Below are 56,859 nucleotides of genomic sequence, written 5' to 3'. Positions count from 1 at the left end.
CCGCCACCACCGCCACCTGGAATGACTGAGACTCCTGAATACGGTGCCCCGCCTTGACCAAAGGATCCCGCACTTCCAGAGTTGCCCGAACACGCTGTGCAAACGCCTCCTGCGCCTCCAGCAGAGGCTGTTCCACCTCGGCCTCCATAACCGCTGATTGTTCCAGGTCCCGAAATAAAACCTAAATTGATATAGACAGTTCCATTGTGCATAGATCCGTTGACGCCACTGAAGCCGCCGCCTGCGCCTCCTGTGCAAGTATTGTTATACATGAGATAACATGAGCCCGCACCCCCGCCGCCACCAGCGACAAGAATGCGATCACTCAATGTCATTCCGCCTCGACGCACATCACTGGCACCGCCGCCGCTACCGGCTTTGGGATTTGTGCCGTTGTAGGGATCACTCATTGTCGGACCGGCGCCCGCACCGCCGTTGTATCCGCCAGCTCCATTAACCACGCCGCTTCCGCCGACAAAGACGTAAAGTTGTTCGCCGGAGGTCACATTCAAGGTCCCTTGTGCAAAGCCACCGCCGCCACCGTAACTTCCGTAAGAATTAAATTGTGAGCTCCCAGCCCCGCCTCCGCCCCAAGCTTTGATTGTCGCTTTGGTACAACCCGCAGGCATAGTGAAAGTTTGCATTGTTCCGGTGTAGGTATAAGTCATTGAACCCGCAATACAGTCAGTCACGTAGACAGTGGTGGTGGCTGTATTGCCTTTGCTATCTGTTGCTTGGATGGTTGCCGTGCCCGTTGTTCCTGGTGCGGAATATTCTCCTGTCGTTGCATTGATGCTGCCAATTCCAGAAATCAGCGCATAAGTGTAAGGGGCAAAGCCGCCAGAGCCCTGGAAGATCTTAGTGGTGTTGATCGTCACCTTTTCATTTTGTGGAGTGACGATCATTTTTAGGTTGTAGAAGAAAGCGGGAGCTACGTAAGTTGTAATGGCTTCGTTGTCTCCGATAGTTGCGGTGTTTCCTTGTCCAAGTTGTCCTTTGAGGCTTGCCCCCCAGCAAATATAGGTTTTATCTTCGAGAGTCGCGCAGGTGGCGGTGCCAACACCAACCAGATCAACCGCTTTGCGACTGGATCCAAAATCTAAAAAGGGGAGATTGTCACCCAAGTTTGCTGTGAGATATCGTTGAGTATTATTGCCGTAGCCTAAGTTCGTTCCCATAAAACCAAAGCACTTCGCTTTACCATCCGCCATCATTACGCAGTTTGTTTGTGCGGTGGAGTTGGGTATTGAGATATAAGGAATAGCCCCTGTACCCAGAAGAGCTGGTTGCAGATTGTCGCCCATTTCATTGGCGTTGTCTCCACGGTCACTGGTGTCGCCCACGCCAAGAACTCCGCCATTATTTCGTCCCCAGCACTTTAAAGTATCGTTGTTCAGTACCGCACAAAAGCTACCATCGCTGGCAAAGAGGTCTTTCACGGTTCGGCTCGTTCCGAACTGTAGATAAGGAAGATTTGTGCCCATTTGTGCGCTCGATGTTCCAAGTGAGGTGGTGTTGCCACTTCCGAGGGCCCCATAGGTGCCTTCGCCCCAACATTTCACGGTGCCGCTTGTGGACAGAGCACAAACAGTGGCGGGAGAATCGGAAGAAACCATCTTTCTTACTATAAAGTCGGAACCAAAACCGAGATGAGGTTGAGGTTCTGCTTGGTAAGACGTTGAGCCAATTCCGAGCTGTCCTTTTGAGTTATCTCCCCAACACTTCACGCTTCCATCATCAAGAAGGGCGCAGGCACTATAGCCCATAACCAGCTGAATGGGCTTTCTTCCGACTCCTAAATTCACAGCAGGAAGTGCGTTACCCATTTCAGAGAGTGCATCACCAATGACAACATTGCTGGCAACGCCGATGCCGAGGCTGCGCATCCCCCAGCACTTAAGTTCATCATTATCCAGAATTGCGCACGTGGCGCTGGCGTGGAGAGCCACTTTTTTCACACTTCTTCCCGTGCCCAGATTGATATCAGGAAGAGCATCCATTTCTCCGGCGGCATCACCTCGGTTATTAGTATCTCCCAATCCCAGTTCGCCGATTGTGTTATCCCCCCAGCACTTCAACTGACCATTTATTTGAATGAAACAGAATCGTCTTCCGCCCGCGACAATAATTCGGCGATTGATCGTCCAAAGATCTGTGGGGGTGGACCAGGCGCTGACGTTGCCAGCCTTATCGACCGCTCTGACCACCGCATAGTAGTCTTCCTGACTGCGCAAATTGATAGAAAACGATTGGCCCTTGGTGATTGTTGTCGCATTTTTGGCAAGTTCATCGAAGCGGCTATAGATGGCCGCTTCATAGTGATCGACGCCAGAACCCTCAGCCCCATCATCCGCGTCCCCACTCCAGGTGATGTGAGGAGTTTCAAAAAGAGTGGCATTTGTGTCATCGACGGCAACTCCCGTGGGCGCTGTCGGGGGTTGAGAGTCATAAAGACGAGAGATACGTGGATGATCTTCCACACTGAGAAGTTGAACTTCGACCAAGCCCTGAGCTGTTGGCGTGACCTCGACCGTATAGTTTGATCCAGTCCCTGTGATTTGGGAAAGAGTGGCGTTTGTGATCTTAAGATCTCCCGCAGTTAAAGTGGAGTTTTGATTGAAGTTAACCGTGACTTGCATCGTTCCTGAAGAAAAAATCTGAGTGGTCGATGAAGCTAAAGTGGCAGTGAGTGAAAGCGGATTGTAGTTACGAGTTAATGAGGCGGCAGAAGAAGGATTTCCCAAGGGATCTGCGGCAGCCCCCGCCGCAACGGACACAGCAACGAGGCCGGTTGCCGTGGGGGTCACCTCGAAGCGATAGCTGCTGCCAGTGCCGGAAAAATTTGTGATGGTTCCGTTGGTCACTTGCAATTTACTTTCAGCGAAGTTCACGACGTCTTCGGAAAAAACCACACCAAAAGGAATAGGATCTAAAGTGGTGGTCTCTAAAGTTGGCGATGCAATGATTGTCGTCGGTGCGCTTGTGTCGACAGTACGACTGATGCTGCCCAAGAGATTCGGACTTCCCGTCAAGTCCGTTGTCGCCCCTGGTGGAATAACCACCGAGATCACTCCGTCCCCCAGGGGTGTCACGTCAAAAGTATAGACCTGAGGTCCGCCTGAAAAATTTGAAATGGTCGCCTTGGGTGTCAGAATATCTGAGGCATCGAAGTTCACCACATCTTCAGAGAACGTCGCAGTGACGGAAAAGGGTCCCGCGGCGGGATCGGGGTCTGCCGATGTGAGAGTCACACTTGGCATGGTGCTGTCATAAGTTATTACAAGATTTGTGGCCGCGATGTTATCAAGTCCGGCGCCGTCTTTGGCAACACCGGCGTTCACTGAGATGGTGACAGTTCCATCGGTGGAGGGAGTGATATCAAAGTTGTAAATCGAGGGACCACCAGAAAAATTAGAGAGAACTCCATTTACAACACCTACATCAGACGCGACAAATCCACTCACACTTTCAGAGAAAGTAGCTGTCACGGAAAATCCCGAGTTGGTGGGATTTGAAGAGGTCGTACTCAGTGAAACAGAGGGCGCGACGCTGTCACTTTGGCGAATCAATACTGACGAGGCGTTGTTGTCATTACCTGCACCATCCTGAGCGACGGACGAGGGAATACTGATTTCGACTTGTCCTTGCCCCTGAGGGGTGACGGTGAATGAGTAATGAGTCGGGCCCCCTGAAAAGGCGCTAACACTGGCATTAATCAATGTTATATCCGAGGCAGCAAAGTTCGTAATGTTCTCGTTGAAGACAGCCTGTACCGTGAATGGGCCCGTGACGTAAGTGGGAGATGTCGACGAAAGAGTCACGGACGGAGCAACACTGTCGAAGGTGCGTGAAACGCTGGCCGCCGCCATCGTATTCCCATTCCCGGCAGAGTCGTGGGCCTTATTAGCTCCGACATCCAAAGAAACAGCTCCCTGTAAGAGCGGCGTGACTTCAACGGCATAGACGGCAGGTCCTCCAGAAAACTGTGTTACAGTCCCATTGCTGACGGTCAAGTCGGTGGTCGCAAATCCGGAGACAGGTTCAGAAAAAGTGACGGTAAATGAAATGGGAGAGGTTGGTGTATTTAAGGGCGCAGAGGAGGAGAGACTGACCGTGGGAGCTGTACCATCATAGACTCTTGAGAAGGAGCTTGTGGTTGTATTGGTGTTTCCCGCCAAGTCTTGCACCGAAGAACTGCCAAATGAAACGCTGGTCGGGCCATCGCCAGAGGGTGTGAAGATGAAATTATAGTTGCGAGGACCACCCGTCAGAGCGCTGAGTGTTCCGTTGGTGGGTGTTAAATCACTTAACGAAAATCCGGTCACATCTTCAGAGAAACTTGCGGTGACCGTAAAGCTGGAAAGTGGTGTGGGATCGGTTGCCGTTGAGGACAGGGTCAGCGTTGGCGCTGTGGTATCAATGGTTAAGGATGCGGAAGAGCTGGGGCTTGAGGCGGGTTGCCAGTTACCCAGAGAGTTCTTTCCAAGAACACAAGCGCGATAGACCCCGTCACCGGACTGAACCTCAAGAATCCATGGAGTCGCGACGGGAATTTCTGCTGCTGATGAAAAGTCCGCGCTGGAGCAAGCTATGTCTTTCACGTTCACGGCTTTGTAGCTGACAATATTAACTCCCGAAACAGTCAAAGTGCGATCTGCGGTGTTCTTGCTGGGACTTCCCGCCGGAGAATAGGCACTGAGAATGCCAAGAGCAAGGGTGCTATCCTTGACCCACGTATATGAAAACACATCTTGAGAGTTTTGATAGTTACCAGCCACATCTAAAGTCCATACGCAAATCTTGTAAGAACCATCTGCCAGCGCGCTGATGTTTTCGCTAATAGGCATTGAGATATTTTGCTTGGGTTTGTAAGAGGCTTTCTGAGTGCAGTCCGTGGAGGAACTGGGGCCTATGAGATACTGATACTCGGTCGCTCCACTGCTTTGAACTGTAAGCTCCAGCAAGTAAAGCGGCGAGGGATTTCCGGGGAGATCAGAGACCGTGACGGCTCCTGGGGGCGTGATATCTTTCGTGATGAGGGGAATATTATAAGTCACGGTATTTCCTGCGGCATCCTGGAGACTCAGGTTCCCGCTAAAACTGCCTTCCGCCAGAGAGGAAAGGTTGACGTTGCTGGAGAAAGTGCCTTGATCGCAGCGTGCTTGAGATTGGATGGATTGAATTTGAATCTGAATATATTGATCTTGTTCCGAGCAAGTGCCGCTGATGATGAAAGCATTTTGATTTTCTAGATTAATGTAAATCGGATAGGAACTGACGTTGAAGGTGGGGGCTACGGTGTCTTTATTGAACTCCCACTGAGTCGGAAAGCCTGTGTTCGGTGTGACGATGACGGAGGTAGTTCCTTCAGGAAAGGAGGTTAGATCCAGAGTCTCAGAAAAATGACCGTCCTGACAATTCAACGTCAAATCAAGAGGAGTTCCTAAAGTGATAGAGGTGGCGCCGACGGGACACTCGCCAGAGATTGGAAAAGAACCTTGATTGCTGTTGTTTATTGGAGCGATTTCTTCAGGCGAAAGCACAACTTTGTCGTTCTGCTTGGAAAGACTTTCGAGAATGGAGGCAGAGAAGCTGCAACCTGTCCCCAAGAGGACGTATGCAGTAAAAGAGATCGCAATGATGAGGGTCTTTGAGGTACGTTCTGCCATATCCATATATATCCTTTCGGAGTTTCTTCGAGATAATTCAGAGACTGGCTCGTGAATTTGTGGGCGACAAAAATCTCACTCGACGGTGTCCACAGAAGTTTGCATTACAACAAAAAAATGTTGAATGGTTATGGGGTCTTATGGGTGTCCATAGGTACATGGTTGCGTGGAAAAGTTCTTCAGGCTATTTTCTATATGATCATCAGTGACCTTGCTATAAAGCTCTCTCTAGAGAAAGGAATCATCATGGCCACAAAGAATTCATCAAATGAAATCAAGATAACGCGAGTTTACGATGCCCCGGTGAAGATGGTGTGGGACGCATGGGAAGATCCAAAAAAAGTCGTGCAATGGTGGGGGCCGCGAGGGTTTACACTGACCACTCAGATTAAAGAGCTAAAAGGTGGAGGAACCTGGATCTACACCATGCATGGACCCGATGGGGTCGATTATCCAAATAAAACGAAATATCTCGAAGTAGATAGATATCGCCGTATGGTGTACGACCATGGCGGTAATGATATACAGAAACCTCTTTTTCGAGTGACCGTTAATTTTTCTGAAGAAAACGGCAAGACACTGATGGATATGACTATGGCCCTTCCAACCCCTGAGGCTGCAGAACAAACCAGAAAGTTTATTAAGAAAGCCGGCGGAGATTCTACGTGGGATCGTTTGGCAGAATTCTTGGTAAAGGAATCAAACAACCAAGAAGTCTTCGTTATCAATCGTTCATTTCAAGCTCCTATTGACGTGGTTTTCGATGCCTGGACAAAGGCAGAACAATTTTCGCAATGGCTTTCACCGACGGGAGTTTCGATGAAGTTCTTTCGCTCTGATATCAAACCGGGCGGCAGTACGTTTTACATGATGACCAATAACACGGATATCACAATGTACGGACGAATAAGTTATAAGGATATAGAGCGTCTTCATCGTATTACTTATACTCAGCAGTTCTGTGATAAAGACGAAAAGATCTCTCGTCATCCCTTGGTGCCCACATGGCCTGAGACTATGCTGACCACCGTGCAGTTTGCAGAGGAGGCGGCCAATCAAACTCGAGTCACCGTAACTTGGGAAGTATCTGGGGCAGCTACACCGGAAGAGATGAAGACTTTTGTTGAGTCAAGAGCTAGCATGACCCAAGGATGGACTGGTTCATTTGATAAGCTGGACAACTACCTCACTGATTCTGGTAGATAGTAGAAGCTCGGTTTTAGAGCTCTATGGATCGAGGAACTTCGGTTGCTGTCTCTGATCGTTCGAGGTTGAGGCTTGCGATAAACTCCGCAACCTGTTTCTTAAATTTTCCACTTCGCACGTCACGTTCAGTCACGGCAAAAGTTGTTAACGGTGTTTTGAGGCAAAGTTCTTTCATCTGAGTGAATACCTTTTTTCGTCCGAATTCTCCGCCTTGAGTTAAGAAAAATACAACATTCCGCAGCTCATCTTTGTTGCGATCAAAAAAAGAACGGATCGGAGCGGAGAGGGCCCCACCCCAAACCGGACTGCCAACGATGACGAGGTCATAGTCTTCTAAAAGACTTTGCACCATTTGAATCTCCGGCTTCTTCTTGAAACTTGCGTGCAGCAAAGCTCTTTGATAACCCCAGAAGTTTTGTGGATAAGAGACCCGAGAGCGAATCTCTTCGATATCACAGTGCAGACTTTGCGCGATTTCTTCAGCCACTTTGCGGGTGTTTCCGGATCGAGAGTAGTAGATCACGAGAATATTTTTGCTTGCCATGGCGGACTCTCTTGTAAGAGTTAAGGTTGTGCTTACATTTTATCGTCCTTTTTTCTTGTCACATAATTTTTTGAAAAATTCGTCGATAAAAACTTTCACTCGACAAGCTGAACTCTACCAACACCCAGCTCTGAATTTTAAGTGGCAAGCCTTGGTAAAGCCTTTTAGCAAACTTCTGGATAGAGCTAGCTGCGAACATCCTCTTTGGCTAATGTTGCGTTTGAGATTTTGGTCATCCCAAAAAAAGAGGAGGAGTATATGACGACGAAGTTCGGTAAATTTCTAATTTTGCCCTTGTTGATAGGGTGTTTGGCGCAAGGGGCTTTTGCTGACGACAAGGCGGGCGGCGACTTGACGCCTTCATTACGCATGGATCCTTTACATGAAGATCCGACGACTCCCGGGTGGTCGGATTGGATGACGATCGGTGGGGTGGCGACCTCGGACCCGGCCTCATGTTCAAGACCTGGTTATAGAACTGACGTTTTCGTGCGTGGCACTGACAATGCGCTTTGGTACCGAAGCTGGAACGGATCTGCATGGAGCTCCTGGGCTTCTTTGGGGGGAATTATCACCTCCTCACCCGCAGCGGTTTGCCGAGGCACGAATCGAATTGACGTGTTCGCTCGAGGACTCGACAACGCCCTCTGGGTTCGCTCCTATCGGAACGGTACCTGGTATGCTTGGGCGTCTTTGGGTGGAGTTTTGACTTCTGGTCCCGCGGCGGCAAGTTGGGCCTCAGGCAGGTTGGATGTCTTCGTAAGAGGGACCGACGATGCCCTTTGGCACAAATGGTTTAGCGGAGGATCGTGGTCGGGCTGGGAATCTTTGGGCGGCGTTCTGACGTCGGATCCCGCAGCGGCTTCATGGGGCAGTGGACGCTTGGATGTGTTCGTGCGAGGAACAGACAATGCTCTTTGGCATAAATGGTTTAGTGGAGGTGGGTGGTCCGGCTGGGAATCCTTGGGTGGAATCTTAACGTCCTCGCCCGATGTGACCTCTTGGGGAAGCGGCCGTCTGGATGTTTTTGCTCGGGGCACAGACAATGCCCTTTGGCACATTTGGTTCAGCGGCGGTTGGTCTAGCTGGGAATCTTTAGGAGGTGTCTTAACTTCCGGTCCTGGCGCCAGCTCCTCTGCACAAAAAAGAATCTTGGTGTTTGTGAGGGGTACAGACAATGCTTTATGGCTGAGAGCTTTTAAGAATTAGTGGTCCGAGACGCCAAGGAGAGGTGTCTCTCCTTGGCTCTCTTTTAAAGAATCACATAGTCCAATAGATCTTCGAAGTGATCCAAGGGAATGTTGGGACTTCTAGAGAGCTTTCGAAATTGTTCTTGGTTGATGTTATTTGCGAGAACCTTAAGGTATTTCTTCGCAGTTAAAATCCAACTTTCCCGAACAGGATAGGCTTTCTTGGAAACACGCTCTAGAAGCAGAGCCATTTTGACGGTGTTCACCACCAGAAGCTTGGATCTGCGATTCAAAGAATAGCGTAATTGAAGGATCTTCTGGCAAAGAGCATAGTTTTTGTCGTGAAGAGCGAACATGAACTCAATCTGCAAAAGCTTCTGGTTCTTTTGAATTTCCGCTCTTCCGCCCACCAGTTGCCGGGCTCTGCGGAGGTGCTTTTGTGCCAGAACGTTGTCATTAAAAAGAAGAGCCGTGAGGGCGTGTCCATAATGAGCCACGGCCTCAGTGATTCGGAAGTTGCTGCGACGGGCATGCATTTCGGCGCGACGATAGTACTTGCGAGCTAAAGAAAAATTCTTTCTTCGAATTTCCAGGCGAGCCAGTTGAATATACTTCAATGCGAGTCCGCGACGGGCGGATTGTGTGGCGCGAAGTTCTAAGGCGATGGACTGTCTTAAAAGGGTGTTGGCTGTCACAAAATCATTCTTAGTAAGATAGATTTTGGACTTCCGATAAAGAATCTCGGACAACAAAGCCGTCTGTGAAGCATCTTCACTCAATTTGAGAGCCTTTTCCAACGCAGAGACGGCCTCGTCAACTTCTCCAAGCATAAGAAAGTTCGAGCTTTGATAGCAAAGGACATGAACAATCATTCGAACATTTTGAACAGCCTCTGCGGCTTCGAGAGCTTTATTCAGGTACCGTTTGGAGGAGCGATAAAGACCGAGCTGGTATTTGATATATCCAATGTGCATGAAAAGTTGTGCCTCTTGCTCAGTGGGAAGAGGACTGTTTTCAAATTCCTTGAGAATGCTGAGGTAAGAGTCCCACCGTTTTGTCGAATGCAGGGCGCGGACGATATCCTTTGAAAAGAGTTGCTCTAAAACCTTGTTTTTAACAAGAACTCGCACAGTCTTTTCTGGAAAGATGATTTCCTCCAGGGAGCACTTAAGAATCTCGCTCATTTTTTGCGCGGTTTCTGTCTTCACCTTGGTGACGTGTCCATTGACCCATCGTTGGACCGTCTTAATATTGACCTCAAGGCGTTCCGCAAGTTCGGCTTGCGTGATGTCTTGATCTTTTAGGCGAAGCTTTAAAGCCTCGGAGTTGAGCTGAGCGTAGGTTCCAAGCATTGTTTATCTTACCTGAGTGTTGTACTAATTTTTACTACAATTCAGTTCCTTTTGGGATCAAAAAAATAAATGTCCTCTATGTCCTAAAGACATTTAGGACATCCATTTTCTCCATTACAAAGTGAATCTTGATTCTCTTTTGATCTAAAGATTTGGGGGGCGCGGACCGAACATTAAGCGTCACACCCCAGGGTGGAAAAGAAAAGGATCGTTACATGAAAAAATGGAGCCTCAATTTAAAAATTGCCTTTGTAATTTGTGTATTAATTGTGGGAAGTGCGGTGATTTCTGGAATGGGTTTATATCAGATGCATGGTATCAATCAGTCTTTGGAGGAGATTACAGAGGTTCGGGTGAAAAGCCTCATGCAGGCCGAAAAAATTCGGCAGCTTTTCTACACCCAAATTATCAACGAAAGAAATTTCATCATCAATGACACCCTTGAGGGCAAAACCCGGTCCGCAGAACTCATTGTCAAACGAGACAAAGAGTTGCGGGAGGTTCTCGAAGAGCGACGAAAGATCGCAGACCCTGAGGCCCTTAAAAATCTGGAAGAGTTTGTTGCCGTGTATGAATCATGGCATACGACAAATTCGGAAGTGGCAAAACTCATCGTTAATGGAAATGCCAAAGAGGGAGTTGCTTTGATTCTCTCTAAGGGCCGGGAGCTTCGTCTGGCGGGTGAGGCCGCTTCTGATAAGATGGTCCAACATGATGTGGGGGAAATGGAGGAGCAGAGAAGCCATGCTCAATCGACTTATCAACAGGCAAAAACTTGGACCGGGCTCATCAGTGTAGTGTCTATTGTCTTGGGGATTGCCTTGGCCGTTATTATTCTTCGTGCAGCAAGTAAGGCTATCAATCGGGTGATATCCGTTTTAACGGACAACTCCTCTCATGTGACCCAGGCCGCCCATCAAATCGCAGCGGCCTCCGAAGAGTTGTCGTCTGCATCCACAGAACAGGCCTCCTCCCTTGAAGAAACTGTCGCGACATTGGAAGAACTGACATCGATGGTCAGTGTCAACTCGAGCAATGCTAAAGAGGCGGCGCGACTTGCCGGACTGACTCGAGAGGTGGCCATTAAAGGTGAATCAGAGATTCGTCATTTGGTAAATTCCATGGGTCTGATTTCTGCGGACTCAAGAAAAATCGAAGAAATTACAAATGTCGTGGACGACATCGCCTTTCAAACAAATCTCCTGGCGTTGAACGCGGCTGTTGAGGCCGCTCGAGCTGGAGAGCAAGGAAAAGGATTCGCGGTCGTCGCGGAGGCGGTGAGAAATCTAGCGCAAAGAAGTTCTTCTGCGGCCAAAGATATTGCGGACCTCATCAAGGGCAGTGTGGCAAAAATTGAGATCGGAAGTCAGCAGGCCTCACACAGCGGGAAAGTTCTAGAAGAGATTCTCAGCTCTGTTAAAAAAGTTTCCGATCTCAATTCGGAAATTGCAACAGCGAGCGAAGAGCAATCCCACGGAATTCAGCAAATCAGTAAAGCCATGAATCAATTAGATCAAGTGACACAGGTGAACGCCGCGACCTCAGAAGAAGCCGCCGCATCGGCTCAAGAACTCTCAAGTCAGGCTGAGAACTTAACAAACGCTGTTTATGTTTTAGTTGAGACTATCGACGGCGCAAAAAAGGGACAAGATGAAGGTCGCAGTGCTTCGGTGACGCCCAAATCAAGTGTGATGGTTCGACAGGAAAAAAAGGCGGCCTAATTTTTTAAAAAAGATTAAACCGCCGGATTAGGAATTTTCACAAGATCTTGAGTATTACTTGAATCCAAAGCTGTCGCTGAATAAATCGGCGGCAGATTTTTTGTTGCGATTGACTAGGGCACAAAAGAGTCTATCTTCTTGGTCACATCATGGCATTTTTCATCGTCTATTTATCTCTTCTTCTGACGTTCACAATCTGCACCGCTCTGGCGGCCTATGTTTGGCCTTATCGAAGATCGCCGATGCATCGGTTCCTGATAATTCTGCAAAGTATCTATGCACTTTGGGCCTTGTTGCTTTTGTTTATCATCTTCGTCGATGACTTTGAGTCAAAGATCTTGCTTACAAAAGCCAGGCAGATTTTTCTTCCATTCATTTCACCCTTGTGGGCGGTCACAGTCATTGGGGTCTTTTTTTCTAAAATCTGGGAAAAATGGGCACGCTGGAGCATCGTCCTCTTTATAGTTCCAATGATTGTTGTGATGGCGAACCTGGCGTCGATGTTGGGCTTGCCGGGTGCGGAACAATGGACATTTTACGATTTTCAAAAGTTTGAAAATGTTTATGGACTTTTAACCTACAAAAGCGGTTCGCTCATTTCATATTATTTTACATATCTTTATATCGTTCTGGTGATTTTCTACGGAGTCTATCTGCTTGCGATCTTTAAAGGGCGCGGAGCTCGAAAGACCTATGCCATTGTTTTAACTTTGGCTGCCACGTCTCACCTGGCCTTTGACCTTTCCGCGAGATATCTCTTTCACAGTACTGAAATGATTCAACTGAGTGTCGCGGCGGTGTGGCCGATGGCTTTGGGCCTTTATTATTCGGTTACGCGACTGGAGTTTTTAGATATCAGTGTGTTGGCACAGCAAAGGGTTTATGAAAATTTGCCAAGTCCTGTTCTTATCATCAAAGCGGATTCAACCTTTTGGGACGCTAACAAGTCGGCGACAAAGGTGTTTGGTCTTCAGCCTTCAATGGTCGGTAAGAAAACCAGCGAGATCCCCGAACTCAAAGAGCTTCTAGAGAACCCGAGTGCGTTGACTTTGGGGGAACGTCACTATCGAGTGGCGTGGCAGACTTTGCGATCCAGAGAAGGTGAAAAAGCCGCCGATGTGTATTTGTTAAATGATGTGACGGATATCTTAAAGCTGAATTCAGACCTTCAAGAAGGTAATCATGCCTTGCGTGATTTGAATGATGAGATCTTAAAGGTGATGCATTTCAATCAAAAGATTCACACGATTTTGTCGCATGATCTTTCCGGTTCACTATTGGGCATTAATTCGCTCTTGGAAAATCTCAAGGCCAAAGCTCAGATCCGAGGAGAGCAAGAGTGGGCGACCTCCTTGGATAAGGTGACTCAAGCCAGTGATTCTTCTCGCCGTCTTTTGAGTGACGTTTTGGTTTGGAGTCGTGAGGATCGGGCACATCGTCCTATCAATGTTGTCAGTATATTGGAGACAACAATTCGGCAGTTGGAACCACAGATCATGGCTAAGGATATTTCCGTTGAATTCTTGCCCTCTCAAGAGTCGATCTTGTTGTTGGCGTCTAAACATATTTTGGGGTCTATCTTTAGAAATCTTCTATCAAATGCCATTCGTTACAGTCAGCCTCACGACGTGGTGACGATTGAGTGTCTGGCTGATGACAACGAGATCGTGATTAAGTTCATTGACCGTGGCTTAGGTATGGATGAAAAGACCAAAACACAGATTCTACAAAAAGAAAGTTTTGAAGATCGCCATTATGATGAACTTGGCATTGGTCTGAAGTTTACTATCAACTTCATCGAAAAATTAGATGGCAGATTGTTCATTGATTCGACTTTGGGGAAAGGCTCCATCTTTACGGTGCGTGTGCCGCGCGCATAGAAAGAACTATTTCCCACTCGGATTTAAAAACTTTCGAACCCGAAACTCCAAAGCCGGACTCAGTCCTGTCGTGATCCATTGAATTTTTTTGTGTTCATCTATGAAAACGATCGTTGGCGTCCCAGCAACTCGAAAAATAGAGGCCACTTGCCCTTGCGGGTCCAGGGCATTTTGAAATGGATAGTTTCGAGAATGAACGGTTTGAAGTACCAGGCCCCGTTCTTCGAAACTGGAGATCGTCAAAATGGAATTGCCCGAAATCTCTTGGTTCTCGACCATCCTCTTTAATCTTCCAAGTTCGACTTCACAGGGGCCGCACCATGTAGCCCAAAAGACAACGACCACGGGTTTTTCATAAGTATTTAAGTCAAAAATCCCTCCCTGAAGAAGTTCAGCCTTGAAGAGAGGGGAGGGAGAGTTCTCTGCTTTAAAATGATCAAGAATGGAAGGCAGCCGCTGATAAAGAAGAAAGCCGACGACTATGAAAAGAATCCAGTTTATGAGTTGACTCACTTTTTTCATGGAGCCATTCAAACACCTTTCGCGGAGGCAGTACAGGCTTTCTCATACAATAATCCACCCCAGGGTTGGATTCTCGGTGGAATTGAGTCTGTTAAAGTGGGCCCACGGAGGAATTATGAGCACTCAGTCTCCCTCGGGGAGTCTCCCTTTAGTCTACTCTTGTTCGGGATGTTCCAGCGCAGCACAGATGGCCAATGATCTGGCAATTAAGCTAGATCGAGATGGAAAAGCGGAGATGAGCTGCATTGCCGGTGTCGGAGGTGATGTGCCTTCGTTGGTCAAGGTGGCCAAATCGGGTCGCACCATCATTGCCTTGGATGGTTGTCCTTTGGCTTGTGCGAAATCGTGTCTGGCTCGCCATCAGGTAGAGCCTTCAGCTCATTTTGAGTTATCAGATTTTAAAGTTAAAAAAGTAAAACATCAGAATTTTGATCCTGAACAGTCTCAGGAGATCTACGATCAGATCTGTCATCAACTGCAGGTTGATGGTGTTCTGAGCGAGGATCAGTCGCATTCTTCTAGAAAGTAGTAAGCAGTTATGAAGGACAATTCTAATTCTTCGGGAAGCACTTGTTTGTCTGAAGAGGCCGCCTTGAAGGGTCTTTTCCTGGGACCTCAGGCTGAAAATCGTGAGTGGGTTTCTTCCCAGATCAGCACACTTTTGACATCGTGGTTCGATTGGCGCCGCAGTTTTCGCCCCGAGGATGGGCAAGCCATTTCCGCCAGAGACATGGCTTCTGCGGATTATGTAAAACGTCGCACGCATACGGAAGAGGTTCTTCATGAACTGACAGCTCGTTTTGAGTTGGAAATTCCCAAGTTTTCGCCTCGCTACATCGGCCACATGTTTTCAGAAATTTCCTTACCTGCATTATTCGGCCATATTCTGACTTTGCTCCACAATCCGAATAATATTTCTGGAGAGTCATCGCGCGTGGGAGTGCTGGTCGAAGAAGAGGCCATTACGGCGCTTGCGCAAATGATGGGATTTTCCAAAGGAGTGGGGCACTTCACATCGGGTGGAACGATTGCCAACTTCGAGGCGGTCTATCGCGCCCGAACTCGCTGTTATAACTGGATGTCAGCCGGCCTTGCAAAGGGGGGAAACTCTGCCTTTGAAAGTGCGGCAATGGGATTTGAGGTCTACGACGAGATTTCTGATGAAGTGAAAAAATTGGCAGTCAAATTTAATCCTTTTGAAGCCAATCCCTTTGCTGCGGCGACAGATATTTCCCGACAGACGGGGCGCGCTTTTCTGGGGCCGGTTTTGTTGATCCCTGAACATAAACATTACTCTTGGACAAAGTCGGCCAATGTATTCGGATTGGGTGCCGAAGCTCTTTGGCCCGTGCAACTGGATGCTCACGGACGTTTGGATGTGCAAGATTTAGAAAAGCAGATTCTGCGGGCGCATAAAGAGGATCGTCCCATTGTGATGGTGGTTTCAGTTTTGGGAACGACTGAGTTGGGAATGGTCGATCCTATTGATGAAGTTCAAAACTTACTGGACTCTTATCGTCAGACTCATGGTTGGCATCTGTGGCATCATGTGGATGCGGCTTATGGTGGTTTTATCTGTTCTCTTCGCGGGGAAGATCTGAGTCTCAGCAGTGCTCTTTCTGAACAAAGCCTTAAAGCGATTGAGTCGGTGGGGCGAGTGACATCAGTGACGATCGATCCCCATAAACTTGGATACGTGCCGTACTCATCCGGGGCCTTCATTGCGGCCCACGAAAATGACTATTACCAGAGATCTTTCGGCGCACCTTACGTGAACTTTGCCACCAGCAAGGACAAAGGGCCCTTCACGCTGGAGGGGTCTCGATCTGCGGCAGGGGCCGTGGCGACCTGGATGACTGCAAAATGTGTCGGTCTTTCTCAGGATGGATATGGTCGTATTATTGCGCGAACTATTCGCCTTAGAAAAGAGCTCGAAGCAGCACTAAGGAAGGAAATTCCTGATCTTGTTCTTGCGCCCAGTGTGGACGCCAACCTTCTGGGGTTCTGTCTGGCAAAGAAGGGTGATTCTCTTCAGAAGGTGAATGAGCGTACTTTGCGTCTTTATGAAACTTTTGAGATCGATAAGAAAAGCGACTTCTTTATTTCAAAAACCAGAATTTATCAAAAGTGTTATGCGAAGTATTTCGAGAAGTTTATCGGTTCCTGGCATGGGGAAATTGATACGAATGAGCTGGTTTTGATTCGTATTTGTATCATGAATCCTTTCTTTAGAACGAAAGAAATGAGTGTGGATTTTCAAGATCTTTTCATTCGTTCTTTGCAGGAGCGTTTGGCAAAAATTGAAAATACTTAAGTGATCTTTATCATAAGATATTTATCACTGCATTTTCATTAGAAGTCAGAATCTTTGTAAAGGTTGAGTCTTTTCAGTCTTCCCCCTAATCGTGGTCCCACAATTAGGGGAGGAAAGATGAAAAGACTTATCAATATCGTGATCGTATTATTTGCGTGGCCCGTGTGGGCTCTTGACACCACAGAAGAATATTCCCATGGGTTCTCGGATTTCGAAGCCTATTCATTCAAAAATTCCACAGAAAATGCCATTACCCTGGTTGCGGGTTACGGGCATTCAAGCTGGGTGAATCCATCGTTGGTGTTTCATAATCACGCGGAGGCCAGTTTAGGGAACTTCTCCCATGTCTACTCAAACATGGTCGATATCGATCTTTTGGCGGCGACAAGCCTTAACAGCGAAGCGAATCATTTTTCTCTGGGGACCGAGGTGACCTATCCCTCGGTAAAGTTCAACCCGTATCTTAAAGGCTCCCTGGATTTTGAAGGTGAGGAGCCGCTCGGCACTGGAGTCATGGGTCTTAGTTGGAATGCGAATTCCCATATCGAGATGTTGACAGAGATTTCTTTTGATCTGAGTCGGGGCAAGAGGCAGCACGTGGCGGTGGGCCTAAATTTTAAGCAGTCTCAAAGTATCGAATTGATCTCAGAGGTGGGCCATAGCTATGAGGACGAGGGGGCCTTCGCGAGCCTTGGCCTCATATGGACTCGAAACTGATCCCCCTCCACCGATAGGCTGGAACTGAGGAATTTTTGGAATTCTTGATTTCGATCAATTTCTTATATGATCTATCTCATTAGTATGAAGGCGTTAAACCTTAAAGGAGCCTTCATGTTAACTAAATCTGCAGCCAAGAAGTTCTTCATCATTGGGACTGTGGTGTGTTCAGGATGTTTTGTTCTGCTGACGGTGGATACTATCAGCAGAGTTCCCAAGCAAACCAACGCCGATAAGATCACACCTCAGGTTATTCACGGAAAAGATCTCTGGGACCACAACAACTGTATGGGTTGTCACACCATCATGGGAGAGGGCGCCTATTATGCTCCTGAACTCACGAAGGTGTATGAGCGTCGCGGAGAAGTCTTTATTAAATCGATGCTCAAAGACCCTGCATCTATGTATCCGGGACAAAGAAAGATGCAGCAATATAACTTCACAGACGAAGAGATCAACTCTTTGGTGGCCTTCTTGAAGTGGGTTGGTGAAGTCGATCTTAATGGATTCCCGGCAAAACCTGATTTGGGACCGGCGGCGGCGAAGGCTGCAACCACGACCTTGTCACAAATTCCAACACCGACTCGTCCGGCTGTTTATGACCAGGTTTGCGTGGCTTGTCACACATTACAGGGTCAAGGGGGAGTTGTGGGGCCTGCACTGGATGGTGTGGGAACTCGACGGGCTCATGATTATTTAGTTTCTTGGTTGCGCGATCCTTTGGCGGTGAAGGCAGATTCGAAAATGCCGAAGTTACCGCTAACGGATGAGCAAATTCAAGAGCTGGCAAGTTTCCTCTCTTCGCAAAAATAAGGATGATGGTCATGAAATATAAAACACAGAAAATAGCTTACTATTTCTTCGCCGTGTGCATGTTGCTGTTGTCTTTACAGATCGTATACGGATTTATCATGGGCTTTGCTCATATGGGTTATGATAACTTGCACAGTATCATTCCTTTCCATACTGCTCGTGCAACGCACACCAATCTTTTGGTGATGTGGCTACTAGCCGGATTCATGGGTGCTGCTTACTACATCATTCCTGAAGAAACCGAGCGAGAGCTGATTTACCCGCAGTTGGCCATTGTCCAGCTTGTTGCCTTAGTGGTGGTGGGCGTGACGGCTATCATCGGATTCCACTTCAACTGGTGGGAGGGTCGTAAGTTCCTCGAGATTCCTCGTCCCTTGGATTATCTGGTGGTTGTGGACGTTCTTCTCTTTATTTTCCTTATCGGCGGAACGATTTGGAAGGGGAAAAGATATAGCACAACAAGTATCGTTTTGTTCTTCGGTCTTTTGACTGCGGCGCTGTTGTACCTTCCTGGTATGATCCCAACGACAAACCAAACAATGGATTCCTACTGGAGATGGTGGGTGGTTCACTTATGGGTTGAAGGCGTATGGGAATTGATCATGGGTGCGATCTTGAGCTTCCTTTTGATCAAGTTGACAGGGGTAGATCGCGAGATCATCGAAAAATGGCTTTATGTCATCGTGGGTTTCACATTCCTTTCTGGAATTTTGGGTACAGGCCATCACTACTACTTTATCGGGACTCCGCGCTACTGGTTGATGATTGGTGGATTCTTCAGTGCCTTGGAGCCGTTGGCCTTCTTGGGAATGGCGATGTATGCCATTGCCATGGCTAAAAAGGGAGGACGACAACATCCGAATCGTCTGGCTTTAACTTGGACCATTGGGTGCGCGGTGATGTCATTTGTCGGCGCTGGTTTCTTGGGCTTTGCTCACACCTTGCCTCAAGTGAACATTTACACTCACGGAACTTTAGTGACGGCGATGCACGGACACTTGGCGTTCTGGGGTGCTTACGCGATGTTGATTTTTGCAATGATCGCCTATGCAATGCCACAACTGACAGGCCGAAAACTATTTGATAATGGCTGGAGCATTTTCGCTTTCTGGACATCGAATATTGGAATGGTGGCAATGACATTGGCCTTTGCCGTAGCCGGTGTCGCTCAGGTTTATTTGGAAAGAAGAATGGGTCTTGATTTCCTTCAAGTCCAAAAAGAAATTGAGGTTCACTTCTTGGGTCTTGTGCTTGCAGCAAGCTTGTTCAGCTTAGGTATCTTCGCGTTTATCTGGATATTTATTAAATACGGATTGCCTAAGGGAAAAATAGAGAATGTTAGCGCCGCAAACTAAGATCCCCTTTTATCAAGCTGTCGGAGACGAAGAACAAGTCTTCGACAGCGCTTATCGCAACCGACTTCCCTTGATGCTCAAGGGGCCAACGGGTTGTGGTAAGTCCCGATTTGTGGAGGCGATGGCCGCTCAGCGCGGTCGTTCGTTGATCACGGTGGCTTGTAACGAAGACACCTCGGCCACAGATCTCTTGGGAAGATATATTGTCAAAGGCGGGGATACGATTTGGCAAGATGGCCCGGTGACTCGGGCTTTGCGCGAAGGGGCTATCTTATATCTCGACGAAGTTTCTGAGGCCCGCGAAGACGTTATTGTGGTCTTGCATCCTCTGACAGACCATCGCCGCTCCATCACCATTGATAAGCTCAATGAAGAAATTAAGGCCTCCCCGGAATTCATGCTCGTTGTGAGTTTTAATCCGGGTTACCAAAAAGGCTTGAAGGAACTTAAGCCATCGACACGTCAAAGATTTGTGGCGATGCACTTTGATTATCCTCACCCTGATATTGAGACCGAAATCGTTGCGAAAGAGTCCCAGTGTTCTTTAGAGGTTGCAAAAAAGCTGGTCCGTTTTGGCCAGAAAATCCGTAACCTGAAAGAGCTTGGACTGACGGAAACAGCTTCAACTCGCCTGCTTGTGGATGCCGCGAAGTTGATTCGCACAGGACTTGATCCACGTTTATCCTGTGATGTGGCCATCATTCAACCACTCACGGATGAAGGAGATATCATGACAGCCCTGCGGGATGTGGCTGCCATGATTTTTTAAAAATGGGTTTTGATGAGAAACTCTTTGCTTTTGGGCATCGTCTTTTTAAGAGATTCAATGCCGAACCGAAGCCTCCTCACTATGATCAAAGAGTCGATCTGAAAGAGATCGAGCCGCGCCTTCATATCATCGCGAAGTCCCTTTGCGGGGAACCGATTGAGATTCTTGAGGCGGAAAAGATGGGTGGATTTTCAGGAGTTCACTTCTATTATCCTAAATCTCTTTGCCCCTTTGCTTCAAAAAAGATGAATGAGTTGCTGTATATTCAGCGAACTCTTTTCTATAGCTCTGCCAAACAATTAGGCCTGTGTCTTCCGCCCAAAGAACTTACCGAAATAGAAAAGAAGGTCTATTCCTGCTTGGCATTATATCAAATCTATCAGCACATTCAGGTTGAGTATCCAGGCACTGCGAAAGTGACTGAAACTTTGTGCGAATATACTCAGAATGAACTTAAATCTCTTCCATCCCAGGATCGTGAGACTCAGAGCGGAGTGTTGGCTCAATGGATCTCGGATATTCTTTCGCGTAATTTCAGTGCGAGTTTATGGAAGAGCGTTATTTGTACGACTCACAAAAGTCCATTGAGCTTTTGGAAGTTCGCGGACTCAGTTTATAAAGAATATCTGGCGCATCTTCCTCCGGGACCTCCGTTGGCCGATGAAGCATTTATTTTATGGGGATATTTAATGTCCCCCTCTTCGTCTTTGAAGGAACTCAACCCCTTGGAAAATGATGGGGTGGCGCCGGAATCCCTGGCAAGCGGAACCGAAATCCAAGGAAAAAATCGCGAAAATGTGACGGAAGTGAGTCTTGAAGATAAAGAGAACGAAGCAAATCCCGTCATGCACTCATTTGAGAAAATGGAAACTTTGGAGGAATACCAAGGGGGCCTGCGTACGCAGGACGGTGACGATGACTTGGCAGAACACGCTGAAGCTTTGGAGGAACTCAATATTCGCGAAGTGATTCGCAGTCGTGAGCGCACCAGTTCCATCTATAAAGCGGACATTCGTTTAAATGCGTCAGCTCCAGACCTTTTAAAGGGGGCGGACGTTGAGGCTCCTCGCCGCGATATTCATTATTATCCTGAGTGGGATTATAAACATAAAAAATACAAAAATAACTGGTGCCGCGTTGAGGTGGAAAGCTCCTCCTGCGACGCTGTGGAGTTTCAGCTCAATGAAACCTATCTTAAGGAAAAGAGAGAGATCCTAAAGCTTTTCGAACAGGTTCGACATAAGCCCCTTTGGAAGAAGAGACAGCCTGATGGCGGTGAGATAGATCTGGATGCTTTGGTGGATTGGCGTGCCACTTTAAAAAGCGGACACACCTCAGAAGATCGCTTCTATTTAAGATCCAACAAGCATAAAAAAGACTGGCAGGTTCTTTTTTTGATTGATAGCAGTCTTTCAACGGACTCTTGGGTGGCGAACGAAAGAATTCTTGATGTCATCAAAAACAGTGTTTGTCTTGTTGCCGATGCTCTTCCTAAGGAAGAGGCCTGTGTCAGCGTGGCGGCCTTTCATAGCAACACTCGCCATCAATGCGTTTACCATGAACTAAAAGGTTTTAGAGACTCTTGGCATCAGCTTAAAAGAGAACTCAATATTCTTGAACCAGTAGGTTACACCCGGATCGGGCCAGCCTTGCGCCATGCCTTAGAGCTTCATAAGGAATCTTCTGCTCGTCATAAGTTTATTATCCTTCTTTCTGATGGCAAGGCCTCTGATTACGACCAGTATGAAGGTCAATATGGAATGGAAGACATTAAGCAGGCTTTACGAGAGGCGCAGCAGCAGGGTGTTCATATCAAGTGTTTGGCGATTGAAGAAAAAGCCAAGTTCTATTTGCCGCAAATGTTCGGCAATTCCAACATTCATATTTTATCTAATCCACATAAATTACCTCAAGCTTTGACGGAGCTGCTTTTGCCGCTTCTTTGAACGCTGACTTTTTAAAAAGGTGAATCTCATGAATCAAAACGATAGCAGCCAGGCCTTGAATAACTATTTTCCCGATTACGTAAAAGAGCTTCCTGAAGGTCATCCGGTGAAAACCTATTTTGCCGAGAACTTCTATATCCAAAGAATTTTGCGCGAAATTGATGAAACTGACGCGAACCAGGACTTTCAAAAGTTCTTTAATTTGTTCAATCAATTAAGTGAAGTTGAGAAACGATATGCCCGCAAAGAAAATCAGCTTTTTCCGTATCTTGAAAAGCGGGGATGGAATGGTCCTAGTCAAGGCATGTGGGCCTTTCATGACTCGAACAGAGACTTGCTTCGTGGGGTTCGAAAAAAGATTGAAACTAAAGATTTAGCAGGCCTCAACGAAGATATGCGTCTTATCATTGGTGAAATGCAAAGACTTATGATGGTCGAAGAAATGCGTTTGTTCCCCAATGCTCTTCATCTGTTGACGGAAGAAGACTGGAAAGAAATGAGTGTGGGGGAAAGGGAAATTGGTTGGATGTTAAGCCAAGAGCCCGCAGCTTATTGCAAAGAGGAAGCCGCAGCTCCTGCGGCGGCAAAGGCCGTCATTCCAGATCGTCTGCGAATGGATGAGGGCTACATGACGCCGGAGCAAGTGAACTTGATGCTCAAATTTATGCCTGTCGATTTAACTTACGTCGACGAGAACGATCGAGTGATCTTCTACAATCGGGGAGAAGACCGAGTTTTCCCTCGCAGTGCGGGGATCATCGGTCGTGAGGTGCGTTTTTGCCATCCTCCAAAAAGTGTAGGGACAGTTTTAAGAATTCTTGAAGAGTTCAAAAAAGGCACAAAAAACGAAGCCGCATTTTGGATTCGTTTCAAAGGACGCGTGATTCATATTCGGTATTTTGCCATTCGTGATAAAGATATGAACTATAAGGGCGTCATTGAGATGTCTCAAGATATTACCGAGATTCAAAAGCTTGAAGGTGAACAGCGTCTTTTGGATTGGGACGCGGAATAATCAAGTGCGCTTCCGGCAGGTTTGGATTTTAAGCATTGCTTTCGTGGTTCTGGCGACAATGGGAATTGGGGCCATGACCAGGCTGACGGGGTCAGGGCTTTCCATTGTTGAATGGAAGCCTCTGTCCGGAGCCGTTCCTCCCTTGAATGAAACCGAGTGGTCCCAAGAGTTTCTGCGCTATCAAGAGTTTCCTGAATTTAAATCCAATCCTAACGTAACCTTAGAAGACTTTAAGACGATCTTTTGGTGGGAATTCACTCATCGCTTGATCGCTCGCTCCTTGATCTTCGTCATTTTGATTCCTTTCTTATTCCTTGTTTTAAAGAAAGAGGCCACGGGCCGAGATTTAAGAAAGTTGATTTTGCTTCTACTCATGGGCGCGGTTCAGGGGGCTTTGGGCTGGTACATGGTTAAAAGTGGATTGGTGCAGGTTCCGCGGGTCAGTCATTTTAGACTGATGGTGCACTTCATCTGGGCCAGTCTGATTATTGCTTATCTTGCCCGATGGTTGAGAGAGGAAAATACCAACACACAAAGCAAGCAGACCTCCTCAGAGCGTTTGTTTCTCAGAGTTCTTGGGGGGCTTTGCCTGGGACAGATGGCTCTCGGGGCCTTGGTGGCGGGCAGTCGCGCGGGATATATCTATAACACCTTTCCTAAGTTTGGCGATACGTGGTGGCCTCAAAAGTTTCTTATCTTTCCGACACTGACCGAGAATCTTTTTTATAATCAAATCAACCTTCAGCTTTTTCATCGTTTGGGGGCGTGGTTGATGGTGATCGCTGCGGTTTATGCGTTGATCAAAAAATATTATCTCATTGGGTCCCTGATTTTTCTTCAGTTTGTGTTGGGCATTTTGACTTTGGTTTTAATGGTGCCCCCTCCGGTCGCCACCCTTCATCAGCTTTGTGGGGTCGTTCTTTTCTTTGTTTTAAGATACGAAGAACACCCTCTGAGTGTGGTCAGAGGGCGTCCTTTACCGAATGCTACTGAACGGTGATCCAAACATTGCCAATTCCATACTGTCTGACCAGACGGTTGAAAATATAAGCATTGTCAGGATGCATGCGGATACAGCCGTGGGAAGCCGGTCTGCCCAATTTAGGCCAATTGCTTTGAGGTGTGCCATGAAGGGCAAACCCTCCACGAATGAAAACCGCATAGGGCATGTTCCCTAAGCCGCGGTAGTCTCCTCCGGGATATTTTCCCGAGGTGTATCGATCGTAGATACGACCGTCGGGATGTTTGTCAAAATTAGGGGTTCCATAGCCGGGAACCCCGGTTGATACAAGCCAAGAACCATAAAGACTTCCATTTAAGTACAAGTACATTCTTTGTGAAGACTTCACCACCTGTGCCCACACAGCACAGGAAGAGCGATAACAACTGGCAAGTCCCAAAAGTTGATCAATTATAGTGTAATCTTCCAGGTGAGAGGACTTGCCGGTTTCTTCTTCGTAAATCTCGTCATAGTATTTAAGGGTTTCTTCGATGTTGGGATCGAAGGGGTTTAATTCTTCAATCATGTTGGGAATGCGTTCGTCTTCATAAGGAGAGGGCTGCGCATTAGCGGGGTTGGATGTTAAAAATAATAAGCTGATTATAACAGTCGAAATTTGATTTATTGTTCTCATGTCACACCTCATTGCTGTGAGTTGTCCTGCATTTATTTTACTGCGTGAGTTCAAAGTTTTTGGATTTTCTGTTCCTAGAGAAGCAGATGACAGCGACTTTTCTGAAACCCTGCTGACCCTCATTGGACCTTTCATGAGCCGCTGGAAAGGTGGGGTCTAGTTTGTGGTCAAGATCTTTGCACTTCCGGTTCAATGTCCTATTCTGGCACCTACGAATGTCATATTTTGTGCAAGAAGGCGTGAGGGGACAGGATGAGTGAGATCAGAGATGTTTTTGTTGAAACATCGTTTGGGCGACTTCATGCGATCTATGGAAATTCCCAAGCCTCAGGGGTGCCGATGGTTTTCATTCCTGGGATGTTAGGCAAAGCCGAAGATTGGCAAAATGATTTCGCCAGCTTTTCAGAGCATCCCTGCGTTGCAATCAGTCTGCGAGGCCGGGGGCGATCAGATTTTCCCTCCAGCGGATTTTCTGTCTACGATCATGCAAATGATATTAAAGCTGTGGTTGCGCATCTGGGGCTTCAGCGTTTTGTACTTGTCGGCTTTAGTCAGGGAGCCTTGTACGCCGTGGCCTATGCCCTGGCCCATCCCGAAAGCATTATGGCTTTGGTCATTCAGGACAAAGTTTTAAAACAAAGAAAGTTTGGCAAAGAGTGGGTCGAGCGGGCTCGCAATCATCCTTCTGCCAAAAGCGAACAGTTCCTATGGGGAATTGCCAATGACTCCCAGGATCTTAATCTTTTGGAGGAGTGTCGTCTTTTTTCAAAAACTCCGACTTTGATTCTTAAAGGTGGCAATAGCGCCATGATGATGGAAGAAGATCTTGCAGAAATGAAAGAGGTCTTCAAAAACTCGAAGATTGAGATCTTTCCTTTGTCAGGGCATGATGTTTCAAGCCCTGACTATGATCTTTATGTTCGCACGATGAAGAGATTTCTAAATAAGATCTCTCAAGCGCATTAGCCGCTAGTAACCGGTGCGATCTACGATATATTTTAGTAATGACTCACGGTTGACCCCGCGTTCGACCAGGGGTGCCTCGGTCTTAATATAGAAAGTTTCTTTGAGCCACTTTTTAATTGCGGAGGTGGAAGATTTGGAAGTTGGCGTAAAGCCGCGAACCAGATCTAAGCATAAACCTCGAGCGGCTCCGGCATGAGGGGTGTAGTCTGTTGACACGAAGATCCCCTTTTGACGCCAAGAGCTTTTGGCTCCGCTTCCTGGATAGACGCGATTTTCCAGCTTAGCCCAGGCTTCACAATATTCAGCATTGGTCATATCGGAGGTCATTTCATGGGTATAACCCTTTGCGGAATCAAGGATCCAATCTGTGGCTTCTGGTGCAAGGACCTGAGTGAGCTCTTTTTTGAGTTGGGCAAACTTGAGGTTGCTGATGCGAAGTTTGCCATCAAAAAGAGCCTGGGGCACCAGCTCGGGGTATTTCGGAGCATTGTTTGCCAGCCACAGTTGGGTGGCCTCATAGTTGACACAAGCCTCAAAGAAGCTCACGGGCACATGGCCTAAAACAGTTTGATAGAATGTGCGCTGGCAGGCTTCTTTGATTTGCCCTTTGTTTTGCACACTGAGGGCTCCGCCATCGCGGTCAATCTGTTTTTGGTATTGAGAACTTAATGAAGACTTCTTGCAGGATTTTTGAGATGTAAATTCAACTCCGTCGAAGACCATCAGTTTCACAAGATTGTACTTGTCAGGAGATTTCGCCTGAAGCAGCGTCGGATTCAGACGGTAAGAAGTAACACTTTCGGCGAAATCCTCGAATGGATTTGTTTCTCCGTATTTGGAAACAAAGGGGTGTCCCTGCAAAAGCTTCTTTTTTTCAATGGTGAACTCACCCGCTTTGGATTCTTTCCAGTTGCTGAGTGTCAGCCAAGTCGCCGAACGATCGTAATCTGCAAATTGGCTGTTGGCGTAGTTATGGGCGAACTCATGGAAAAGAGTGTACTGGCGAACCAAAGAACTTTTTTTGCTCCAGCCATCAAAGAGCTCCATGACCGCGTTGGCAAGAACCAAGTCGCCGTCGTCACCGTAGGAAGCGCGAGTATAGCCGCGTTTAAATTTAATGAGTTGTTGGTTCGATTTAAAAGGAAGTTGTTGAGTTGGAATCAGTTCAAAAGTGCGAATGACATCGGCGATTTCAGAGGCTGTAAATAAATCAGCATTCACAAAAGAGAAGGGCGACGTGTTTACGTCGAATTTATCCATGATAAAGAGCATCTGTGGGCCCACTTCTTTTCCGAAGATTGCCTGTGCGGCACAAAGAGCTTTTTTACAGGACGGATTGACGTTGTATTTCGTTTGAAAATTTTCGGGAGCCTCTTCAATTTTTACCCCATCACGGGTGGGATAAAGAAGCTTAGAAAGGGCTAAAACCAGATGAGGTCTTTCATTCTCAAGTTTGATTCCGAAGACTTCAGTCGTGCCCGCTTCGTAGCCGGGTTCTGGAGGAAGTCTTTTGTAATAGCCATCAATTTCGGCGGTCGTGACTGGAAATTTAAGACGACAGTTGGCGTCTTGAACCTGTTGTGAATTGGCGGCCCACCAGTCAAGCTCATTGGCCGCGGGAGTTCGCTCAGGTTTATAGGGGATCGGTCGATCAACCTCCGCGTGTCCCGGGACTTTAGTCGGGGTGTGTGTGCAAGAGGTTAATACAAATAGAAGGGATAGACAGAGGGAAGAAACGGACTTCAAGAAAACTCCTTCAAAGAAAGTTTAAAACCCTCTTTTCGGAATTTGTGGAAAAATCTCAAAGCCTCAAATTGAGAAAATATTTAGAAAGTCTCGAAGGTGCCTTTGTCTTTATTCTTGCGAACGCGGGGGACGGCAAAAACCTGATTGTGGAATGAAATGTAGAAGCCTGGGGCAAGAAGCTTGGCCGACAAAAGGGCCTCTGTGACATTCTGGGCGGCATCACTATCTTCAAAACCCATCGGAATCATCGCGCCCGTAAAAACCACCGGCACTTTGGGAGTTCCAATTTCCTTATGACAGTGTTCGGCGGTTAAACTCATGGTGTCGGTGCCATGAAGAACGACGATTGGACATCCCCTTTGCATTTGGTCTTTTACCGTGGCGGCAATCAGCGAGCGATCACTGTCAGTCATATAAAGGGAATCTTTGCTTAATAAGGGATAAACCATGATGTTGGTGTAGGGCAGACGCATCTTAGAAAGAATGCGGTTTTTGATACTGGTGCCGCGATTTTCCAAGGAGCCATCGAATTCGTTATAGGTCTTTTCGATAGTTCCACCCGTGGTGATAATAACAACATCTTGAATTGTAGTGCCCATGGCTCGAGATCCTAAAATAATATTGCGGAACTAGCAAGAACTGCCGGTATTCACGGATGCAAATCGTTACCAAACATGGATGACTTCGTATTCACGCACCTGCTCACCGTTTTCAACAACGGCGATATCCCCTTGTCGTAAATCTTGAAGGGCCTCACCCAGGGGACTGTTGGGAGTGATTACTTGAACGGAACGTCCTTCAAGTAGGACGCTCAGGCCGCCGCCTTTGGCCATAATGAAAAAAAAGCTGTGTTTTCCATTATGCTCTACTTCCACCAAGGCCGTTGAGTTGATTTTGTCGTTAGGACCAAAGCTTTTAACATCAAGATGTTTGTAGATGACAAGCAGCTCTTCAATTTCAGCAATGCGTTTTGCTTGAGCGCCAGCGAGGTAGGATGCCTCCAGGCCACGCGTATCGTACTCGTTCTCGGGTTTGCTTTCTTCGTGAGTCGCAGCTTCGTAGGTGGCCAAGGCCGCTTCTTTGAGAACGGCCATGTCCTTTTCAAGTTGAGTGCGAATTGTTTCAATAAGTTTTGTTTTGTCCAAGCAAGACCTCACCAGCTATCAGTATTGTCTTTTGAGAGTCCGCAGGCAAATGATCTTTTGAAAGAGAGGAGGACCTGGCGGGGGCCAAGTCCTCGAGGGAAGGAAGGATTGATTAGTGGGAAGGTGTGTCGGATTTAGATTGGATTTCGATTCGACGAGGAGCTGCCACTTGAGCTTTAGGAATATGAAGATTCAATACTCCGTCTTCATAGTGGGCCTCGATCTTTTCGACATCCACATTTGTGGGCAGTGAAAAACTTCTGGCAAAAGTGCCATAGTATCTTTCTATTCTATGTCCTTTGGGTTCAACATCGGCTTTCACCTCGCGCTTTCTTTCTCCTGAAATTGTGAGAACATTTTCGTTCATTTCAATTTTAATATCTTCTTTTTTGAAGCCAGGCAGATCCATGCAAAGCATGAAGCCCTCGTCCTTCTCGGAGACATCGCAAGCAGGAGTGTAAGTGCGCTCCGCAGAAGTCATTGCGGGGGCTCTGCCGAAGTCTTCAAAGAATCGCTCCATCTCGTTGAAGATATCTGTAGTAGCTGCTCTGCGTGTTGTCCAATAAGGTGTTAAAAGTCTCATGAGAACCTCCTTTACGGTTTTCCTCTTACGCCTTAAACATGGTGTTTGAATTTTTCTTGTCAAGATGTCGAAAAATTTTTTGATAAAAGAGGAGTGTCCTTTTGTGTTCTCTTTTTGATTTGTCAAGGTGGGTCCTAAGTCATTGTATTTTGTCGGTTCTTTTTAGACTCTCCCGTTAACTGTGATAGCATTAATTTTTTAGGAGTTATTTGTGAAAGTCGCTGTCGCGGGAGCCAGTGGTTTTGTTGGGAAGGCGTTGATTGAGGAACTTCAAAAAAGTTTTGAAGTCGTGGCTTTAAGTCGAGCCACAAAACAATCCCAGCAAAAAAATATTGAGTGGCGTGCCTGCGATCTTTTTAGTTTGTTGGATGCAGAGCGTGCTCTTCAAGGAGTCGACGTCGCGATCTATTTAGTGCATTCCATGCGACCCTCGGCGCACTTAACCCAAGGAACTTTCGATGATTTCGATCTCATCGTGGCTGATAATTTTGTACGCGCGGCTGAAAAGTGCAAGGTCCGACAAATCATTTATCTCAGTGGCTTAAGACCTGAAAATCCTAAAGAGATCTCTCGACATCTGCAAAGTCGTTGGGAAGTGGAAGAGGTTTTTCGAAAAAGCTCGGTGCCCACAACGGCGTTAAGAGCGGCTGTTATCTTGGGTGCGGAAGGATCTTCTTTTCATATCATGGCCCGCCTGGTGAATCGTTTGCCGGTGATGGTGTGTCCGGCCTGGACAAAAACAAAAACTCAGCCGATCGCACTTCGGGATGTGGTCGCAAGTCTGATCTTTTGCATAGATCGAACGGACTCTTTTAACAAGATCTATGATATTGGTGGGCCTGAATCTGTGAGCTATCTTGAAATGATGAAGCTCATTGCGCGCATTCAGGGGCGACATCGAGGTCTTTTGACAGTTCCATTTTTAACACCTCAACTTTCGACCTTGTGGGTTTGCCTTGTGACTGGGGCACCCCGCGCTTTGGTGCGGCCTCTAGTGGTGGGTTTAAAGTCTTCCTTGCTGGTCAGTCCTGAAAGAAAGCTGGAGATTCCGGGCTATCATTTTATGGACGTGAAGACAGCCCTGCAAAATGCCCTTAATTCCTATGATGAACACAAGTCACCCTTGGCCTTCCAGGGAGTTCCTGAGGGCCCTCATGTGGTTCGCTCTGTGCAAAGACTCGTGTTACCCCAAGGGCAAACGGCCGCCAGTGTGGCGCAAGCTTATCTTGAATTTTTACCACAGATGCAGCCAGGATTTCTGAAGGTGGAAGTCAGCGGCCACTGGATTTATTTTTGTTGGCGTTTTCCTTTTATGCGTCTTCTGATTTTAGAATATGCTCCAGAGCGAAGTTGGATGGATCGGCAGCTTTTTTATGTGCGAGGTGGGTTGTTAGCACGAAGAACGGCCCGGGGGCGTCTGGAGTTTCGAACCATATTAGGGGGTGAAGCTTTGATTGCCGCCATCCATGATTTTGAACCTCGGATGCCATGGTATCTGTATCGGTGGACTCAGGCGCTGATTCATCTTTGGGTCATGAAACAGTTTGGACGTTACTTGAATCGGCAAAGGAATCTGGGTTACAGTAAACACAACAAGATGGAAAGGCCTTTATGACTGCCTCTTCGACTCATTCTATTGTGGTTGGATATATTTTGTGGATCTTTGGCTTTATGGGGGCTCACCGCTTCTATTATGGCAAACCCATTTCGGGAACCATCTGGTTTTTTACTTTCGGTGTTTTGGGTGTGGGTTGGTTTGTTGACCTCTTTTTAATTCCCTCAATGGATCGTTCAGCGGACCGTCGTTATAAGGCGGGCCCCATCGACTATAATGTGGCCTGGCTGCTTTTGACCTTTCTGGGGATGTTTGGAGTCCATCGTTTTTACATGGGAAAGTGGATCAGCGGTTTGATTTGGCTGTGCACGGGGGGCCTCTTTTTGCTGGGCTATCTGTATGACTTCTGGACTTTAAACGAACAGGTGTCTTACGCCAACGGAGAGCCCATCTGATGTTAGGAAATATTCTCGTCGTCCTTGTTGCTGTGCTTCACCTTGCATTTTTGTATTTAGAGATGTTTTTGTGGACGAAGCCCTTAGGGCGAAAGATTTTTCGCAATACTCCACAAAAGGCTGAGGACTCGGCAATTCTTGCGGCAAACCAAGGTCTTTATAATGGATTTCTGTCCGCCGGTCTTTTATGGGGAGTTTTTCACCCCGATGTGATGGTGGGTGATCAGATCAAGTTCTTTTTTTTGATTTGCGTGATTGTCGCTGGTCTTTATGGGGCCCTGAGTGTCAGCAAAAGGATTTTCTATATTCAGGCTTTGCCCGCTCTTCTGGCGCTAATCGTGACATTTATGTTGAAGACCTGGCCCTAGTTTAGTGAACGATTCGCAATAAAGAGCCACTGTGAAAAAACAAGAGGGCTAAGTAGGGAACCGTGAAGGATGCTAAGATACCCCAAGGTTTTGGATTATGAAAAACGTGCAGCCCTGTAATTACAAAAATGAGGGGTCCAAAAATAAGCAGACTGGCTGGAATCATAAAGCCTAAGAGCAAAAAGCCGCCGAAGATGATTTCAAGAGTCTTCACAACAGGCATAATAAACTTTGTTTCAACACAAGCACCGACAAACTTATCAATGCCGGGACCTGCTGGCGGGATCTTGACCCATTGAAGAAAACCATTGAGTCCCCAAAAGACCATTTGCAAACCGAAAGCCCACCGGAAGATAATCTCGATGTAATCACTCATGGCTTAAGTCTATCTGAAAGGGGACCAAGTATGAAACTCTATTTTTCACCAGGAGCCTGTTCTTTAGCTCCACACATTGTTTTGGAAGAGCTGGGAATGAGCTATCAAGCCGAATCCGTTGATCTGGCTTCGAAAAAGACCTCTTCGGGTAAAGACTATAACCAGATCAATCCCAAAGGGTCCGTGCCCTCTCTGGAGTTGAATGACGGAGGCCTTCTCACAGAGTGTGCAGTTTTGCTTCAGTATCTTTGTGATCAGCACCCCGAGAAAGAGCTTCTTCCCAAAGCGGGCACCGAGGCGCACTATCGTTGTTTGGAGTGGATGAATTATATCGCCACTGAAATTCACAAAGGTCTGGGGTCTCTTTTCGCTGCCGAGCGAATGTTCCCACAAAATGCAGAGATGGCCCGAGATTTCAAAGCCGCAACACTTAAAATGATGGATCAAAAACTGAGTTTTTTGAATAGTCACTTTAAGACCAGCGACTACTTGATGGGCTCTCAGTACACGGCGGCCGATGCTTATCTTTTTGTGATTCTGGGGTGGTCGAAATGGCTGAAGGTGGATATGTCAAAGTATCCGTCCCTTTTTGCTTTTATGGAACGCATGATGGGCCGTCCGGCGGTGCAAAAGGCTATGAAGAAGGAAGGTCTTCTTCAGTAGGAAAATGATTCTTACCACTGGACTTCGAGAAACCTCCCTGAGTTCTTGCGCCCTTTGATAGCGTGGAATGAAGCGGAGGTTTTTTTATGGACTTAGACTTGGCTAAGCTGGACAAAGAAATCGTGAATAATGACGTCTATGATCAGTTGGCCGAGCGTTGGTATGAAGCCCAAGACGATCCCATCGCTTTGCTAAGAAATCAGCACAAACTTGAGATGCCGTGGATCTTGGAGCAAATTCGTCGTCATATTGGCTACCGTTCTGAAGTCCTTGATATGGGGTGTGGGGCTGGATTCTTGGCAAATGACCTAGCGCTGGCAGGCCATAGTGTGACGGGGATTGACCTGTCCACTTCAAGTCTCAAGATTGCAGAGTCGAGAGATAAAACTCACACGGTCCGTTACCAGCAGGGCGATGTCTATCAGGTGCCATTCCCGCGCGAAAGCTTTGATGTCGTTGCGGCAATGGATCTATTGGAACACGTCTCGGATCCTCAAAAGGTCATTGATGAGGCCACTCGTGTTTTAAGGCCCGGGGGGTTGTTCTTCTTTAATACCTTCAGTAAGAATCCTCTAGCCTGGTTGGTTGTCATCAAGGGGATGGAGTGGTTTGTAAAGAACACACCTAAGGATTACCATGTATATTCTCTGTTTATCGACCCTAATCAGATACGTTCGTGGTTAGAAGAGGCGGGCTTGCAAGAGATGCAGATCCGTGGAATTCGTCCTATATTCGCGCAAAAGGCCTTGTTTCGCCTTATTAAGACGGGTGTGGTGCCGAAGGAGTTTCGCTTTACGTTCTCTAAGTCCACGTTGATTTCATACACGGGCTATGCGAAGAAGTTGCGAGAGCAGTGAAGAAGACTCAATTTCAAAAATGAAACTTGTGATAAACTAAACAGATGGCTATAGATATTTTCCTATGAACGTTTCGATGATTTTTCGTTATATCAGTCTCATGATGACGGGACTCATGGCTGGCAGCTCCTTTGCCTTTGTGTTGGGGATGGGGCCGGCTATGGAGCGCCTGACGGTGGGCTCCTATATCGAACTTCATCAGTCCATGGAAACGGTGTTTGTTGCTTGGACGCCGTTCTTTTATTTGGCTCTGACGTTGATTATTACGACCAATTTATTTCTGCTTCGTAAAGAGTGGCGATCTTTAGAGTTCGTGCTGGTGGCATTTGCTTTGTTGTGCATTTTGGATGAGCTTGTCATGACTTGGACGGGGAACCTGCCGTTAAATCGAGTGATTAACTCTTGGCAAATGATGACCCCGCCTGCGGATTGGATCGAAGTTCGGTCGCAGTGGGTGCGTTTTATGTACATCCGCTGCGCCTTACTGATCTCTGGTTTTGGACTTCTTTTGGCCTCAAGTTTTGTTATGAAACGGTCTCAGGATTCCCACTCAAGTGTTTTTGTTGCCGTTTAGGAAGATTTGATTTTTCTTTGCGACTGTCTTCATCAGTAGAATCCCTTTTCTGAGGGAACTCTCTTAAAAACTTCGGTACGTCTATTTTTCCCGCCGCCGCATAGTCTTCAAGAATCAGCGCTTTGGCTTGATCTTGAGGCCACTGCAGTTCGTCTTTTAAGTAAAGGTAGGCACTTTCAAAAAGACTCAGTTGTGCGATTCCAAAAGATTGCGCATGACGAATTGACAAGAATTCGTTGAACGCAAAGAACTCCCAAAAGAAGGATTGATCTTCACGTAATTGAGATCGTTGTTTGAATGTGGCGATCAGTTTTTTAAAGGTGCCACTGTTGGCGTAGAGATCCCAAAACTTCGCAAAACGATTCATTTTTTGCAGAGTCATAAAGTTCATCGTTTTGGTACGAAGAACTTGATAGGGGGGATGTGTGGCATAGACCATTTCCCACTCTTTATCATGACGAGCAATCGGGGCTCCTTTGAGTCGCTTGAGAATTCCGACTTGGATTTCATCGGGGCCAAGTTCCGCCAAGGTATCAAATCCTCGGGCAAAGCTCTCAAGATCTTCCCCCGGAAGTCCGGCAATTAAATCGGCATGGGTATGAACTCCTGTTTCCGCCGCTAAAAAGCGGAAGTTGTCTTTCACTTTCTCATAGTCATTGCGACGACTGACAAGACGTGCGACCTCGGGGTTCCATGTTTGAATTCCAATTTCGAATTGCAAGGCCCCGGCCGGAAACTTTTTGATCAACTCGCGAATTTCCGTCGGCAATCGATCTGGCACCATCTCGAAATGAAGGAAAAGTCCTAAATGAATGCGGTCCAGAAAAAACTGAAGAATCTGGGTGCAGGTTGTGGGGCTTAGATTAAACGTACGATCAATAAACTTGAACTGCCGAGCCCCGCGCTCAAGAAGCTTTTCAATTTCGACAAGCAAGCTGGCTGTATCAAACGCACGTACGGCCTTGTCTAGTGACGAAAGACAATACTCGCAGCGGAAAGGGCAACCACGAGAAGCTTCAACATAGATGACTCGATTCTGGATGTCCTCATCGTTATAAAATCCATAAGGGGTTTGAATCAGCTTTATATCTGGCAGAGCTCCCGTAATATATTTGGATGAAGGCAGAAGGCCTTTTTCTAGGTAGTTATGGCAGAACTCGTAGAAAAGGAAGTCGCCTTCTCCTTTGATGGTGAAATCCGCAATCTGACAAATGTTCTGTGTTTCTGTTTCATGGCTGACCTCTGGCCCCCCTAACACAACCACAGTTTCTGGGCTGATCTTTTTAATCAAAGACACCAGTTCCAAAGATTCTTGAGCGTTCCAAATATACACCCCGAGGCCGATAATCTTAGCATTTTGACGCAGCAGCACCTCGGCGACATCGCGAGGGTCCCGTTGGATTGTGAACTCCATGATGTGGGCGCGATCTTTGAGCTCTCCGAGATTGGCCATGAGATAACGAAGTCCAAAAGAGCTATGGGGATAAGAAGAGTTGAGTGTCGTCAGCAAAATGTCTTTGGTCATAGCAAAATATCTTAATGCATGTTGAAAAAATAAGCGAATTGTCTTTGCCAACATGAGGACAAATTCGCTACCATTAAATCGCGGTAATTTTTCTTCAAAGGATTGAAACATGAAAACTGCCATGATGGCGCTTTTACTCATCGCATCCACAGCAACGGCTCACGTTGCTCCTCTAGAAAATTTCGAAACAAAACCGATTCTGGCTGATCTCAAAGATCTGCGAGCATTGAATATTCCTGTCTTGGCAAAGGATGAGGATGTGGAGGTTGGTTACGCGATTGTAACTCCTCTGATGCAGCAAAGAATCCAAGAGCGAGCTCACTCCGTTGGGAAATGCGGAGGCTTTGAAGATCTGAGCCAAGATGTGATGCTTCAATCGCGCGGTTTTGATCACCTACTGACAGAGATGGCAAAAACCAAAGAAAAGAATGATCTTTACGAAAGAGCCCCCTTTAAGATTCTTTCTTTGGAAAAGAGCGCCCAGATCGAGGCGGCTCTGACCGAAGTGAGCGAATCCAATTTACGCAGCTACGTTCAGTGGCTTTCCGCTTTTCCGAATCGCAATAACCGCGATTCTCAACCGAACAAACACGTTGTCGAAATGAAACAACGTTTGGAAGCGATGTTGGGGAATGCACAAATTCCTTATGAGATTTCAGAGATCACACATTCATCGACAAAACAAAACTCTTTGCGTGTGCGTTTGATCGGAAGTCAGCGTCCCAATGAGATCGTTGTGTTGGGTGGACATTTAGATTCCATTAATCAATCATGGGGCGGTGGCAGTCAGGCTCCCGGCGCTGACGACAATGCTTCTGGCTCTGCGAACTTGATCGAAGCTTTGAGAATTTTGATGGATAAACCTCAACCTCAACGTACGGTCGAGTTCTTCTGGTACGCGGGCGAAGAGTCCGGTCTTTTGGGGTCCGCTGAAATTGCGAAACAATATAAGGCCGAGAAAAAAGATGTCGTCGCTGTATTGCAGTTGGATATGACCTTGTTCCCAGGCTCTGGTGAATTGGTGATTGGTAGCATGACGGATTTCACCAGCTCTTGGCTGCGCGATTATCTTAAAGCGATGAACGAGACCTATTTGCATGCACGCATTGTTGACGATAAGTGCGGTTATGGATGTAGCGACCACGCTTCGTGGAATCGTCAAGGATATGCGGCGTTGATGCCCTTTGAAGCGACTTTCAGCAAAAGCAATAAGAACATCCACACGTCTCGGGATGTGATTTCTCCAGAGTCAAACTTCAAGCACTCTGCAGTGTACACTAAGATTGCCTTGGTTCTTGCTTTGGACTTGGCAAACAGTCAGGCTCGTCAGCCATATTAATTCAGGAACATTAAATGCAAAAACGGATCTTGCTCTCGCCAGATCCGTTTTTTTGTGAACCTCCCTGTCCGATAGAGCAAGGAGGTCCGAAATGCGTAAACAACACTATTTACGTATTCGGCGCATTCTCAGAATTGCTAAAGAACTTCTGATAATATTCTTGTTGATCTTGATGATTATCGCGAAGTTTTAGTATTTAACGAGGTCCTTTGCCGTGACCTTTTCCCAATAAGTAACAGGACTAAGGTCAGGACTTTAAATCCAGGACAGGCGGTCATGGATGGGTTTGGCGGGAGCATCTCAGATCATTTTCTCGAGCCTTTTTACGCTGTTTTTTACCTCTTCAATGGTTTCATCATAATTTGAATCCTTTCGGCCCAGCAGATAAAGTGTGTGCTTCCAATAGCCCGCTTTGGGTCCGAGAGTTGTGACGGCGCCGCTTTTTACTTCGTCAAAAACATAGGGAACTGGCAAAAAGCCGAAACCTGCGCCATCCAGAATGGCTCTCCCCACCACGGACATGATGTCGCTTTCCAAGACGACTTTTTTTCGGGCTTTGATTTCTTGAAAAAACAAATCGGTTTCATGGCGCAGTTTCATTTTATAAGACGGAATGACCAGGCCCAGTGGAACCGCATTAATAAAATCAGCGGCAGCCGTGTTGCGAGAAATACGGATCTTAAGTTTTTTGAGATTTTCAGAGGAAACAATCAGATTCACAGGCATGCTGGCCGAGGCCAGCTCCTTCACATCTTCAACGTAAATAGGCTTATTGGTAAGAAGTAAGTCAATCTCCTCACTGCGCAGTTGCTGCAAGAGAACCTCAGAGGGAGCCGAACTGACGAAGAAGGTTTTTTGAACATCCTTCTTTCTTTCGTGAATCAAAGGGCTCAAGAGATCCGCGATGAAAGGGCGCTCCACTTGATCAGTAACACCAATGCGAATTCTCTGACTGTGTTGTTCGGTTGGAGAACGCAAAGATTCTGCAAACTCCGCGGCAACATCGAAGATTTTTTTTGTATACGCAAAAGCTCGTTCCCCCTCGGGAGTGAGTTGCAGATTACGCCCTTTTTTTTCAAAAAGTTTCTGATCAATCGAATTTTCAAAGACTTTAAGTTGGGAGCTGAGCGAAGGTTGGCTGATGTGCAGGTATTTGGCCGCGTTGCTGACACCCCCGAGTTTTGCGGTGACGTAAAAATAATACAGGTGGTTGTAGTTAAACATACGGCTGGACCTCCTATTAACAGGGCATTTTTGGCGCCTTTTTGGAACTGGTCTTTTGCTGCGCCTCCGTAAGTGTTGAAACAATCTCGAATTTTCTTAAGAGGGCCAGCTCAACATATAGATTTAACCTAAGTATGTCATCCAAATTATATATTTAACGAAATTGTTAATATGAACGATAATGAGATCAGAAAAAGGAGGTAGATATGCAAACAGACATCTTCTACAGAGACATCACTAAGACTGAAAATCTTGAGGCCTACTTACTTGAAAAAGTTGAGGGGGCAATCTCAGAGTTCTTCAAATACGATAGTGATGCTCATCTCACCGTGCGTGTCGAAACTGATCGACACAGATCACAAACTCGGAAACCGAGTTATGTGTGTGAGGTCATCTTAAAGCCATCTCATATGCGCACAGTAATTAAGGTGCATAAGAGCGATGAAAACTTTAAGAAATGTGTAGCTAAGACAGTGTCTGCATTGAAGATCATTCTTAGCAAGCGATCCTCTAAAAAATCAAAACACCGCAGAAATGATCCGGTGTTGAATAGACCGGCGCCCACTGAAGAGTGGGCTGCCTAGGACAGGATAAGTTATTTGTTAATTGAGGCAGAAGGAGCAGCTTATGACTACTCTTCTAAAAAAGAACCAGGTTGATAATGAGTTAGCGCGAAAAATTCGCGACCGAATCAAGTGGGACAAAAGAGTGAGTGAAGCTGATCTGGAGGTTGTCGTTCGTGGAGGTGTAGTCATCGTCAGTGGTTTTGTAGACACCTCCTACAAAAAGAATGCTGCCCTGAATGTGATCTCCGATACAGAGGGAGTATGGGCCATAGAAGATCGCATTGTGGTACCGGCGGACTACTTTAGAACGGACGAAGAGATTACCGAGATCCTTAAGTCGCAACTGGAGGAGATGATCAAAATCGGCGACGAACATATCGAAGTCGACGTGGTTGACGGTGTCGTCAAACTCGAAGGTGAAGTCTATCGACCAAGACTTAAGGCAATGGCGGTTGCCTCAGCGTGGGAACTCTCCGGGGTTCGAGACGTCTTAAATTTCATCGAAATTAAAGACCCGCCTCGAAGAGTTCCGCTTTCTATGAAATCAAAGTTCCCAAAGATCTTTCCCAGAAATGGGGAGGATGTGATCCTGGAGGAAAACTCAAAGGAGGTATCTTGATGGAAGTACACAAATCATAAAGTGCGGTCCTTTTCCCATCCCTCCATGTAACGGGGCGCCTGCAAGAGGCGCCCATTCTTTTTTCGAGGTCGACGATATTCGCCGACAACGTCCAAGTCTAAGGAACTATTTCAAAAGGCATTCGACGATATGACGATAATGGTTGCGTTTGTTGATATAGATTTGTTCTATAACCACGAAAGCGCCTGTTTGGTTATGAACAAAGCGGAATTCATCTGTTGAATACTTTTCGGGGTCCTCGGTGCGAGTCACCTGAAAGGACCTAAATTCGCCTTTCTGTGCGTTGAATCTGATCACATCATCTTTCGTGAAAGTGTGAGTGACGGACTTATGTTGTTTTGCAAGAGTCCCTGTCGCCGTTTCCCCGTCGACATCTAATGTAAAGGTGCATTTCTTTTCGTTATAGACCCCTTGATATGTCCCGGGCTGAATCAGACTCAAAAGACTCTCAACGGCATTCAATTCAGAGGCAAAGGCAGATGATGAAAGTGAAATTAAAGTTGCGAGGAATAGAATTCTCATAAATAGTCCTGGTTAGAGTTGGCTGTGACGAAATTTTGAGAAAACCCTAGTCCACCGGACCCAGGGATGTCAAAGCCAAGCAGGTCAAAAGGGAGTTTAAAAAGCCTATGAAGAAAATTCTGATTCTTAACGGAAGTCCCACGGGGGTCCAAGGGAACTGTGCTCAGTGGATTAAGATTCTGACCACTCTTTTAAAGAAAAAGGCCGACGTGGAAGTCATTCACTTGGCGAAGACCTCATTTAGCACAAGTCTGGAAAAAAAGATTGAGGGGGCTGCTGGGATTATCTTTACGACGGGGACTTATTGGGATTCCTGGGGAAGTCCGTTGCAGAAATTTCTTGAAGATATGACAGACCTCGAGGCGACACCGGCTGTGATGGGGAAACCCTGTGCCGTCTTTGTGCTGATGCATTCTGTGGGCGGGAAGTCCGTGCTTTCACGTCTTCAGGGAGTTTTGTCGACAATGGGGTTCTTAATCCCCCCTATGAGCGGCATGGTCTATTCCTTGGTGTCAGATATTGCACTCAAGGGCAAAAGTTCTCACGCCAAGGATCTTTGGCAAAAAGAAGATGCCGAACTGATTTTAGAGAATTTTCTCAAGGCTTGTGACTTGAAATTGACCTGGACCACATGGCCTGTCGATAAGAAGGATCCTAAAAGAAAATGGCTTCGCACCTAGAGACATTCTGACACCAATTCGGTTGGTACTGTTTTTGAAATAAGCCCTTGTGAGAAACGGGGGATTCTAATGAAACAAATCACAATCTTTTTGGTTTTTGTCTGTTCGGTTCTTTCCACAAAGGCGTTAGCTCAAGATATAGGTCAGTGTAACGGTGAAGAAATTCGTCGTGTGGCTGCAGAGACTGAGCGCGCAGTTTTAGACCGAGTTCGAGCTGACATGAGAGCCGAAGGACGCGTGATGGCTTCGGCATTAGGAGTGAATGATCAGGACTGTCTTAGTCAAGCCTCACAAAAAGCACAGTGGATTCGGCATCAGGCGATCGATCAATGCGTAAGTCAAACAACCTACTTCCGCACTTGTGCCATCCAAGACCAGCGAGTGGTGGGAGTTCCGCAACGAATTCAGCCGCTTGGTGGAAATGGTCACTTTGACGAAAGAAAGACCGATGAGAATACTTGTCGTACAGAAGCTCAAAACCGCGCCATTCAAGATGCGTTAAATCGCTGTCAGGGCGCGTTTGGCATCGGCTGCCGTATTGTTGCGGGTCCGTCTCCGGCAACTCATCAAACCGAACATCGTCGTCGCTATGGAATTGCGGGTCCTAAAGACGAGTACCATATCTGTACATCAACAGCTCACGCTCTTCCCAATACGTCGGCGCAAATTCAATGTTCTGTAGAGTTGATCGCAAGAGCACAATTCTAATATTTGATAGCTTAAAAAGAAAAAGGGACTGGCTTCAGGCGCAGTCCCTTTTTTTTCATTTAAGACGATGACTACGTCATCACTTTAGTAAGATCGCGAACTTTTTTAGAAGCATAGTTTTCTGAAACGAAGTTCCAGTTTACTTGGCTCCAGAAAGTTTCAAGGAACTTTTGGCGAAGGTTGCGATAGTCGATGTAGTAAGCGTGTTCCCAAACGTCAGCTACCAAAATTGGGGTCGGACCGTTGTTAGTAAAAGGAACTGCGGCATTCGAAGTGGAAACCAAGCTCAACTTCCCTGCGGCATCCGTACAAAGCCAGATCCAGCCAGAGCCGAAAGTTTTAACTCCGCCATCAACGAATTTTGCTTTGAGTTCATCCATTGAGCCGAAATCACGAGTGATTGCTGCGGCAAGATCTGTCGAAGGAGCGCCACCTTGTCCGACAGGAGACATTCCAAACCAGAAGAAAGTGTGATTCCAAGCTTGAGCTGCGTTGTTGAAAACGCCGCCGGAAGAGCTCAAAGTGATTTCTTCCAAGGACTTGCCTTTTAAAGAAGCATCGGTTTCAGCGAACTTATTTAAGTTATCGATATACGCTTTGTGGTGTTTGTCGTAGTGGTAAGTCATTTGTTCTTCATTGAACAAAGGAGCAAGACCGGTTTTTGCGTAGGGCAGAGTGGGAAGTTTGAACATTTACGCCTCCTATTTATTGGCAGCCCACCGAGGGGCTGTATTTTTAAGTCCCAATTGAAGCTATAATGAAAATAGGAGGCGGTCTATTAATTAAGCATTATCGCCAAGCATCGTTCTCACGAAGGTAGGTAATGCAAACGCGGAAGAGTGAACGTCTTCGTTGTAGTACTTAAGACCTTTGTCCATAGAGAATTGGCGCGCTTTGTCTTTATTGAAGTCTTTTGCGGGATGGAAAGAGCCCTTCACGCCGACTTGCAAACTCCACATTCCTGAAGGATAGGTCGTCGCGTGGAATAGCATGGTGTGGACATTCCCTTTGCCAAAAATACCTTTAAGGCAATGGTTCAACTCAACAAAAGTGCCTTCATGGAACATGGGGGACTCACCTTGAGTTACAATGATGCCACCGTCCTTCAGTGCATTCTTACAGTTGGTGTAGAACTCTGCAGTGAAAAGGCCTTGCGCAGGACCCACGGGATCAGATCCATCTACGATGATCACGTCATAAGTATTCGGAGCCGCCTCTTTCACAAATTGGATGCCGTCACCGATGATCAGGTTCAATTTTGGATTGTTAAATTCACACGCGATGGTGGGAAGATGCTCTTTCGAGGCGCGAATCACGGCTTCGTCGATTTCTACCATCGTGACGTTTTGAATTTGATCATATTTGAATATTTCTCGGATCGTTCCGCCGTCGCCGCCGCCGATAACCAAAACATTTTTAGCATTTCCATGGGCCTGCAAAACGGGATGCGCAATCATTTCGTGATAATGGAACTCATCACGCTCGGTGCACATCACCATGTTGTTAATGGCGAGGAACTTTCCGTGAGAATAAGAATCCAAGACGCGTACGCGTTGGAACGGATTTGTTTCGTCAAAAAGCACATCGCCGGTATAGCGCAAAGACAAAGCTTGGTTTTCGTCTTTGTCAGTGAACCAAACATTGCGCTCCATTTGAAAACCCTTCTTAAGGTCAAATGACGGTTCAGTGCGAAGTTGTTTGGGTTGGAAGTCTGTTTTTTTGATGACGTGCAAAGAACCACGGTTCATCTCAATCGCAGAGTAATTGGCTTGGAAAGCTTTTTTCAGGTGTTCAAAAGACACCCAAGGGTCCACAGAATCGCCGCAAGTGAAAAGATCCACCGCCGCGTAACGATACTCGGGCCAGGTGTGAATCGCCAAGTGACTTTCTTGGATCACCACGACACCACTTACACCCCAAGGTGAAAAGTGATGGAAAGTCGAATTAATAACAGTGGCACCCGCGATCTGTGCGGCTTCAATCATACTTCTTTCAATAACGGAAACATCGTTTAACACTTCCGCATTGCAACCACTGAACTCAACCAAAATATGGCGACCTAAAGCTTTCAATTCCTTGTCCTCCCAGAGAAACAGTTTCTATTTTCAAAAGGGGGGTTCTAGGACCTTTTGCCCCTCAAGACAAGGTCTTTTTGGTCGCTCTATTAACTCTTTGAAAAAAATGGAGTTTCTATAAACTCTGTGGGCTCGAATATAGACTCTATTTCTCTCGAATTTCAAAGCAGTTGTGGATCTTTTTGTCGTGAAAATCCTGTGGGATGCTTTCTTCGGAGATGTCTTTGACGGCAAATTTCGCAAGGATCTTGTCAGAGAGCTTAAATTTTCTCTTATTGTTCGAGAAATAGAGAACCCCTTGGGGTTGGAGCATGTCCATGCAGGATTCTACGAGGAAATCCTGATCTCGTTCGACCTCAAAACTGTCTTCCATTTTTTTGGAGTTAGAAAACGTCGGAGGATCTAAAAAAATCAAATCGTAGGACCTTTGAGTTCTTTGAGTTTTCAGCCAATCCAGAACATTGGCATTAATGAAACTGTGGCCTCCCAGATCCAGGTTGTTGAGCTGAAAGTTGTCCTGGGCCCAGCGTAAGTAGGTTTGTGACATATCTACGCTGGTGGTGCGAGCTCCGCCTAGAGCCGCAAACACACTGACAGACCCGGTGTAGCAAAAAAGATTGAGGAATTTTTTGTCTTTGGCGGCTTTAAAGATCTTCTGGCGCATGGGTCGATGATCCAAGAAAAGTCCGGTATCGAGGTAATCATACAGGTTCACCTTGAGGAGCGCCTGGGATTCGCGAACCACGAAGGTCTCATTTTTTTCGTCAAGCTTTTCGTATTGTTTGAGGCCTTCTTGGCGCTCCCGTTTTTTAATTACGACCTGTTGCTCAGAGCACTTGAACAGCTCCTGCAGGGCCGCAATGACATGCGGAAGATGGTTTTTATCTTTGTCTTTGAGGGGATCGCTTTTGTCGTGAACCAGATAATGATCTTTGTAGGCATCGACAATGAAGGGATATTCGGGAATGTCGCGGTCATACAGACGAAAAGCTTCGATTTGATGCCGTTCGGACCAGCTTTTAAGCTTTTTATAGTTCTTTTCCAGGCGATTTTTGATCATATTCATAGTTCTAATTCACTTCCGTCGGTCCTCGGGTTTTAGACAAAAATCTTTCAATATGGTATCAATTCCTCATGTTGGCAGAAAAAAGGGCAGAGCATATAGCATTTTTACTCAATCGGTCGGGCCACGAACTGGCTTTTGTCGAACATGAGGGAGTGATCTATTTTGCCTATTATCCAGAAGGGGCGCTGGCGCCGTCGTCCGCAGTGGTGAAGCTGCTTCAGGGGTTGTTTGATCGCCATGTTGACCATAGCTTCTTTATCTTAAGACAGCGTATCTACACGACGGCAGCTCTGACCGAAATGTGTCGAGGCATGGTGAAAGTAGTCGCCAAGCGAATCACCGAAAAAATCAATCCTCAAGATCATGGAATGACGTTGTCACTTCGCCATCAAGAAGTGGCAAACGCTGATTCGCTCGTGGCCTCGGTCCAGCATCTTAATACTGAGAACCAGAGTTCTTTGGCAGAGATTCAAAACTGGCTACTGCAGAGTTCTCCCAAAACGCCGTGGGACTTTCTTGATCTCGCTGTCGGCTTGGCGCAGAGAGTGCCCCGGGGAGATGTCTTGCATGATTATGATCGCGATATTGCCGCCTTGTTGGTGGACGCCCAGGGCGAGGTGCTGAGTTTCGGTCTTAATTCCAATTCGAAAAATAAAACTCTACACGCAGAGGTCAATCTCTTGCAGAGACTCTTTCGAGAGCGTCATCAGAAAATTCCCGAGGGGGCGACTCTGTATTCCACGCATAAACCCTGTAAGATGTGTGCCGGTATGATTTATCATTGGAGTCAGAACCCAGCATCTTTACAGGTTTTCTATGGAGTCGAAGAAAAGGGCGCCTTATCCCGCCAGACGGTTTTAGATCGTCTTGGTCTTAATAAATGGCTTCCGCCGGAGCAAAAAGAGAGTTGATGGCCTTGATCAAAGTGTCTTTGCGGATCGGTTTTGAGAGGTGCATATCGCAGCCGGCCTGGAGACTTTTTTCCACGTCTTCAGGGAAGGCATTGGCGGTGCAGGCAAAGATGCGGGAGGGTTGTCGTCCCTGCTCTTGTTCGAAGGCGCGAATGCAACGTGTGGCTTCATAACCATCCATCGAAGGCATTTGAACATCCATAAAGATAATATCAAAGTGCTCTTGGCGAACCAGGCGGAGCGCTTCAACGCCGCTTTCTGCATAACAGATATGGTGGATGGTATTCTGCAGATAAATTCCAAATAGGTTGCGATTGTCATCCACATCATCCACGACCAGGATACGTAAGCGACTGTGCGCAATATTGTGTTTGATGTCGCTTAACTGGTACTGACCTTGAAGTGGATTGTGCGCGGCAGTTTTGCGTTCAGTGGTTGTCGGCATGGAGGCGGTAAAGTAGAAGACGCTCCCGATATCGGGTTCGCTTTCAAGCCAGATCTGACCGTTCATCAGTTGAACGATATTTTTGGTAATGGAAAGTCCGAGGCCTGTTCCGCCATAACGTCGAGTGGTTGTTGAATCGGCTTGAGTGAAAGGTTGAAAGATCTGTTTAAACTGGGCCCGATGAATTCCGATCCCTGTGTCGGCGACACAAAAAAGCATATTGCCGGGACGAGAAGTGCGGTTCTTTGCAACACGTAAAGAGATTTCCCCCTTGTGTGTAAACTTAATGGCGTTGTTTAACAAGTTCATCAAGACTTGGCGAAGGCGATCGGCGTCTCCGATAAAAAAGGCGTCGACATCGGGATCGACTTGAATTTTTAGCGTGAGACCTTTTTCTTTGGCGCGAAAACCTAAGACGGCCACCAACTCATCCAAGAGCTTTTGCAATTCAAAGGGTAAGAGCTTCAGGTCAATTTCTCCTGCCTCGACGCGGGAAAGATCCAGGATATCGTTGATAATGGTCATGAGTTGGTTGTTGGCGCGCTGAAGGATTTCAACGAAGGAGGCCTGTTGATCATCCAAGGGGGTTTCTGCCAAGGTGTCCGTGATGCCGATAATAGAATTGAGAGGAGTGCGGATTTCGTGACTCATGTTTGCAAGGAACACGGATTTTGCATAGGTCGCGGCTTTGGCTTTGGCGGCGGTAGAAACGAGCTCTTTGTTTTTCTTTTCAAGATTTTCGGCCAGTCGCTTTTTTTCGGTGATATCCAGGGCCATTTTTACGATCTTTACGATGTCTCCATGGGCAGAGCGCACGGGAGTGTAAGACCCTTGAATCCAGACAATCTCTTTGTTTTTTGTCAGTCGCTTGTATTCGCCGACTTGCGTATGGCCCGAGGCCAGTTGACTCCACATTTCTTGATATTCAAATTCGTGTTGATGAAATTCTGGCAAGAAGATGGAGTGATGTTGCCCGACAATTTCTGAGAGCTCATAACCCATGATATTGAGAAAGTTTTGATTCGCCCAAAGAATTTGTCCTTGGACATCAAACTCAACAACGGCATTTGAATTTAAGAGAGCGTCATATACGGACTCGTTCATGAAGTCAGTGTAGCTGGATTGCGGGCTCTTAATAAAATTACAAAAGCCATTCAGAATTAAAGTTTTGTAATTGTGGATTTGTGGCGATCTTTTTGTCTGCAACAAGTGGTGAATCTCTTTGTGTGTAGAGTAAATTCTTCTTATAGTCATTAGGACACCTCACTTTTAAGGAGTTCCACCATGCTGACGTATCCGATGAAGTTTCGGGTTAAATGTGCCGCACAATCTGGTATCAATGTTAATTGGCAATCAGCAACCAACTCGATGGAGCAGGCGTTGCCAAGCGCGATTCCTCCTGAGTTTGGAGGACCGGGGAAGGGATTTTCTCCCGAAGATTTTTACGCATTGGCCATGGTGAATTGTTATATTGCCACCTTCAAGATTTACGCCGAAAAATCCAATCTTCAGTATCAGGAAATCACCGCCGAGTTGGTTCTTGATGTGGATCGCGATGAAAAAGGATTCCCGTGGATGGCTCGGGCAGAGATGAACGTGAAGCTCTATCAGGCAAGTCCCAAAGAAAAGGCCGAGGCCTTATTGAATAAGGCCGTGAAGGGCTGTTTGGTCATGAACTCCATCAAAACTGAAAAGACGGTGAACTTCGAGCTAATTGATTGATTGTTTTTTGTCATGCGTGCCTGTGCACTCTGGCAGCTTTCTGCATAAAAGATTTTTTCTTTTCAAAATAGAGAGAAAATATTTTTAAGGGGGAGGTTATTATGCCTATCAATCAAATCCAAGACAGCGATATCACGAAAGCTATCAACAACTGTCTGAATTGTGCCCGAAGCTGCACAGAGACCTTTCATTATTGTTTAGAGCAAAAGGGAACAGCATTTTCGGGGAAACATCTTTCCCTGCTGCAGATTTGTGTGGAATCTTGCCAGCTTTCGGCGCGACTTTTAATAGCCGGATCTGAATTCCATCATCAGGCCTGTGAACTCTCGTTTGAAATCTGTGAAGCTTGCGCCACCGAGTGCGAAAGATATGAGGAGGATGAGGTCTTTAAGCGTTGTGCGGCGACTTGCCGACGTTGTGCGGAGTATTGTCGAGCTATGTCGGGAATGACCGTAAAGTTGCCTTTAACTGAAAAAGGTCAGTCGATCCGAATGTAAAAGGCATAAAAAAACCCTCGTGAGATTCAACTCAAGAGGGTTTTTGAAAATTCATTTCTATAAGAAATTACTTCGCGGCAGGAGTGGCGAACATAGACATCGCAAAGAAGCTCTTGCGGAAAGTATCCCAGTTAGCAGTTTTAACTGCAGCAACTCTCCAGAAGTAATGTTTACCAGCTTCCAAGCCTGTTGCTTCAAAAGAAGTCGCTGTTACATGGTAGTCATTGGCAACAAGCCATTTGAAGTTTGGATCTGTGGCGACTTGAACATGGTACTCATCAGCGCCGGCAACAGCCTTCCACTGCAAAGACGCCTTATCGCCCTTGATCTCTGTGAAATAAGCAGGACTTGCAAGCTCGGGTTTTGCGGGAACATCGTGTCTAGCAGGCTGTTCTTGAGGTTGAGGGAAAAGCGAATTCATTTTTTCTGCCAAATTACCGTGGCCGCCCCCGTGAGCTGCTTCTTCAGCGACAGAAGGAGACGTCAAAGCCAATGTAAATGCGAAAGCGAGTAGAGATACCAAGATCTTCATGATTTAATCCTTTTGTAAACGATACGTAGAAAGTAAAATAAAAAGGCATTTAAGAAAACCCTCTTGCGCTATTTGCTGGGGGGTGTTAGAGATTCGTTTCGGTTTTGCGGATGATCGCTCTAATAAATCTCTAAATTGTTGAAATTAGAGAGGAAAGTCCGGACTCCATATGGCAGCGCAAGGGGTAACGCCCCTCGACAGTAATGTTAGGAACAGTGGAACAGAGAGAATGTCCAGGACAATGAGCCGGGGGGTGGGAACGGGAACCCCTTGGGGAGTCGCTGGAGTGAAAACAGCCAAACTCTGCGCGGAGCAAGATCAAATAGGAAGACACTAGTAGGGCGGCCAGCCCGTAGTCTTCGGGTAAGATCGCTTGAGGGTGACAGTAATGTCACTCCCAGAGGAATGATCATCTACGATTATCGGGACAAATTATGGGACCTGGTGATTGGGACAGAATCCGGCTTACAGCAAAACCGTGATCCCGCCTTCCTTCGTGCTAACTGGACCTTTCTTCGAAGTGGTATCCTTTCGCACTGAGACGCTTGTCTAGAACATTGTTCGTTGTCAGGTTTCCTTCCTGAAAAATATAAGAGCTCGTTTACATTGGATGTATGGAGGCCCCATGCGTCTGTTAACTCTTGTATTAAGCATACTTGCCGCCACCTTTTTGGGTGCGTGCTCGTCCTTCCACTCTGCTGAGAGATCCCCTTCTTCAACTTATTATATAGATCCTCAGTATTATGATTTCCAAATTTTGGTTTCCGAAGCCTTGAATTTTCGGGCTCAGGCCTTAAAGTTTGCCCAGCAAAAAAAGCTGGGTGAAAAATCCGATATTTCTTTGACTCGTTCGGAAGGGGAGTTTGTTCGAGCTACCGGAGCTCGCTATCTGGAGATTCGCAAAAAGCTGTTGGATTTGGCGATCAAAGAGGGAGAACTCTTTGCTTCGCCGAATGAAGTGAAGCTCAATCCTTATAAAGGAACCCGCTCTGAAGGTCGTATTGGAGATCCCAATGAGATCTACCAGTTTAACAACCCGACCACCTACTATGTTGACCCCATGGATGCCAAAGGGGAGCAACAGTTTTTCCGCATGCATATGGCCCTCACGGCGGCCTTACTTTTGATGGACAACTATCTGGTTGCAATTCAGCCGTATAATGAAAATGCGTCTTTGCGCTATGTCTTAAATTATGACAGTGAACAAAAACGCGCTTTACAGGCGATTGCCGATTCATACTCATCCACGTCTCGTCGCCAGCAGATAACGAAGGCTATTGAATTTGTTGATACGGTCATGGCTTGGCGTCGTTCTCAAGGAATCTCAACGAGCCCCGAAGAGAGTAGCCTGTACGCTATGACCCAATCAAGTATTTGGTATCTGACCGTAAAAAACGGCGACGCTGGAACGGGGTTTATGGACGCTATTGCCAATCTTTGGAATCGTCTGACCTTGCGAGGAAAGCGAGGAGCTCGAGCTGTTTCTTATGGCGTGAGTATGGGATTTGGAAACATGGTGGGGTTGGTAGAGACACGCAAAGGACGCCTCTACAATATGTCCCAGGATGAAAAAAGTGCGTTGATCTCGGAGATGAAGCCTTTGGATGTTTTGATGGAGAAAACGCCGTTTCGTCTTACTGATAAAATGATCCCTGGCCATTACGGTCATGTGGCGATTTGGCTTGGAACCGAAGAGCAGCTTAAAGATCTTCGCGTATGGGATCAGATTCCGGCAAAAATTCAGACGAAGATTCGCTCTGGACATCGAATTGTCGAAGCTCTTCGTCCCGGAGTTGAGCTGAACACTCTGGAGCACTTCCTTAATATCGATGACTTCCTGGTGATTCGAGATACCCGAACAAATATCACCGACGAGTACCGCCGTAAGGCGATTTTGCAGGCCATCGCACAAATCGGAAAAGAGTACGATTTCAATTTTGATGTGCACACCCATGAACGTATTGTGTGTTCGGAAATCGCCTATGTTGTTTTTACCGACGTAAAGTGGCCCTTAGAAGAAACCCTACGTCGTTACACAATCAGCCCTGACAATGTGGCGCAGTTGGCGGTGGGACAAAAGCGAATCTTTGAACCGGTGATCATGTATTACGATGGGAAACGGTATTCCAAGGATCTGCCGTACTCCCTTTCTTTGCTTTTGAAGGCTGATGATAAATCGTACGCTGACTTTGTGAAATTTCAGAATCTTTAGGATGGTTATTATGAATATAAAAATGCGCGGGGCCCTTGTGCTGGGGGCTTGCTTTTTAAGTCTGTATTGCTCGCATAAAGAATCTCGACTTCCAGCAAGTGGCGGAAAACCTTTGATTACAGACGGAGAAACACAAGCCCTGTCGGATTTGTTTGGCAGCGATTCTCCGTCGAATGGGTATCGCCATCCTATGACGGTGAGTTTTCATACTAATAGCGATAAAGAATATCTTTCAAACACTGCGAAAAAAGCTTTGCAAGAGGCTTTGATCGAAAGTTTGGGCGGTGATGTTCCCGAGCAGGCCTTGGGTAAAGTGGTGGCCGGCAATTTAAAAGAGGCCATGATTGAGAATTTTGTGAAGACCATGCGGGTTTACAAAATTATCAACACCGGATTGCAGGTTGATCTGGCGTTTGTGCCCAAAGCCAATAACAGAAATGATTTTTCCGCAGAGCTTTCTAGCAACCAATTGGTCCGTTTAAGTGAGACCGGAAAACTTAGTGGCAAGTGGGAGTCCCTGGAAAGATCCACAATTACAGGTTCGCTTTATCATAATTCTGTCTATGTGCCGGCTCGTCAAGATGAGGCTGATTATATTGGCGGAATGATGAGTATCTATGTGGAAATCTTGGACACCTCTCCGAAGATTAAAATTCCGTCGATCACCAAAAATGGTGTGAAAGGATTTATCCGTTATCGTCGTTATTATCGTTTGAACAAAAATTTGGCAAAATCCTTAAGCTGCGACAATTTTGCGGTGAATGTAACGCGGCCTGAAGGGGTGCCCTTGTTCTATACCGTGGATCTTTACAAGAATTTCAATTTAAAAAATCTTATTCCAACAGAAGAGACCTTGGAAGTGTTTCCGGGCCTTCTGGCCACCTCGAGTGAGGGGCGCAACGAATTGATGCCGCGTTCTTTGGAAAAGGCCGGCAAATCCATTTCAACGGCGACCTTTGCGGTAGAGCAAAAGCGGAACATCTCGGGTGAAGTCAGCTTTTCTCTTAAAAAGCTGGTTTATAGTCTCAAAGAAAAATCCTTGGATCGCGAAAAATCTCAGGTTGATTTGATCCGCTATTACTCTTCGGGTGAGGGCGGAGGCGTAGGTATGGAGGACTCGGCGCTGGCAAATGCGCGCCGGACGTTCTTAAAAAGGTGTGAGTCGTCTGTGGAAAAACTTCTGGGCCTTGAGGCCGTCGTGCAGGGAGGTCTCCTGTGAAAAAGCTGATGGGTTTATTGGTTGTTTTTACTTTGGGGTTGCCGACAGCTTTTGCGCAGCAAGTGTCTGTCAAAGAGCGCCTTGCTGCGATGGATTTCTACGTAAAAAATCATGAAGTTCTTTTTGGCGACGAAGGGTGCCGTCGTGCGGAAAGTCTGCTGACGTTGGTACAAAAGTTGTCGAAAGCTGAGCAAGAAAAAGCCCGTCGTTTTGTGAAAGACAATGAGGCGAGTGTTCCAGAAAAGATTCTTTTACCTCTGGTTTATTGGAAGTTTATTAAAAAGAATCCGACAAATGAGGCCACGGTTTTAAAGTTTTGGTTGCAAACTCGTATGCAGGCCCTGCGTGATTATTCGGAACACCCCCTTAAAAAAGACAAATCCGCGCAAGCCGCGGCACGAGCTTTGTTAGAGTCCTGGGCTGTGAAGACCGATCTGAATTTGCACAGCCCCGAGCTGACGGAGAATCTGCAAAAACGTTTTCCGGACTTTGAAGACTACTCACTAACTGCGGGTGGATTTATTCCTGGGAATGTTGTCGAGCTGGTCAGTCATAATGAGATTTCTCCAGAGCGAATCCAGTGGTTTAACGACCGGGTGATTTTTGCGGGAGGAGTTTTAGATTTTTCTCGGCCCTATATGAAAATGCCTCTATCTAAAGACGATGAAGGACATCCCTCCTTTAAAGATCCCATGTTTGCGAAAATCCGTGACATGATTCTTTCTTCGCAGCAGTCGATTTTTATCGATATCTTTCTTTTTGGTGGCACCATGGGGGGCACGCTGAGTAAGTTCTTGCTGGATCAGACAGTTGAAAAACGAAAAGCCAATCCGGATTTCAAGGTTCTTCTTCTTCATGACTTTGCGACCAACTACAATATGAAAGACGAAATGATGCCGATCTTTAGATACATTAAAGAACGCATCGAGAAAGAGTCGGAACTCAAAGGAGCGGTATATCTACTGCAAGCCAATATCCAAAGACATCCTCCAGGGATTCCGTTTGGGATTACAAACCTTGTTCCTAAGACGGAAGAGACGTTTAAATCCTTAGAAAAACGCAGCACTTATTACGAATCCAAGATTGATCATAGTAAGGTGATTGTCGTCGACGCGGAGTCGGATTCTCCTCAAGCGTATTTTGGATCCAAAAACTGGTCGGATCACAGTGGGGGCTATTATTATGACAATGCCCTTTATGTGAAAGGGCCAGCCGCCGCCGTCGTCCAGGCGGCCTACTACGAGGACGTTGCGGCAGCACTGACTTTGGATGCCAATGAAAGAAAATGGTTCTACTTCAAAGAAGAAGGTTTCGCGAATGAGGGCTATTTAAAACAACGCGATCAAATTCTATCTTGGTTTAAAGTCAAACGAGCCTCTTATCCGGCCCTGGGAAATCAGGTGGTGCGATTGGCAGAGGCCAATGTGGATGGCAAGGTTAAAGACACCCGCAATATGTTAGTGGATATGATTTCTAAAGCACAAAGTCATATCTACATGGAACATCTGTTCATCTATGATAGATATATTAATGACGCTTTGATGAAGCGCAAAGCGCAGGTCCCTTCTTTGAAAATCCGTATTTTGGCGGATCACAATGGAAACTTCAAATTGGGTGGACTTCCCAACACCTTGTTCTTAGATCAGTTGCTCGAGCACGGCGTGGAGGTGCGAGCTCGTCGAACTTTAGGGATCGAAGCTCACTTTCCAAATGGCAAAGTGCAGGGGTATCATCAAGAAAATCATCGTAAGATCACTTCAGTGGATGGTCAGGTGCTGTTGGTGGGATCTTCAAACTTGAATCCCGACACTTTGCAGGGAAGTTTCAGGGAATTTGGGGCTCAGATTTTTGATACTGCCGAAATCCAAAAGTTCGAGAAGTCCTTCGTTGAAGACTGGAATGACGATTCAAAAGTCGGTCCGTTCTTTGAGGGTGAAAAGTTAAGGCTTTCAGTAGGAGGAAAAACTCTTTCCCCTGAGATGAGTCGTATCCTGAACGATATCGGTGCGACGGTCATTCGTGCGAAAGACGACATCGAAAAACGATAGGTGATTTTTGAAAAAAAAGAAAACGCCGAGACGGATCGTCTTCGGCGTTTTTTTATTTAAGCCTCGCGAAGTTTTTGGAGTCTTTGCATCGCCGGGCGCTCCGAACACAGGCCCATCCAGCGTTTTACGTTGGGAAAGCTGGAGAGGTCATACTTTAAAGCGGTCAAAATATTGATGACAGAGGCGACGTTAAGATCTGCAACGGTGAATCTATCCGAAACCAGATAACTTTTGTTCTGTAAGGATTTTTCAAGAACTCCAAGAAAGCCGGGAATCTTCTTTTGAGCCTCTTCGATGACATGAGGATTCTTTTTTTCAGGCGGCATGAAGATTTCTTGGATCAACCAGTCTACGGTCGGAGTTTGAAGATCCACTAAAGACCATAAGCTCCACTGCATAATAAGGCCGTCTTCTTCAGGAGTCTGGGCCGCCAGCGGGCTTTGGTATTTTTTTGCGAGATAATGGGTGATGGCCATTGATTCCCAAATCACAAAGTCACCATCAATCAACGCGGGGACTTTGCCGTTGGGATTGATTTGCAGATAGCTTTCGGACTTGTGCTCCTTATTGCGCATATCCAGGGGCATCACCTCATAGGGGAGGCTCAGCTCTTCAAGCATCCAATAGCAGCGGCCGGCGCTGGATCTGGGCGATCCGTAGATTTTAATCATAAAAAATTCTCCTTAAGAACTGGCGCTGGAGTAGAACTTGAGTGCAAACTTCCAGAACTTGTTTGATAGATAAATTAAAATAAATGAAAGAACTACGACCCACAGGAAAAGAGGCAAGTTCGGTGGCTCTAACAAAGCCCGCGCCGGAACACTGGCGATGACTCCAACGGGAAGGGCCGTCAACAGCATCCACTTCATCCACGGGACGTAAATGGAATCCGGTCTCATGCCTAAACGATAGATTTGGTACCAGATAAACTGCAAGTTTTCAGAGCGAGCAAAGATCACCGCCATGGCCGCCATAAAGAATCTCATGGTGTAAAGGGCAGTCAAACCACAAGGAATAAGCAGAATCAGCCAGAACAGGCGTAACCATTCAAAGTTCGGCAACTGAATGATACTGTACGTGAACCAGGCCATCGCCAAACCCAAATTGCCGATCATCGCCGTAGAAGCTTTTTGCAAACTGATCATGAATTGAGAATTTACTGGTTTTGCTAAAAGCAAATCCAGGTCTCCTTTACGAACTTTTTCAGAAAATTGATCGAGATTCTCTGAAAGAATGATCATATAAAGACCATCGACGACAAAGACGACCCCCAAAAACACCCGCATTTGTTCCAAATTCCAATCACCGATTTTAGGTGTGTGGCGAAATAAAACCTCAAAGGTCATAATCTGGGCAAAATACCAAAAGATGTCCGTGGCGATGCGAGTAAGAAAGTTGACTCGGTACTCTAGGTCCGCGATGAAACTTGTTCGAAACAGAGCCAGGTACAAAGAGAAATACTTTTTTAAAGTTTTCATCTTAGGCTCCGGTTCCTGAATAGACATTCACGCCCTTTTTCCACATCCAAATCCCCAGGGCATTGACGAGCACGATGCTGATGGTGATAGAGCCAAAGGCTTGCCATACGGATGAGATTTCAAGGCGCCCAGTGAGATATCCCACCGGAACATAAACTCCCGCGCTGAAGGGCAGGGCGATGACAGCGGACTTAAAGGGCTCAGGCATAAGATCTAATGGAAAAAGTTCTCCGGTGAAAAGCCAAAGCGCAAGATTTTTAGCCCCGGTCAAAGCATAGACTTTATTTAAGTAAAAGGCCGAGGAGGCAATCACAAAGCTGATCGAATGAACCAGGATCAGATAGTAAAACTCTAAGGCAAACGCCAAAGGCAGGCGTTCGAACTTGGTGGGAAGATCGAAAAAGTTTATGGCGATCAGGGGGACCATCATAGAAACAATCGTGGTGACAAACTTATAGCCCATGAGTTGGGAAAAATAATATTCATAAAAACTCATGGGACGAACCAAAAGGCTATTGATGCTGCCAGAATCAATTTCTTGAATCATGCGGGTTTCATACATCCAACTGGTGCAAATACGCGCAAAAAAAGCCGCCCACATCGCATAGGCTAGATAGTACTCACGGCCGAACCCGGCGATTTCGGAGGTGCCCGCGCCCGCAAAGACGGCAAACCACAACAGCATTTCAATGCCGGTGGTCAGTGTGGGTTGCAAAAGAGCATCCACAAAGTAGTTCAGTCGATATTCTAAATTGGAGACGATCGCCAGTTTAGCGAACGCGAGATTCCGTCTCCAAAAAACGACGAATGACTTCTTCAAAATCTACCTCTTCATCTTCAGCCATCTCAGTGTTAGATTTCGTAACAAATTCGGGAACGGTTCCTTGATAGACGATATGGCCTTTGCTGATTAAAAGAAGTTTGTCTGCCAGCTTAGCAATATCATCCATGTAGTGACTGGTTAAAATCACCGTGGGACCTTTTTCTTTTACGTATTGATCTAGGAACTCACGAATGGTTTCTTGGGCGACAATGTCCAGGCCGATGGTAGGCTCATCCAAAAACAAAACTTTAGGTTCGTGTAACAGGGCCCCGATGATCTCCATCTTCATGCGCTCTCCCAAGCTGAGGCGACGCAGTTGAGTGTGTAGAACGTGGGAACACTGAAGCATCTCAGACAGGTATTCGACTCTTTTGCGCGCTTGTGCGGGATCTAAATCGTAAATGCGCGCCAGCAAAGCATAGGAATCCGCAGGAGAAATGTCCCACCAAAGTTGGTTCTTCTGCCCTAAGAGGATGCTGATCTGGCGAAGGAAATCATTCTTTCGTTCCCAAGGAGTAAAACCGAGAACCCGGGCTTCGCCACTGGTGGGAGTGACAAGGCCAGAAAGAATTTTTAAAAGAGTGGTCTTTCCGGCTCCGTTGGCGCCGACCAGTCCGACAATCTGGCCGGACTCAATTTGCAGAGTGGTTTTTTCAAGGGCTACCTTTGAGACGTATTTACGATTAACAAAG

General features: G+C 46.6%; 54 protein-coding genes and 1 other RNA gene (2 of these 55 running past the window's edge). 33 read left to right on the top strand and 22 right to left on the bottom strand.

All coding sequences use genetic code 11. The features are described from left to right. Positions 1-5,669, bottom strand: the 5' portion of a protein-coding gene (locus tag ACM64D_RS16610) for an Ig-like domain-containing protein (RefSeq protein ID WP_415064362.1). The gene continues 208 nt to the left of window position 1, outside the view; 5,669 of the gene's 5,877 nt are visible here — the first part of the coding sequence; it begins with the start codon at positions 5,667-5,669; its stop codon lies off the left edge, out of view. Positions 5,670-5,786: 117 nt separating this feature from the next. Here ACM64D_RS16610 and ACM64D_RS16605 point away from each other — a divergent pair, with 117 nt between their 5' ends. Next, a complete protein-coding gene (locus ACM64D_RS16605; RefSeq protein WP_415064361.1) occupies positions 5,787-6,875 on the top strand; it encodes an SRPBCC family protein in 1,089 nt (362 codons plus the stop codon). 13 nt (positions 6,876-6,888) lie between these two features. On the opposite strand, the gene ACM64D_RS16600 is transcribed toward ACM64D_RS16605, so the two are convergent. Then, positions 6,889-7,419, bottom strand: a complete 531-nt coding sequence (locus tag ACM64D_RS16600) for a flavodoxin family protein (protein WP_415064360.1) — start codon at positions 7,417-7,419, stop codon at positions 6,889-6,891. A 258-nt stretch (positions 7,420-7,677) separates the two neighbouring features. Here ACM64D_RS16600 and ACM64D_RS16595 point away from each other — a divergent pair, with 258 nt between their 5' ends. Then, complete coding sequence (locus ACM64D_RS16595; protein WP_415064359.1) at positions 7,678-8,628, top strand: hypothetical protein; 951 nt, start codon at positions 7,678-7,680, stop codon at positions 8,626-8,628. Between the two features lie 43 nt (positions 8,629-8,671). On the opposite strand, the gene ACM64D_RS16590 is transcribed toward ACM64D_RS16595, so the two are convergent. Beyond that, complete coding sequence (locus ACM64D_RS16590; protein WP_415064358.1) at positions 8,672-9,961, bottom strand: helix-turn-helix domain-containing protein; 1,290 nt, start codon at positions 9,959-9,961, stop codon at positions 8,672-8,674. Positions 9,962-10,176: 215 nt separating this feature from the next. Here ACM64D_RS16590 and ACM64D_RS16585 point away from each other — a divergent pair, with 215 nt between their 5' ends. Beyond that, positions 10,177-11,682 carry a methyl-accepting chemotaxis protein gene (locus ACM64D_RS16585; protein ID WP_415064357.1) on the top strand — a complete coding sequence of 502 codons (1,506 nt, stop codon included), beginning with the start codon at positions 10,177-10,179 and terminating at the stop codon, positions 11,680-11,682. A gap of 149 nt (positions 11,683-11,831) precedes the next feature. Then, entirely contained in the window at positions 11,832-13,562 is a 1,731-nt protein-coding gene (locus ACM64D_RS16580) for an ATP-binding protein (RefSeq protein ID WP_415064356.1), read from the top strand. Between the two features lie 6 nt (positions 13,563-13,568). Here the strand turns inward: ACM64D_RS16580 and ACM64D_RS16575 are convergent, their stop codons facing one another. Further along, the gene (locus ACM64D_RS16575; protein ID WP_415064355.1) at positions 13,569-14,084 is read right to left on the bottom strand and encodes a TlpA family protein disulfide reductase; all 516 of its coding nucleotides are present in this window, start codon (positions 14,082-14,084) and stop codon (positions 13,569-13,571) included. A 115-nt stretch (positions 14,085-14,199) separates the two neighbouring features. On the opposite strand from ACM64D_RS16575, the gene ACM64D_RS16570 reads away from it, so the two are divergent. The 9 genes from ACM64D_RS16570 (at position 14,200) to ACM64D_RS16530 (ending at position 24,013) form a co-directional block, all read left to right on the top strand. Continuing rightward, entirely contained in the window at positions 14,200-14,613 is a 414-nt protein-coding gene (locus ACM64D_RS16570; RefSeq protein ID WP_415064354.1) for a putative zinc-binding protein, read from the top strand. Between the two features lie 9 nt (positions 14,614-14,622). Next, positions 14,623-16,398 (top strand): pyridoxal phosphate-dependent decarboxylase family protein, encoded by a 1,776-nt coding sequence (locus ACM64D_RS16565; protein ID WP_415064353.1) that lies wholly within the window; start codon positions 14,623-14,625, stop codon positions 16,396-16,398. Between the two features lie 117 nt (positions 16,399-16,515). Continuing rightward, positions 16,516-17,115: a hypothetical protein gene (locus ACM64D_RS16560; protein ID WP_415064352.1), complete on the top strand. Its 600-nt coding sequence runs from the start codon at positions 16,516-16,518 to the stop codon at positions 17,113-17,115. 114 nt (positions 17,116-17,229) lie between these two features. After that, a complete protein-coding gene (locus tag ACM64D_RS16555; RefSeq protein ID WP_415064351.1) occupies positions 17,230-17,928 on the top strand; it encodes a c-type cytochrome in 699 nt (232 codons plus the stop codon). Between the two features lie 11 nt (positions 17,929-17,939). Continuing rightward, positions 17,940-19,283, top strand: coding sequence for a cbb3-type cytochrome c oxidase subunit I (locus ACM64D_RS16550; RefSeq protein ID WP_415064350.1), 1,344 nt, complete (start codon positions 17,940-17,942; stop codon positions 19,281-19,283). Continuing rightward, entirely contained in the window at positions 19,264-20,052 is a 789-nt protein-coding gene (locus ACM64D_RS16545) for a CbbQ/NirQ/NorQ/GpvN family protein (RefSeq protein WP_415064349.1), read from the top strand. The genes ACM64D_RS16550 and ACM64D_RS16545 overlap by 20 nt, the downstream gene beginning before the upstream one ends. Before the next feature lie 2 nt (positions 20,053-20,054). Beyond that, complete coding sequence (locus ACM64D_RS16540) at positions 20,055-21,998, top strand: nitric oxide reductase activation protein NorD (RefSeq protein WP_415064348.1); 1,944 nt, start codon at positions 20,055-20,057, stop codon at positions 21,996-21,998. Positions 21,999-22,026: 28 nt separating this feature from the next. Further along, positions 22,027-23,013, top strand: coding sequence for a DUF438 domain-containing protein (locus ACM64D_RS16535; protein ID WP_415064347.1), 987 nt, complete (start codon positions 22,027-22,029; stop codon positions 23,011-23,013). Continuing rightward, positions 22,979-24,013, top strand: a complete 1,035-nt coding sequence (locus ACM64D_RS16530) for a COX15/CtaA family protein (RefSeq protein WP_415064346.1) — start codon at positions 22,979-22,981, stop codon at positions 24,011-24,013. The genes ACM64D_RS16535 and ACM64D_RS16530 overlap by 35 nt, the downstream gene beginning before the upstream one ends. Here ACM64D_RS16530 and ACM64D_RS16525 read toward each other — a convergent pair. Beyond that, a complete protein-coding gene (locus tag ACM64D_RS16525; protein WP_415064345.1) occupies positions 24,000-24,647 on the bottom strand; it encodes a L,D-transpeptidase in 648 nt (215 codons plus the stop codon). The two genes, ACM64D_RS16530 and ACM64D_RS16525, sit on opposite strands and share 14 nt — an antisense overlap. On the opposite strand from ACM64D_RS16525, the gene ACM64D_RS16520 reads away from it, so the two are divergent. Together ACM64D_RS16520 and ACM64D_RS16515 are read left to right on the top strand one after the other, a co-directional pair. Next, positions 24,646-24,807 carry a hypothetical protein gene (locus ACM64D_RS16520; RefSeq protein ID WP_415064344.1) on the top strand — a complete coding sequence of 54 codons (162 nt, stop codon included), beginning with the start codon at positions 24,646-24,648 and terminating at the stop codon, positions 24,805-24,807. The two genes, ACM64D_RS16525 and ACM64D_RS16520, sit on opposite strands and share 2 nt — an antisense overlap. A 92-nt stretch (positions 24,808-24,899) precedes the next feature. Next, complete coding sequence (locus ACM64D_RS16515; RefSeq protein ID WP_415064343.1) at positions 24,900-25,613, top strand: alpha/beta fold hydrolase; 714 nt, start codon at positions 24,900-24,902, stop codon at positions 25,611-25,613. Between the two features lie 3 nt (positions 25,614-25,616). Here the strand turns inward: ACM64D_RS16515 and ACM64D_RS16510 are convergent, their stop codons facing one another. The 4 genes from ACM64D_RS16510 to ACM64D_RS16495 all read right to left on the bottom strand — a co-directional run bounded on the left by ACM64D_RS16510 (position 25,617) and on the right by ACM64D_RS16495 (position 29,087). Next, the gene (locus ACM64D_RS16510; RefSeq protein WP_415064342.1) at positions 25,617-27,359 is read right to left on the bottom strand and encodes a hypothetical protein; all 1,743 of its coding nucleotides are present in this window, start codon (positions 27,357-27,359) and stop codon (positions 25,617-25,619) included. An 80-nt stretch (positions 27,360-27,439) separates the two neighbouring features. Then, a complete protein-coding gene (locus tag ACM64D_RS16505) occupies positions 27,440-27,958 on the bottom strand; it encodes an asparaginase domain-containing protein (RefSeq protein WP_415064341.1) in 519 nt (172 codons plus the stop codon). A gap of 66 nt (positions 27,959-28,024) precedes the next feature. Further along, positions 28,025-28,504 (bottom strand): hypothetical protein, encoded by a 480-nt coding sequence (locus ACM64D_RS16500; RefSeq protein ID WP_415064340.1) that lies wholly within the window; start codon positions 28,502-28,504, stop codon positions 28,025-28,027. A gap of 112 nt (positions 28,505-28,616) precedes the next feature. After that, positions 28,617-29,087: an Hsp20/alpha crystallin family protein gene (locus ACM64D_RS16495; RefSeq protein ID WP_415064339.1), complete on the bottom strand. Its 471-nt coding sequence runs from the start codon at positions 29,085-29,087 to the stop codon at positions 28,617-28,619. Between the two features lie 211 nt (positions 29,088-29,298). Here ACM64D_RS16495 and ACM64D_RS16490 point away from each other — a divergent pair, with 211 nt between their 5' ends. Genes ACM64D_RS16490 through ACM64D_RS16480 form a run of 3 tightly spaced genes read left to right on the top strand, consistent with a single transcriptional unit; the run spans position 29,299 to position 31,465 of the window. Continuing rightward, positions 29,299-30,702: an NAD(P)H-binding protein gene (locus ACM64D_RS16490; RefSeq protein WP_415064338.1), complete on the top strand. Its 1,404-nt coding sequence runs from the start codon at positions 29,299-29,301 to the stop codon at positions 30,700-30,702. Further along, positions 30,699-31,097, top strand: a complete 399-nt coding sequence (locus ACM64D_RS16485; protein WP_415064337.1) for an NINE protein — start codon at positions 30,699-30,701, stop codon at positions 31,095-31,097. Before ACM64D_RS16490 ends, ACM64D_RS16485 begins: the two co-directional genes overlap by 4 nt. Then, on the top strand, positions 31,097-31,465 hold the full coding sequence (locus ACM64D_RS16480) for a DUF1304 domain-containing protein (protein ID WP_415064336.1): 369 nt from the start codon (positions 31,097-31,099) through the stop codon (positions 31,463-31,465). The genes ACM64D_RS16485 and ACM64D_RS16480 overlap by 1 nt, the downstream gene beginning before the upstream one ends. A gap of 1 nt (position 31,466) precedes the next feature. On the opposite strand, the gene ACM64D_RS16475 is transcribed toward ACM64D_RS16480, so the two are convergent. Continuing rightward, the gene (locus ACM64D_RS16475) at positions 31,467-31,841 is read right to left on the bottom strand and encodes a hypothetical protein (RefSeq protein ID WP_415064335.1); all 375 of its coding nucleotides are present in this window, start codon (positions 31,839-31,841) and stop codon (positions 31,467-31,469) included. 30 nt (positions 31,842-31,871) lie between these two features. Between ACM64D_RS16475 and gstA the strand changes: the two genes are divergently transcribed. The 3 genes from gstA to ACM64D_RS16460 all read left to right on the top strand — a co-directional run bounded on the left by gstA (position 31,872) and on the right by ACM64D_RS16460 (position 33,935). Beyond that, a complete protein-coding gene (gene gstA / locus ACM64D_RS16470; protein ID WP_415064334.1) occupies positions 31,872-32,504 on the top strand; it encodes a glutathione transferase GstA in 633 nt (210 codons plus the stop codon). Between the two features lie 86 nt (positions 32,505-32,590). Beyond that, a complete protein-coding gene (ubiG, locus tag ACM64D_RS16465) occupies positions 32,591-33,361 on the top strand; it encodes a bifunctional 2-polyprenyl-6-hydroxyphenol methylase/3-demethylubiquinol 3-O-methyltransferase UbiG (RefSeq protein ID WP_415064333.1) in 771 nt (256 codons plus the stop codon). 64 nt (positions 33,362-33,425) lie between these two features. Continuing rightward, on the top strand, positions 33,426-33,935 hold the full coding sequence (locus ACM64D_RS16460) for an anthrone oxygenase family protein (RefSeq protein WP_415064332.1): 510 nt from the start codon (positions 33,426-33,428) through the stop codon (positions 33,933-33,935). Here ACM64D_RS16460 and ACM64D_RS16455 read toward each other — a convergent pair. Beyond that, positions 33,886-35,460 (bottom strand): DUF4080 domain-containing protein, encoded by a 1,575-nt coding sequence (locus tag ACM64D_RS16455; RefSeq protein ID WP_415064331.1) that lies wholly within the window; start codon positions 35,458-35,460, stop codon positions 33,886-33,888. The two genes, ACM64D_RS16460 and ACM64D_RS16455, sit on opposite strands and share 50 nt — an antisense overlap. Positions 35,461-35,569: 109 nt before the next feature. On the opposite strand from ACM64D_RS16455, the gene ACM64D_RS16450 reads away from it, so the two are divergent. Then, entirely contained in the window at positions 35,570-36,799 is a 1,230-nt protein-coding gene (locus ACM64D_RS16450) for a M20/M25/M40 family metallo-hydrolase (RefSeq protein ID WP_415064330.1), read from the top strand. Between the two features lie 300 nt (positions 36,800-37,099). Here the strand turns inward: ACM64D_RS16450 and ACM64D_RS16445 are convergent, their stop codons facing one another. Next, on the bottom strand, positions 37,100-38,023 hold the full coding sequence (locus tag ACM64D_RS16445; protein WP_415064329.1) for a LysR family transcriptional regulator: 924 nt from the start codon (positions 38,021-38,023) through the stop codon (positions 37,100-37,102). A 206-nt stretch (positions 38,024-38,229) separates the two neighbouring features. On the opposite strand from ACM64D_RS16445, the gene ACM64D_RS16440 reads away from it, so the two are divergent. Both ACM64D_RS16440 and ACM64D_RS16435 read left to right on the top strand, forming a co-directional pair. After that, entirely contained in the window at positions 38,230-38,607 is a 378-nt protein-coding gene (locus tag ACM64D_RS16440; protein WP_415064328.1) for an HPF/RaiA family ribosome-associated protein, read from the top strand. 43 nt (positions 38,608-38,650) lie between these two features. Further along, complete coding sequence (locus ACM64D_RS16435; protein ID WP_415064327.1) at positions 38,651-39,208, top strand: BON domain-containing protein; 558 nt, start codon at positions 38,651-38,653, stop codon at positions 39,206-39,208. A gap of 126 nt (positions 39,209-39,334) precedes the next feature. On the opposite strand, the gene ACM64D_RS16430 is transcribed toward ACM64D_RS16435, so the two are convergent. Then, on the bottom strand, positions 39,335-39,751 hold the full coding sequence (locus ACM64D_RS16430; protein ID WP_415064326.1) for a hypothetical protein: 417 nt from the start codon (positions 39,749-39,751) through the stop codon (positions 39,335-39,337). A gap of 107 nt (positions 39,752-39,858) precedes the next feature. On the opposite strand from ACM64D_RS16430, the gene ACM64D_RS16425 reads away from it, so the two are divergent. Together ACM64D_RS16425 and ACM64D_RS16420 are read left to right on the top strand one after the other, a co-directional pair. After that, positions 39,859-40,431, top strand: a complete 573-nt coding sequence (locus ACM64D_RS16425) for a flavodoxin family protein (RefSeq protein ID WP_415064325.1) — start codon at positions 39,859-39,861, stop codon at positions 40,429-40,431. 69 nt (positions 40,432-40,500) lie between these two features. Further along, positions 40,501-41,139 carry a hypothetical protein gene (locus ACM64D_RS16420; protein ID WP_415064324.1) on the top strand — a complete coding sequence of 213 codons (639 nt, stop codon included), beginning with the start codon at positions 40,501-40,503 and terminating at the stop codon, positions 41,137-41,139. A 71-nt stretch (positions 41,140-41,210) separates the two neighbouring features. Here the strand turns inward: ACM64D_RS16420 and ACM64D_RS16415 are convergent, their stop codons facing one another. The 3 genes from ACM64D_RS16415 to ACM64D_RS16405 form a co-directional block, all read right to left on the bottom strand. Beyond that, positions 41,211-41,831, bottom strand: a complete 621-nt coding sequence (locus ACM64D_RS16415; RefSeq protein WP_415064323.1) for a superoxide dismutase — start codon at positions 41,829-41,831, stop codon at positions 41,211-41,213. Positions 41,832-41,921: 90 nt separating this feature from the next. Continuing rightward, positions 41,922-43,211, bottom strand: a complete 1,290-nt coding sequence (speE, locus tag ACM64D_RS16410) for a polyamine aminopropyltransferase (RefSeq protein WP_415064322.1) — start codon at positions 43,209-43,211, stop codon at positions 41,922-41,924. A 148-nt stretch (positions 43,212-43,359) separates the two neighbouring features. Then, positions 43,360-44,280, bottom strand: coding sequence for a class I SAM-dependent methyltransferase (locus tag ACM64D_RS16405; RefSeq protein WP_415064321.1), 921 nt, complete (start codon positions 44,278-44,280; stop codon positions 43,360-43,362). A 68-nt stretch (positions 44,281-44,348) separates the two neighbouring features. Between ACM64D_RS16405 and ACM64D_RS16400 the strand changes: the two genes are divergently transcribed. Next, positions 44,349-45,191 (top strand): Bd3614 family nucleic acid deaminase, encoded by an 843-nt coding sequence (locus ACM64D_RS16400; RefSeq protein WP_415064320.1) that lies wholly within the window; start codon positions 44,349-44,351, stop codon positions 45,189-45,191. On the opposite strand, the gene ACM64D_RS16395 is transcribed toward ACM64D_RS16400, so the two are convergent. Beyond that, complete coding sequence (locus tag ACM64D_RS16395; RefSeq protein ID WP_415064319.1) at positions 45,154-46,740, bottom strand: ATP-binding protein; 1,587 nt, start codon at positions 46,738-46,740, stop codon at positions 45,154-45,156. The two genes, ACM64D_RS16400 and ACM64D_RS16395, sit on opposite strands and share 38 nt — an antisense overlap. 180 nt (positions 46,741-46,920) lie before the next feature. Here ACM64D_RS16395 and ACM64D_RS16390 point away from each other — a divergent pair, with 180 nt between their 5' ends. Both ACM64D_RS16390 and ACM64D_RS16385 read left to right on the top strand, forming a co-directional pair. Continuing rightward, positions 46,921-47,358 (top strand): OsmC family protein, encoded by a 438-nt coding sequence (locus ACM64D_RS16390; protein WP_415064318.1) that lies wholly within the window; start codon positions 46,921-46,923, stop codon positions 47,356-47,358. A 101-nt stretch (positions 47,359-47,459) separates the two neighbouring features. Next, a complete protein-coding gene (locus ACM64D_RS16385; protein WP_415064317.1) occupies positions 47,460-47,855 on the top strand; it encodes a four-helix bundle copper-binding protein in 396 nt (131 codons plus the stop codon). A 67-nt stretch (positions 47,856-47,922) separates the two neighbouring features. Here ACM64D_RS16385 and ACM64D_RS16380 read toward each other — a convergent pair whose 3' ends face one another. Further along, on the bottom strand, positions 47,923-48,387 hold the full coding sequence (locus tag ACM64D_RS16380) for a fibronectin type III domain-containing protein (RefSeq protein WP_415064316.1): 465 nt from the start codon (positions 48,385-48,387) through the stop codon (positions 47,923-47,925). 98 nt (positions 48,388-48,485) lie between these two features. Between ACM64D_RS16380 and rnpB the strand changes: the two genes are divergently transcribed. The 4 genes from rnpB to ACM64D_RS16360 all read left to right on the top strand — a co-directional run bounded on the left by rnpB (position 48,486) and on the right by ACM64D_RS16360 (position 53,866). Further along, an RNA gene (gene rnpB, locus ACM64D_RS16375) (RNase P RNA component class A) lies at positions 48,486-48,871 on the top strand. A 141-nt stretch (positions 48,872-49,012) separates the two neighbouring features. Beyond that, positions 49,013-50,599, top strand: coding sequence for a YiiX/YebB-like N1pC/P60 family cysteine hydrolase (locus ACM64D_RS16370; protein WP_415064315.1), 1,587 nt, complete (start codon positions 49,013-49,015; stop codon positions 50,597-50,599). 10 nt (positions 50,600-50,609) lie between these two features. After that, the gene (locus ACM64D_RS16365) at positions 50,610-51,818 is read left to right on the top strand and encodes a hypothetical protein (protein ID WP_415064314.1); all 1,209 of its coding nucleotides are present in this window, start codon (positions 50,610-50,612) and stop codon (positions 51,816-51,818) included. Then, positions 51,815-53,866, top strand: coding sequence for a phospholipase D-like domain-containing protein (locus ACM64D_RS16360; RefSeq protein WP_415064313.1), 2,052 nt, complete (start codon positions 51,815-51,817; stop codon positions 53,864-53,866). The genes ACM64D_RS16365 and ACM64D_RS16360 overlap by 4 nt, the downstream gene beginning before the upstream one ends. Positions 53,867-53,922: 56 nt before the next feature. On the opposite strand, the gene ACM64D_RS16355 is transcribed toward ACM64D_RS16360, so the two are convergent. The 4 genes in view from ACM64D_RS16355 to ACM64D_RS16340 are tightly spaced (at most 12 nt apart) and all read right to left on the bottom strand, a layout consistent with a single transcriptional unit that may run on beyond the window. Beyond that, positions 53,923-54,537, bottom strand: coding sequence for a glutathione S-transferase family protein (locus tag ACM64D_RS16355; RefSeq protein WP_415064312.1), 615 nt, complete (start codon positions 54,535-54,537; stop codon positions 53,923-53,925). A 12-nt stretch (positions 54,538-54,549) separates the two neighbouring features. Next, a complete protein-coding gene (locus ACM64D_RS16350; RefSeq protein ID WP_415064311.1) occupies positions 54,550-55,344 on the bottom strand; it encodes an ABC transporter permease in 795 nt (264 codons plus the stop codon). A 1-nt stretch (position 55,345) separates the two neighbouring features. Further along, positions 55,346-56,164 carry an ABC transporter permease gene (locus ACM64D_RS16345; protein WP_415064310.1) on the bottom strand — a complete coding sequence of 273 codons (819 nt, stop codon included), beginning with the start codon at positions 56,162-56,164 and terminating at the stop codon, positions 55,346-55,348. Then, positions 56,115-56,859, bottom strand: the 3' portion of a protein-coding gene (locus tag ACM64D_RS16340) for an ABC transporter ATP-binding protein (protein ID WP_415064309.1). Its footprint extends 86 nt past the window's final position; 745 of the gene's 831 nt are visible here — the last part of the coding sequence; its start codon lies beyond the right edge, outside the window; it ends in the stop codon at positions 56,115-56,117. Before ACM64D_RS16340 ends, ACM64D_RS16345 begins: the two co-directional genes overlap by 50 nt.

It is taken from the genome of Bdellovibrio sp. (assembly GCF_047637665.1).
Taxonomy (GTDB): Bacteria; Bdellovibrionota; Bdellovibrionia; order Bdellovibrionales; family Bdellovibrionaceae; genus Bdellovibrio.
Note: the sequence above shows the minus strand (reverse complement) of the source record. Positions and strands in the feature narration are given on the sequence as shown.

Bases quoted from the DNA above. Each gene is read 5' to 3' on its own strand.
- ACM64D_RS16580 (WP_415064356.1), top strand. From the start codon at position 11,832: ATGGCATTTTTCATCGTCTATTTATCTCTTCTTCTGACGTTCACAATC.
- gstA (WP_415064334.1), top strand. From the start codon at position 31,872: ATGAAACTCTATTTTTCACCAGGAGCCTGTTCTTTAGCTCCACACATT.
- ACM64D_RS16560 (WP_415064352.1), top strand. From the start codon at position 16,516: ATGAAAAGACTTATCAATATCGTGATCGTATTATTTGCGTGGCCCGTG.
- ACM64D_RS16480 (WP_415064336.1), top strand. From the start codon at position 31,097: ATGTTAGGAAATATTCTCGTCGTCCTTGTTGCTGTGCTTCACCTTGCA.
- ACM64D_RS16380 (WP_415064316.1), bottom strand. From the start codon at position 48,387: ATGAAGATCTTGGTATCTCTACTCGCTTTCGCATTTACATTGGCTTTG.
- ACM64D_RS16395 (WP_415064319.1), bottom strand. From the start codon at position 46,740: ATGAACGAGTCCGTATATGACGCTCTCTTAAATTCAAATGCCGTTGTT.
- ACM64D_RS16605 (WP_415064361.1), top strand. From the start codon at position 5,787: ATGTTGAATGGTTATGGGGTCTTATGGGTGTCCATAGGTACATGGTTG.
- ACM64D_RS16445 (WP_415064329.1), bottom strand. From the start codon at position 38,023: ATGTTTAACTACAACCACCTGTATTATTTTTACGTCACCGCAAAACTC.
- ACM64D_RS16405 (WP_415064321.1), bottom strand. From the start codon at position 44,280: ATGAATATGATCAAAAATCGCCTGGAAAAGAACTATAAAAAGCTTAAA.
- ACM64D_RS16415 (WP_415064323.1), bottom strand. From the start codon at position 41,831: ATGTTCAAACTTCCCACTCTGCCCTACGCAAAAACCGGTCTTGCTCCT.
- ACM64D_RS16585 (WP_415064357.1), top strand. From the start codon at position 10,177: ATGAAAAAATGGAGCCTCAATTTAAAAATTGCCTTTGTAATTTGTGTA.
- ACM64D_RS16485 (WP_415064337.1), top strand. From the start codon at position 30,699: ATGACTGCCTCTTCGACTCATTCTATTGTGGTTGGATATATTTTGTGG.
- ACM64D_RS16450 (WP_415064330.1), top strand. From the start codon at position 35,570: ATGAAAACTGCCATGATGGCGCTTTTACTCATCGCATCCACAGCAACG.
- ACM64D_RS16365 (WP_415064314.1), top strand. From the start codon at position 50,610: ATGAATATAAAAATGCGCGGGGCCCTTGTGCTGGGGGCTTGCTTTTTA.
- ACM64D_RS16590 (WP_415064358.1), bottom strand. From the start codon at position 9,961: ATGCTTGGAACCTACGCTCAGCTCAACTCCGAGGCTTTAAAGCTTCGC.
- ACM64D_RS16515 (WP_415064343.1), top strand. From the start codon at position 24,900: ATGAGTGAGATCAGAGATGTTTTTGTTGAAACATCGTTTGGGCGACTT.
- ACM64D_RS16435 (WP_415064327.1), top strand. From the start codon at position 38,651: ATGACTACTCTTCTAAAAAAGAACCAGGTTGATAATGAGTTAGCGCGA.
- ACM64D_RS16460 (WP_415064332.1), top strand. From the start codon at position 33,426: ATGAACGTTTCGATGATTTTTCGTTATATCAGTCTCATGATGACGGGA.
- ACM64D_RS16425 (WP_415064325.1), top strand. From the start codon at position 39,859: ATGAAGAAAATTCTGATTCTTAACGGAAGTCCCACGGGGGTCCAAGGG.
- ACM64D_RS16440 (WP_415064328.1), top strand. From the start codon at position 38,230: ATGCAAACAGACATCTTCTACAGAGACATCACTAAGACTGAAAATCTT.
- ACM64D_RS16400 (WP_415064320.1), top strand. From the start codon at position 44,349: ATGTTGGCAGAAAAAAGGGCAGAGCATATAGCATTTTTACTCAATCGG.
- ACM64D_RS16385 (WP_415064317.1), top strand. From the start codon at position 47,460: ATGCCTATCAATCAAATCCAAGACAGCGATATCACGAAAGCTATCAAC.
- ACM64D_RS16520 (WP_415064344.1), top strand. From the start codon at position 24,646: ATGTCACACCTCATTGCTGTGAGTTGTCCTGCATTTATTTTACTGCGT.
- ACM64D_RS16565 (WP_415064353.1), top strand. From the start codon at position 14,623: ATGAAGGACAATTCTAATTCTTCGGGAAGCACTTGTTTGTCTGAAGAG.
- ACM64D_RS16545 (WP_415064349.1), top strand. From the start codon at position 19,264: ATGTTAGCGCCGCAAACTAAGATCCCCTTTTATCAAGCTGTCGGAGAC.
- ACM64D_RS16595 (WP_415064359.1), top strand. From the start codon at position 7,678: ATGACGACGAAGTTCGGTAAATTTCTAATTTTGCCCTTGTTGATAGGG.
- ACM64D_RS16540 (WP_415064348.1), top strand. From the start codon at position 20,055: ATGGGTTTTGATGAGAAACTCTTTGCTTTTGGGCATCGTCTTTTTAAG.
- ACM64D_RS16505 (WP_415064341.1), bottom strand. From the start codon at position 27,958: ATGGGCACTACAATTCAAGATGTTGTTATTATCACCACGGGTGGAACT.
- ACM64D_RS16550 (WP_415064350.1), top strand. From the start codon at position 17,940: ATGAAATATAAAACACAGAAAATAGCTTACTATTTCTTCGCCGTGTGC.
- ACM64D_RS16495 (WP_415064339.1), bottom strand. From the start codon at position 29,087: ATGAGACTTTTAACACCTTATTGGACAACACGCAGAGCAGCTACTACA.
- ACM64D_RS16575 (WP_415064355.1), bottom strand. From the start codon at position 14,084: ATGAAAAAAGTGAGTCAACTCATAAACTGGATTCTTTTCATAGTCGTC.
- ACM64D_RS16555 (WP_415064351.1), top strand. From the start codon at position 17,230: ATGTTAACTAAATCTGCAGCCAAGAAGTTCTTCATCATTGGGACTGTG.
- ACM64D_RS16420 (WP_415064324.1), top strand. From the start codon at position 40,501: ATGAAACAAATCACAATCTTTTTGGTTTTTGTCTGTTCGGTTCTTTCC.
- ACM64D_RS16535 (WP_415064347.1), top strand. From the start codon at position 22,027: ATGAATCAAAACGATAGCAGCCAGGCCTTGAATAACTATTTTCCCGAT.
- ACM64D_RS16390 (WP_415064318.1), top strand. From the start codon at position 46,921: ATGCTGACGTATCCGATGAAGTTTCGGGTTAAATGTGCCGCACAATCT.
- ACM64D_RS16455 (WP_415064331.1), bottom strand. From the start codon at position 35,460: ATGACCAAAGACATTTTGCTGACGACACTCAACTCTTCTTATCCCCAT.
- ACM64D_RS16370 (WP_415064315.1), top strand. From the start codon at position 49,013: ATGCGTCTGTTAACTCTTGTATTAAGCATACTTGCCGCCACCTTTTTG.
- ACM64D_RS16600 (WP_415064360.1), bottom strand. From the start codon at position 7,419: ATGGCAAGCAAAAATATTCTCGTGATCTACTACTCTCGATCCGGAAAC.
- ACM64D_RS16430 (WP_415064326.1), bottom strand. From the start codon at position 39,751: ATGAGAATTCTATTCCTCGCAACTTTAATTTCACTTTCATCATCTGCC.
- ACM64D_RS16475 (WP_415064335.1), bottom strand. From the start codon at position 31,841: ATGAGTGATTACATCGAGATTATCTTCCGGTGGGCTTTCGGTTTGCAA.
- ubiG (WP_415064333.1), top strand. From the start codon at position 32,591: ATGGACTTAGACTTGGCTAAGCTGGACAAAGAAATCGTGAATAATGAC.
- ACM64D_RS16355 (WP_415064312.1), bottom strand. From the start codon at position 54,537: ATGATTAAAATCTACGGATCGCCCAGATCCAGCGCCGGCCGCTGCTAT.
- ACM64D_RS16570 (WP_415064354.1), top strand. From the start codon at position 14,200: ATGAGCACTCAGTCTCCCTCGGGGAGTCTCCCTTTAGTCTACTCTTGT.
- ACM64D_RS16525 (WP_415064345.1), bottom strand. From the start codon at position 24,647: ATGAGAACAATAAATCAAATTTCGACTGTTATAATCAGCTTATTATTT.
- ACM64D_RS16350 (WP_415064311.1), bottom strand. From the start codon at position 55,344: ATGAAAACTTTAAAAAAGTATTTCTCTTTGTACCTGGCTCTGTTTCGA.